This is a genomic window from Teichococcus aerofrigidensis, assembly GCF_054073225.1.
The window spans coordinates 1-53,058 of the sequence record NZ_JBSXMU010000016.1; the positions used below are offsets into that span (position 1 = coordinate 1).

Here is a 53,058-nt window from a genome sequence, read left to right on the forward strand (position 1 = left end):
CCGGGCCGGTGATCGTCGTCACCGGCCATGAGCGGGAGCGGGTGGAGGCGGCGCTGGCGGGCTGCGCGGTGCGCCTGGTGGCGGCGCCGGACTATGCCGCGGGGCTTTCGGCCTCGCTCAGGGCCGGACTCGCCGCCGTGCCGGAGGCGGCGGAGGGCGTGCTGGTCTGCCTGGGCGACATGCCGCTGGTCACCACCGCCATGCTCGACCGGCTGATCGAGGCCTTCGATCCCGAGGAGGGCCGCGCCATCGTGCTGCCGACCCATGCCGGGCAGCAGGGCAACCCGGTGCTCTGGGCCCGCCGCTTCCTGCCCGAGATGCAGCGCCTGACCGGCGACGCGGGCGCCCGCCGCCTGCTGATCGCGCATGCCGAGCAGGTCGCCGAGGTGGAGCTGGAGGACGCCGTGCTGCGCGACTTCGACACGCCGGAGGCGCTGCGCGCCGCGCCCGACTTCGCGCCCGCCGACCCCGCCGGACAGGTCCCATGATCCTGATCGCGCTCGGCGCCAACCTGCCCGGCCCGGACGGCGCGGCGCCGCTCGCCACCTGCCGCGCCGCCGCCGCGGCGCTGGACGGGCTGGCGGGCCTCCGCCTCGTCGCCCTCTCCGGCTGGTGGGAGACCGCGCCGGAGCCGCCGCTGCCGGGCGCGCCGTGGTACGTGAACGGCGTCGCCCGCTGCGAGGGGGCGCCGGAGCCGGACGCCCTGCTGCGCGCGCTGCAGGGGCTGGAGCGGGAAGCGGGGCGGGAGCGGCCCTATCCCAACGCGCCCCGCACGCTCGATCTCGACATCATCGACCTGAACGGGACGGTGCGGCGGGGGCCGGACCCGCTCCTGCCGCATCCGCGCGCGCATCTGCGCCGCTTCGTGCTGCAACCGCTCGCGGAGGTGGCGCCGGAATGGGTGCATCCGGCGCTCGGCCAGGGCGTCGCGGCCCTGCTCTCCGGCCTGCCGGAGGCCGGCATGCGTCGGCTGTAGGTCCGCCGGAACACTTGCCTTTCGCGGGTGCGGTGGTTATCTCGGGGGTTCAGCACAGTATTGAGTTGGAGGCCGCCCCATGGCCCGCGTCACGGTCGAAGACTGCATCCTGAAGATTCCGAACCGCTTCGAGCTGGTTCTGCTCGCCGCCCAGCGCGCCCGCAACATCAGCCGGGGCGAGGAGCTGACGCTCGATCGCGACAACGACAAGAACCCCGTCGTCGCGCTGCGCGAGATCGCCGACGAGACCGTGCCGCTCGACTCGCTGCACGAGGACCTGGTGAAGTCCCTGCTGCGGGCGCCGGAGCCGGAGCCGGTGGAGGAGGAGGTGATCGACCTCATCGCCACCGACGAGAACATCTTCGGCGTCATGGATGTGAACGACGAGCCCCTGCCGGAGGCCGGCGGCGAGGATCTCTCGCCGGATGACATCGAGGCGGCCATCGCCGCCGAGCTGGGCGGCGGGCGCCGCTGAGCCGGGGGCGCGCTTGAAACCGGCGGACGGGCTCCCGCACGACCCGTCGCCGCGCGCACCCGAGGGGTTGCCGGGCCCCGCCATGGGCGTCGCCCCGGTGCCGTCTGCCCCGGTGTCGTCTGCCCCGGTGTCGTCTGCCCCGGTTCCGAACGGAACGGTGGCACCTCCCGCCGAGCCGGTCATCGAGACGCCGGGATCCGAGCTCGCCCGCCGCGTCGCGGCCTATGACCCGCGCGCCGATGTGGCGCTGCTGGAGGCGGCCTACAACATGGCCGCCACCGCCCATGCCTCGCAGGCGCGGGAGAATGGCGAGCCCTATATCACCCATCCTCTCGCCGTTGCCGGCATCCTGGCCAGCTACCGGCTCGACACCGCCACCATCGCCACCGCCCTGCTGCATGACGTGGTGGAGGATACCACCATCTCGCTCGCCGAGCTGGAGCGGCGCTTTGGCGGCGACATCGCCCGGCTGGTGGACGGCGTCACCAAGCTGACCCGCCTGGAGCTGCAATCCGAGCGCACCAAGCAGGCCGAGAACTTCCGCAAGCTCGTCCTCGCCATGAGCGAGGATATCCGCGTGCTGCTGGTCAAGCTCGCCGACCGCCTGCACAACATGCGGACGCTGCACTTCAAGCCGAAGCCCGAGAGCCGCGCCCGCATCGCCCGCGAGACGATGGAGATCTACGCGCCGCTGGCCGAGCGGATCGGCATGGACGCGGTCAAGACCGAGCTGCAGTCCCTCTCCTTCCGCGAATTGCAGCCCGATGCCTACCAGACCATCACCGCCCGCCTCGCCTTCCTGCGCGGCCAGGGCGCCGACCTGATCGACGATGTCGCGGCCGACCTGCGGGCGAAGCTGAAGGAGGCCGGCATCCCGGTCATCGAGGTGACGGGGCGCGAGAAGTCGCCCTACTCGATCTGGCTGAAGATGCACGAGAAGAAGGTCGAGTTCGAGCAGCTCTCGGACATCATGGCCTTCCGCATCGTCACGACGGACAAGGCGAACTGCTACGCCGCGCTGGGCGCCATCCACTCGGCCTATCGCGTGGTCCCCGGGCGGTTCAAGGACTACATCTCGACACCCAAGCCCAATGGCTACCAGTCGCTGCACACCGGCGTCACCGTGCCGGAGCGGCGCAACGCCAAGATCGAGGTGCAGATCCGCACGCCGGAGATGCACGAGATCGCCGAGTACGGCGTGGCCGCGCACTGGATGTACAAGCAGGGCGGCGGCGGGGCGTCGGAGGGGCCGAAGCGCCGGCGCTACCCCTGGGTCAAGGAGCTGCTGGAGATCCTGGAGACGGCCGCCGAGCCGCAGGACTTTCTGGAGCATACCAAGCTCGCCCTGCACCAGGACCAGGTCTTCTGCTTCACGCCCAAGGGTGACCTGATCGCCCTGCCGCGCGGCGCGACGCCGATCGACTTCGCCTACCAGGTGCATAGCCAGGTGGGCGACGCCTGCGTCGGCGCCAAGATCAACGGCCGCATCGTGCCGCTCCGGCACCAGCTCGAGAATGGCGACCAGGTCGAGATCATCACCGCGCGCGGCGGCACGCCCAACCCGGCCTGGGAGCGCTTTGTCGTCACCGGCAAGGCCAAGGCGCGGATCAAGCGCTTCGCCCTCGCCCGGCAGCGCAGCGAGTTCCAGGAGCAGGGCCGCAGCGCCATCGCCAAGGCCTTCCGCCAGGAGGGCCTCGACTTCGCCGAGAAGCTGGTGGAGCCGGCGCTGAAGGCGCTGAAATACACCAGCTTCGAGGATCTCTGCGCCGCCGTCGGCAACGGCAATCTCGGCGCACGGGAGGTGCTGCACGCCGCCATCCCCGAGCTGCGCGGCCCGCCCCGGCCGATGGACCACCTGCCGCTGGCCCGCGCCCGCGGCAAGCCCGGCGCCACCGTCATGCGCACCGAGCGGCGGCGCGAGGCCGCCTCGGGCATCACCGGGCTGATCGCCGGCATGGCGGTGCAGTTCGCGGGCTGCTGCCATCCGGTGCCGGGCGACCGCATCGTCGGCATCGTCTCCACCGGCAAAGGCGTGACCATCCACAAGAGCGACTGCCACAACCTCGAGGCCCTGGCGGCGACGCCGGAGCGCTTCATCGACGTGGACTGGGACTACGAGGCGGGCTCGGGGGGCGGGCATCTCGGCCGCATCGATGTCGTCACCGCCAATGAGGACGCCGCCGTGGCCGCCATGACGGTGGCCATCGCCAAGCAGAGCGGCAAGCTGCACAACCTGCGCTTCACCCATCGCGGCACCGACTTCGCCGAGCTGGTGGTGGATCTGGAGGTCAGCGACCTGCGGCACCTGTCCAACATCGTCGCCTCCCTGCGCGCCTGCCCGGGCATCATCCAGGTCGAGCGCAGCAAGGGATGACGCCGCGCGCCGCCGGCGGTAAGCCACCGGGATGATCATCGGCCTCGGCAACGACATCGTCGACATCCGCCGCATCGAGCGGTCCATCGAACGCTACGGCGCGCGCTTCCTGGAGCGCGTCTTCACCCCGCTGGAGCGGCGGAAGGCCGAGAGCCGCACCGAGAAGCTGCGCGCCGCCACCTACGCCAAGCGCTTCGCGGCCAAGGAGGCGGCCGCCAAGGCGCTCGGCACCGGATTCCGCCAGGGCGTCTTCTGGCGCGACCTCGGCGTGGTCAACCTCTCCTCCGGGCAGCCCTCGCTGCGCCTGACCGGCGGCGCGGCGAAGCGGCTGGACGCCATCACGCCGCAGGGCTTCGGTGCCCAGATCAGCCTGACCATGACGGACGAATACCCCTATGCCCAGGCCGTGGTGATCATCGCCGCGGTGCGCATCGCGCCGGTCTGAGCCGGGCCTTCGGAGCCGGCGGCTCGACCCGCGAAGGCCGAACGGCTATGCCGGAACGATCGGGAATCCACGGAGGCGCCGGGCCGTGAAGCGCGTGCTGCTGTTGGGGCTGCTTCTGCTGCCCGGTTGCAATGCCCTGCTGACGGAGGGCACGGCCGATCTCGCCGGTCTCGCCGGCGCCGGGATCTCCAAGGCCGTGACCGACAATGGCGCGGTCGCCGCCGGTATCGGCCTCGGCGTGCAGACCGTGGCGCGGGCCGGGCTGCAGTACACGCAGCGGCGGATGCAGCGTGCCGAGCAGGACAGCATCGCGGCGGCGGCCGGGCCGCTCCGCATGGGGGCGGTGGCGAGCTGGTCGGTCAGCCACGCCATCCCGATCGCCGACAACCACCAGGGCGAGGTCACGGTCAGCCGCGAGATCGGCGCCCTGGGGCTGGCCTGCCGCGAGATCGTCTTCTCCGTCCAGCGCCAGCCGCCGCCGGCCGAGGTGCAGGCCAGCGCCGTGCCTCCCATCGCGCCGCAACCGCCGGCCGGCCCCGGAGTGGCCGCCGCGCCGTCGCCGGAGAAGGACTTCTACACCGCCATCATCTGCCGCCAGGGCGAACGCTGGAAATGGGCCAGCGCCGAGCCTGCCACGGAGCGGTGGGGCTCCCTGCAATGAGGCTGGCGCTCCGCGCCGGCGCCCTACTGCTCGCCCTGCCGCTGCTCGGCGGCTGCGAGATCGCCGGCGGCATCGCCGGTGGCGCCAGCGGCCTGGTGACCGGCGCCGTGACCACCAATGTGGCCGTCGGCTACGCGGTCGGCCTCGGCGTGCGGGTGGCGACGGACGCCATGGTGGCGAGCTGGATGCGCGGCCTCCAGCAGGACGAGCAGGACGCCATCGCCGCCGTCATCGGCGACCTCGGGCCGGAGGAGGTCCGGCCTTGGAAGGCCGGGCATGGCCTGCCCTTCGGCTACAAGGACGCCGAGGGAACGGTGCGGCTGGTCCGGCTGCTCGACACGCCCCTGGCGCAATGCCGCGAGGCGCTGTTCACCCTGGCGGGCGAAACCCCCGAGGGCCCGCCCGCCGGGATCTTCGTCACCACCGTCTGCCGGCAGTCGGAGGGCTGGAAATGGGCCATCGCCGAACCGGCCGTGGAGCGCTGGGGCGCGTTGCAGTAGCCCCGCTGAACGGCCAAGCTTGGCAGAGCCGCGCCGTGGCGCCATACCGGGCGTCTCCATGGGAACATTGCCGGAACCCTTCGCCCGCTGGTTCACCGCCCGCGGCTGGCGGCCCCGCCCGCACCAGCTGGCGATGCTGGAGGCGGCGCGCCAGGGCCGCTCCGCCCTGCTGGTCGCGCCGACCGGCGGCGGCAAGACGCTGGCCGGCTTCCTGCCCAGCCTGATCGAACTGGCCGGGGCCGATGCGGGGGAGCGGCTGCACACCCTCTACATCTCGCCGCTGAAGGCGCTGGCGGTGGACATCGCGCGCAACCTCCTGGCGCCGATCGAGGAGATGGGCCTCACCATCACGGTCGAGACCCGGACCGGCGACACCCCGGCCAATCGCCGCGCCCGGCAGCGGCAGGCCCCGCCGCAGATCCTGCTGACCACGCCCGAAAGCCTGACCCTGCTGCTATCCCTGCCGGATGCGGCGGCCTTCTTCGGCGGGCTCAGGCGGGTGGTGGTGGATGAGGTGCACGCGCTGGCCGGCACCAAGCGGGGCGACCAGCTGGCCCTCTGCCTCTCCCGCCTCTCGGCCCTGGCGCCCGGCTCCTGCCGTGTCGGCCTCTCCGCCACGGTGGCGCATCCGGAGGCCATCGCCGCCTGGCTGGCGCCGGATGCGCGCGCGGGGTCCGTGGCGCAGGTCCGCGCCACGGGCGGCGCGGCGCCGGCGCTCGATGTCATCCTGCCCGCCGGCAAGCTGCCCTGGGGCGGGCATATGGGCCTGGCCTCGATGCCCGATGTCTATGAGCGGCTGCGCCGGGCGGCGGTCAGCATCGTCTTCGTCAACACCCGCGCCCAGGCCGAACTCTGTTTCCAGGCGCTGTGGAAGCTGAACGACGACAACCTGCCGATCGCGCTCCACCACGGCTCGCTCACCATCGAGCAGCGCCGCAAGGTCGAGGCCGCCATGGCCTCGGGGCGGCTGCGCGCCGTGGTCGCCACCGCCTCGCTCGATCTCGGCATCGACTGGGGCGCGGTGGACCAGGTGATCCAGGTCGGCGCGCCCAAGGGCGTGGCGCGGCTGCTGCAACGGGTCGGCCGCGCCAATCACCGCATGGACGAGGCCTCCTCCGCCCTGCTGGTGCCGGCCAACCGGTTCGAGGTGATCGAATGCCGCGCCGCCATCCAGGCCGTGGCGGCGGGCGAGGTGGATGGCGATCCGCCGCGCCCCGGGGGGCTCGACGTGCTGGCGCAGCACATGCTGGCCATGGCCTGCCACGGCCCCTTCCACCCGGACGAGCTCTTCGCCGAGGTGACGCGCGCCGCGCCCTATGCCGCCCTCTCCCGCCGCGATTTCGACGACACGCTGCGCTTCGTGGAGGATGGCGGCTACGCGCTCGCCGGCTATGAGCGGTTCCGCAAGCTGTTCCGCGACAGCGAGGGCCGGCTGCACCCGCGCAACGGCCATGTGGTGCGGCAGTTCCGCATGAACCTCGGCACCATCGTCGAGACGCCGCTGATGAAGGTGAAGCTGCGTGGCGGCCCGGTCCTGGGCGAGGTGGAGGAATGGTTCGTCTCGACCCTGGAGCCGGGCCAGTGCTTCGTCTTCGCCGGCCGGCTGCTGCGCTACGAGCGGCTGGAGCCCATGGCCGTCGTCGTCTCGCCGGGTGGCGAGGGCGAGCCGCGCGTGCCCGCCTATGCCGGCAGCCGGATGCCGCTCTCGACCCATCTGGCCCGGCGCGTGCGCGCCATCCTGGCCGATCCGCGGCAATGGCGCGCCCTGCCCGAGCCGGTGCGGGAGTGGCTGCGGCTGCAGCGCCATGCCTCCGAGCTGCCGGATCGCGAGGGGCTGCTGGTCGAGACCTTCCCGCGCGAGGGGCGCTGGTTCCTCGTCGCCTATGCCTTCGAGGGGCGGCTGGCGCATCAGACGCTCGGCATGCTGCTGACGCGGCGGATGGAACGGATGGGCCAGGCGCCGCTCGGCTTCCTGGCCACCGACTATGTCATCGCCACCTGGTCGGCCTTCCCGCCCACCGACCTCGACCATCTCTTCGCCGAGGATCTGCTGGGCGAGGAGCTGGAGGAATGGATGGCCGACAGCTCCATGCTGCGCCGGACCTTCCGCAACATCGCCACCATCGCCGGGCTGCTGGAGAAGAACCATCCCGGGCAGGAGAAGTCCGGCCGGCAGATGACCATGTCGGCCGACCTGATCTACGACGTGCTGCGCCGGCACGAGCCCGACCACATCCTGCTGCGCGCCACGCGGGCCGAGGCGGCGGCGGGCCTGACCGATGTCGGCCGCATCGGCGCGCTGCTGGCGCGGGTGCGCGGGCGCATCCGCCACGTCGCGCTCGACCGCGTCTCGCCGCTGGCGGTGCCGGCGCTGATCGAGGAGGGTCGCGAATGGGTCTCCGGCAGCGCCGAGGACGCGCTGCTGGCCGAGGCCGAGGCGCTGGTCGAGGAGGCCACCGACGGCGCCGACCACTTCACCGGCAGCCTGGGCCTGGAGATGCTCTATCCGCCAGCGCCGGAACCGCACCCGCCCCGCACGCGCCGCCCCCGCCCGGCGCGCCGCGCCAGCCACCGCCTGCGCCACGGCGCCGTGTGAAGAACCCCCTTCCCGCCCGCCCCGCCCTCCGGTAACGCAGTTGAAGCAATGATTTCCGCGCCCTTCCACCTCGCCGGCGAGCGCCTGGCCCTCGATCCCGCCGGGGTGCTGTTCTGGCCCGCCCGCAAGCTGCTCGCCGTCGCCGATCTGCACCTCGAGAAGGGCAGCCACTTCGCCATGCGGGGCCAGATGCTGCCGCCCTATGACACGCGCGAGACCCTGGCGCGGCTGGCCGCGCCGTTGCGCCGCTACGCGCCGGAGCAGATCGTCTTCCTGGGCGATTCCTTCCATGACGCGGCCGGCGCCGGCCGCCTGGCCACGGCCGACCGCGCGGCGCTCGGCGCCCTGCTGGCCGGGCGGCAGGTGTGCTGGGTGCTGGGCAACCACGATCCCGTGGCGCCGGCCGGCCTGCCGGGCGAGGCGGTGGAGGAATTCCGGCTCGGCCCGCTGGTGTTTCGCCACCAGGGCGTGCCGGGCAGCGGCGCCGGCTTCGAGCTGAGCGGCCATTTTCACCCCAAGGCCAGCATGCCGACGCGCTGCGGCCCGGTGACGCGGCCCTGCTTCCTGGCCGATGCGCGGCGCGTGCTGCTGCCGGCCTTCGGCGCCTATACCGGCGGGCTCGCCATCACCGCCCCGCCCATCGCCGCGCTCTTCCCGCGCGGCGGCCGCGCCTTCCTGCTGGGGCGCGAACGGCTGTTCAGCGCGGCGGTGGGGCCGATGCGGCATCTGGCGGCGGCCATGGCCATGCCGGCGCCCGAACCCACATCCATCGCATGAGCGAGCCCCTTTCCCTCCTGTGGCTGCGGCACGACCTGCGGCTGGCCGACCATCCGGCCCTGGCCGCCGCCGCGGAAGGGCAGGTGCTGCCGGTTTATGTTCTGGACGAGGCGGCGGCCGGCCGCTGGGCGCCGGGTGGCGCGGCGCGCTGGTGGCTGCACCACTCCCTGGCCGCGCTCTCCGCCGCCTACCGCGACCTTGGCGTGCCGCTGCTGCTGCTCCAGGGCGAGGCGGCGCGGCTCCTGCCCCGGCTGGCCGAGGAAACCGGCGCCGCCTCCATCGCGGTCAGTGCCGGCATCGCCCCCTGGGCGCGCGCACAGGAGGCGGCGGTGGAGGCGGCCCTGGCCCGGCAGGGCCAGAGCCTGAACCGGCATCCCGGCGCCACCCTGCTGCCGCCCGATCGGCTGCGCACCGGCCAGGGCAGGCCCTATTCCGTCTACACCCCCTTCGCCCGCGCGGCCCTGGCCCTGGGCGAGCCGCCGCCGCCCCTGCCGGCCCCGGACCGGCTGCGCGGTCCCGCCCGGCCACCGAAGGGCCTGGCGCTGGAGCGGCTCGGCCTGCTGCCGCCGCGGCGCGAGGGAGACTGGGCCGCCGCCTTCCCCGAATACTGGACGCCCGGCGAGGCCGGCGCCGAGGCACGGCTGCGCGAATTCCTGGAGGACGGCCTGCCCGACTACGCCCGGGGCCGCGACCGGCCGGGCGAGGACGGCTCCTCCCGCCTCTCCCCCCACCTGCACTGGGGCGAGATCTCGCCCCGCCGGCTCTGGCACGCCACGCGCGGCGGCGGCGCCCCCGCCGGAGCGGCCGACACCTTCCTGCGCGAGATCCTCTGGCGGGACTTCAACCACAGCCTGCTCTGGCACCGCCCCGAGATGCCGGAGCAGCCGTTGCGCGCGGCCTACCGCGACTTCCCCTACGAGCCCGACCGCCGCCTGCTGCGCGCCTGGCAACGGGGGCTAACCGGCTATCCCATCGTCGATGCCGGGATGCGCCAGCTCTGGAAGCATGGCTGGATGCACAACCGCGTGCGGATGATCGCCGGCAGCCTGCTGGTGAAGCACCTGCTGCAGCCCTGGTGGGAGGGCGAGGCGTGGTTCTGGGACACGCTGGTCGATGCCGACCTCGCCAACAACAGCGCCAACTGGCAGTGGATCGCCGGCTGCGGCAGCGATGCCTCGCCCTATTTCCGCGTCTTCAACCCCGTGCTGCAGGGCGAGAAGTTCGACCCCGAGGGCAGCTATGTGCGGGACTTCGTCCCGGAACTGGCGAAGCTGCCGTCACGGTGGCTGCACCGCCCCTGGCAGGCCCCGGCGGCGGTGCTGGAGCAGGCCGGGCTGCGCCTGGGCGAGACCTATCCGGCGCCGGTGGTGGATCACGAGAGCGGGCGCGCGCGCGCCCTGGCGGCGCTTCGTTCGTTGAAGGCGGGGAGATGACCGGACCGTCCTTCGCCCTGCTGACCCGGCTCAAGCACGACTTCAGGGGGCTGCGCGTGGTGGGCGACGTGCATGGCGACGCCCGCGCCTTCGCCAGCGCCATCGAGGGCGCGGCCGAGAAGCGGCTCTTCGTGCTGCAGCTCGGCGACCTGACCGACCGGGGGCCGGACAATCCCGCCACGCTGCGCATGGCCTTCGACCTGCTGGACAGCGGGCAGGGCCTCTTCATCCTCGGCAATCACGACCACAAGCTGCGCCGCGCGCTGGCCGGCGCCATGGTCCGGCCCGACCCCGAGGGGCTCGGCGTCACCCTGGCGCAGCTCGAGGCGGCCCCGGACGGCGCGGCGCTGAAGCAGCGGGCGCTCGCGGCCATCGCCGCCGCCCCGGCCTGGATCCGTCTCGGCCCCTGGCTCTTCGTCCATGGTGGCTTTCATCCGCGCATGCTGCGCGAGCCCTCGCCGCCCGATGCCGGCTCGGCGAAGCCGGAAGGGCTGGTCCCGCGCGCCCTGTTCGGCCAGGTGACAAGCCGGACGCGGGAGGACGGCTATCCCGAGCGGCTGCACAACTGGGTGCACCGCATCCCCTCGGGCATCACCGTCTATTGCGGCCACGAGCTTCGCAGCCTGAACGGCCGCCCCTTCGTCGCCGTCTCCGCCGCGGGGGGGCGCGCCGTCTTCCTCGACACCGGCGCCGGCAAGGGCGGCCACCTCTCCTGGATCGACCTGCCCTGGTAGGAAGCCCGGCGCCCATCGCGTTCTCCGTTCGCACCGGCTCACGGCAAACGCGCTGTGTCATGAGCTCGATCGCGTGAGTCACGCCTTTCGGTGAAGCCACCTCAGGCGATCACGCTCTACTGCGGCGTGATGCCGGCGTCCTTCACCACCTGGATCCAGCGCTCGACATCGGCCGCGATGCGCCGCCGCAGCACCTCGGGACCCCGCTCCTCCGGCGCCGGGGCGGTCGTCGCCAGCTCGGCGAAGCGGCTGGCCGCGGCCGGACTGGCCAGCGCCGCCTCGACGGCCTCCCCCAGGCGCCGCGCCGCCGGAGCCGGGATGTCCCTGGGCCCGACGATGGCGTTCCAGATCACCATGTCGAACTCGGGCACGCCGGCCTCGGCGAAGGTGGGCACATCGGGCAGCTGCGCCAGGCGCCGGCTGCCGGTCACGGCCAGGGCCCGGGCGGTGCCGCCCCGATGGGCGGGGATCATCGTCACTGTCTGGTCGATCACCGCGTCCACCGTGCCGGAGGCCAGGTCGCTCATCGCCGGGCCGGCGCCGCGATAGGGCACCAGGGTCGCCTGCAGCCGGGTCAGCGACAGCAGATAGGCGGGCGCCAGATGGCCGGTGGTGCCGGTGCCGGGCGTGCCGAAGGTCACGCCGTCGCCGCGCTCGCGGATGCGCGCCAGCAGCGTGCCGAGATCCCGCGCGCCCGACTTGTTGCTGGCCGCGATCACCATCGGCACATTGGCGACGATGCCGATCGGCGTCAGGTCCTTGCGGGGGTCGAAGCCCAGCTCCTTCGTGATCGCGACATTCGCGGCCAGCGAGCCCAGGTTGCCGAAGCCGATGGTGTAGCCATCGGGCGCCGAGCGCACCAGGCGCTGCATGCCGACGATGCTGCCGGCGCCGCTGACATTCTCGACGACCACGTTCTGGCCGAGGTTCTCCGCCATGCCCTGCGCCATCAGCCGGCCCAGCGCATCGAGCGTGCCGCCGGGGGCGGAGGGCACGATCATGGTGACGGTGCGGGCCGGGAATTCCTGCGCCACGGCGCCGCGGCCGCAGCACAGCGCCAGGACCGTCGCGATCCAGAACCTGCGTCGCATGGACAATCTCCTTCCTGTGTCGTCGAGGCTTCTTCGTCGGGCAAGCCCGAGGGCCGCCCGCCTCGGCCGGTGCATTGCCGGTAGCCCACCCCGATTTTGTCTGTCAATCTTACGAAGCATTGCCGGACGCCTCCAGGGGCCATAAGCTCCGGTCCGGGACGAAACCGACCGGACGCGGAAGGCGGCCGGCGACGCCAGGAGTGCCAGGAATGAGCAAGCCCATCCCGCAATCCGCGCAGCGCGACCGCGTGCGCAAGACGGTGCCGGCGCTGGTCGCCTACACGGAGGGCGTGGTCTACAGCGATCTCTGGGAACGCACCGATCTCTCCAAGCGCGACCGCAGCCTGGTGACGGTGGCGGCCCTTGCCGCCACCTACCGGCCCGAGCAGCTCAGCGTGCATATCGGCCGCGCCCTCGACAACGGCGTGACACAGGAGGAGATCGCCGGCGCCATCACGCATCTCGCCTTCTACGCCGGCTGGCCCGCGGCGATGTCGGCGGCGCAGGTGCTGACCGAGGTGCTGGAGAAGCGCGGCGGACCCACGGCATGAAGGTCGGGTTCATCGGGCTTGGCACCATGGGTGCCAGCATGGCCGCCAATCTCGCCCGCGCGCCGGGCGTCGAGCTTGTCGTCCACGACATGCGGCGCGAGGCGGCGGCGAAGCTGGAGGAAGGCGGCGCGGGCTGGGCCGCGACGGCGCGCGACCTCGGCGCCGCCTGCGAGGTCGTCTTCACCTCCCTGCCCGGCCCGAAGGAGGTCGAGGCGGTGGGAGCCGAGCTGATCGCCACGATGGCGCCGGATGGCGTCATCGTCGATATCTCCACCAACGCCGTGTCCGCCGTGCGGGCGCTGCACGCGGCGGCGGCGGCGCGCGGGCTGCATGTGCTCGACGCGCCGATCAGCGGCGGCCCGCGCGGCGCCGCCACCCGCAAGCTCGCCTTCTTCGTCGGTGGCGACAGGGACATTTTTGACCGCGTGCGCCCGCTGCTGGACGCGATGGGCGACCGCGCCATCCTGGTCGGCGACATCGGCGCCGGCAGCATCGCCAAGCTGGCGCACAACCTCTCCGGCTATGCGCTGAACGCCATCATGGCCGAGGTCTTCGCCATGGGTGCCAAGGCCGGGCTGGAGCCGCTGGCGCTCTACGCCGCCATCCGCCAGGGCGTGCACGGCCGCCGCCGCACCTATGACGGCGTCACCGAGCAGTTCCTGCCCAACAGCTACGACCCGCCCGCCTTCCAGCTGCGGCTCGCGCACAAGGACGTGTCTCTGGCCTGCGCGCTGGGACGCGAGGTCGGCGTGCCGATGCGCTTCGCCGCGCTGACGCTGGAGGAGATGACGGAGGCGCTGAACCGGGGCTGGGGCCACCGGGATTCCCGCTCCGCCATGCTGCTGGAGCTGGAGCGTGCCGGCGTGCGGATCGCCGTCGACCGCGCGGAGATGCAGGCGGTCATCGACGCCGATGGCGCGGAGCCGCCGCGCCGGTGACGGGAGGCCAGTGACGGGAGGGAGGCGGGGGGATCGCCCTCCCGACTCCGCCGCCTCAGTCCGGGCGGTTGCCGCCGCCCAGGGCCTCGCCGGCCAGGCGCTCGGAGAACTGCGCCATGGCCGTGTGGTCCATCCCCGGCCCCAGCAGCTTCACCGCGCTGGCCCACATCTCCCGGCACAGCGCCGAGAAGGGCGCCGGCGTCGCCGTGTCGCGCGCCACTTCCAGCGCCACGGAGACATCCTTCGCCATCAGTTCCAGCCCGAAGCCGGCATCGAAGCGGCGCGACAGCACGAACTGCTTGAACTTCTTCTGCGTGCTGTTGTTCATGCCGGTGGAGTTGTTCAGCACATCGACCATCTGCGCCGGGTCGAGGCCGAAGCGCTGGCCGATCAGCAGCGCCTCGACGCCGATCAGGAAGCCCGCCGCGCCCATCAGGTTGTTCAGCGCCTTCATCGCCTGGCCGGCGCCGACGCCGCCGACATGGGTCAGCGTCGTGCCCATGGCACGCAGCAACGGCTCCGCGCGCTTCACCTCGGCCTCCGCGCCGCCGATCATGATGGCCAGCTCGCCGCTGACGGCACGTGGCACGCCGCCCGAGACCGGGGCGTCGATCATCGCGACGCCCCGCCCCGCCAGCGCCTCGGCGAAGCCGCGCGTCGCCGTCGGCACGCCGGAACTCATCTCGATCACCAGCGCGCCGGGCGCGAGCGCGTCGCGCATCGCCGCGACGGCCTCGCCGACATGCTTCGAGGTGGGGAGGATGGTGATGACGGCATCGGCGCCGCGCACGGCGGCCGCCGCGTCCGCCGCCGCCTCGCCGCCGACCTCCTGGGCGAAGCGCGCCGCGCGCTCCGCCGCCACGTCGCAGGCAACGACCTGGAAGCCGGCGCCCACCAGCCGGGCGGCCATCGGCCAGCCCATATTGCCGATGCCGATGAAGGCGACGCGATGCGGCGCGCCGCCCTGCACGGGGGTGCTCACTTCTTCGCCGGCTCGCCGGTCAGCGCGCCTTCCTTGACCAGCACCTCATGCGCCGCCTTGAAGGCATCGAGCCCGGCCGGGATGCCGCAGTAGACCGTGGCGTGCAGCAGGATCTCCTTGATCTCCTCGACGGTCAGGCCATTGGCCAGCGCGCCCTTCACATGCAGTTTGATCTCCGGCGTCTTGCCGAGCGCGGTCAGCATGGCGAGGTTCAGCATCGAGCGCTGCTTGCGGTCGAGTCCGGGCCGGGTCCAGGCATAGCCCCAGCACCACTCCGTGGTGATGTTCTGGAACGCCATCATGAAGTCGTCGGCGCGGGCGATGCTGCCATCGACATACTCGGCGCCGAGCACGGCGCGGCGGACCTCAAGGCCCCGTTCGAACAGATCTTTCTCGGACATCGTGATCTCCCTTCAATGACCTGAATGTAGATAGCTGTATGATTGTCTGTCAATAATGGAGAATACTATCCGGCCGCCGGTCTTTCGCTGGACGCCACGCACCCGCGTCGCCAGATTGCGGAAGGCGGAGGCGGCGGGAGCTTCCGCAAGGATACGGGACTGGAATGCCGGACGATTCTTTGCAGATCACGCCACAGCCGGTGCGGCGCCAGGTGGAGGAGCGCCTGCGCGACGCCATCATCACCAGCCGCTTCATGCCGGGCGAGCATCTCTCCGACCGCAAGCTCTGCGACCTCTTCGGCGTCAGCCGCGGCGTGATCCGCGAGGCGGTCCGGCTGCTGGAGGCGGAGGGGCTGATCGTCGTCGTGCCCAACCGCGGCCCCTTCGTCGCCTATCTCTCGGCCGCCGAGGCGACCCAGGTCTACGAGGTCCGCTCGGTGCTGGAGGCGCTGGCGGGACAGGGCTTCGCCGAGCGCGCCTCCACCGAGGAGATCGCCGAGCTGCGCGCCGTCTTCGAGGAGATCGCCGCCACGCCGCCGGGCGCGGACCGGATGGTCCTGCTCGGCCTGAAGCGCCGCTTCTACGACGTGCTGCTGCGCGGCTGCCGCAACACCTACGTGGCGCGGATGCTGGATCAACTGCTGAACCGCAATTCGCAGCTCAGGGCCACCACCCTGTCCGATCCATCGCGCCTGCCGCACACCGTCGCGGAGATCCGCCGCATCGTCGAGGCCGTCGAGCGGCGGGACCGCGAGGGCACCTGGCAGGCCTGCCGCGAGCATGTGATGCAGGCGGCGCAGGTCGCGCTCCGCATCCTCAACGAGCACGCCGCGGCGGCCGCCAGCCGGCCGGCCCCGGCGCCGCGCCGCCGGTCCCGCTGAACCCTCACCGCACCGAGGAGAAGCCTGTCGGCTGCAGGATCAGGTTGCTGATGCTGGCGACGATGGCGCCGTCGCGCTCCGTCTCGGCCCGCTTCGCGATCCATTCCGGGTCAGCCTGGAAGGCGTTCCACTTCGCCTCCCGCTCCGCCAGGGATTCCCATTCGAGCAGGTAGTAGAGATCCTGGTTGGAATCGCCGATGGCCACCGTCCAGAACCCCGCCTGGCGGATGCCGTGCTTCTGCCAGATGCCGAGGGTGATGGTCTCGAAGCGCTTCAGCAGGGCCGGCAGACGGCCGGAGACGCAGTGGTAGATTCGCAGTTCATGGATCATGGAACGTGTCCTCGTGATGTCGGTCGGGCATTGGGCCGCGTGACGAAGGGGACGTCCAGCCCCCGCGCCGCCTTCGCGGTCATGGGCGCGGCGCGGCCTCGCCGCCAGGCGCCTCGGCCAGCCGCAGCGCCGCGCCGAGATCGGCCACATCGGGCAGCCCGGCCAGGGCTTCGCCGAGTTGCCCGCCCCGCCCCTCCCCCAGCGCCGCGCCGGCCGCCGCCGCGCCGCGGCGGCGGGGCTCCCGCCGGCCCGCCTGCTGCTCTCGGGCCCGTCGGGCGGCGCCCTGGCGACGCTGCGCATGGCCGAGGCGCTGGCGCGGCCGAACCTGCTCGGCGTCGACATGGGCGGCACCAGCTACGATGTCTGCGTGGTGCGCGACGGCGCGGTGACGCGCATGACCCAGGGCGAGATCGACCACCTGCCCGTCCGCCTGCCGATGATCGAGATCCGCACCATCGGCTCCGGCGGCGGCTCGCTCGCCTCGGTGGACGAGGCCGGGCGGCTGAAGGTCGGCCCGCGCAGCGCCGGCTCGCGCCCCGGCCCCGCCTGCTACGGGCGCGGCGGCACCGAGCCCGCCGTGACCGATGCCAATCTCGCCCTCGGCCGGCTCGATCCACGCTTCTTCCTGGGCGGGGCCATGCCGCTCGACGCCGCGGCCTCCGCGCGCGCCGTGGCCGAGCATGTCGGCGCGCCGCTCGGGCTGGAGACGCCGGCCGCCGCCGCCGGCATCCTGGCCGTGACCGACACCAACCTCGCCGCCGCCGCCCGGCTCAGCCTGTTCGAGAAGGGGCTCGACCCGCGCGACTTCAGCCTGCTCTCCTTCGGCGGCGCCGGCGGCCTGCACGCCATCCCCGTGGCCGAGGAGCTGGGCATTCCGGAGGTGATCTTCCCCGCCGATGCCTCGACCTTCTCGGCCTTCGGCATCCTGCATTCCGACATCGTGCACGATGTGGCGCGCAGCCGCGTGATGCCGGCGGCGCCCGAAAGCCTGGCCCGCATCGGCGACTTTCTCGATGCCCTGCGGCAGCAGGGCGCGGCGCTGCTCGACGCCGATGGCGTGGCACCGGCGGACCGGCGCCTCGCCGTCGCCGCCGATCTGCGCTATCGTGGCCAGGCCTTCGAGCTGGTGACCCCCTGGGAAGAGCCGGCGGCGGAGCCGGCGGCGCTGGAGCGGCTCCTGGCCGCCTTCCACGCCGCGCACCGGCAGCGCTTCTCCTACAGCAACCCCGAGGCGCCGGTGGAACTGGTGGCGCTGCGCCTCAGCGCGACCGGCCTGCTCGCCAGGGCCGAGGCACGCCGCGCCCCCGGACGCGGCGCCGAGCGCGCGCCCGAGGCCCGGCGCGTCTGGCTCGGCGATGGCTGGCGGGAGGTGCCGGTGCATCAGCGCGAGCGGCTCACCGGCCGCATCACCGGCCCGGCGCTGATCGAGGAAGAGTACACCACCATCTATCTCGGCCCCGGCTGGGACTGCGCGCCCGGGCCCGAGGCCACGCTGATCGCCCGCCGCGCCGGCACGGAGGCCGCCCGATGAGCCCCTCGCTCGACCCTGTGGCGCTGGAGATCCTGCGCAACGCCCTGACCGCCGCCGCGGCCGAGATGGACGTCACGGTCTGGCGGACCAGCCGCTCGACCATCGTGCGCGAGCTGCTCGACTACTCGACGGCGATCTTCGATGCGGAGGGCTACAATGTCGCCCAGTCGGCGCGCATCCCGCAGCATCTCAACTCGATGAGCACCGGCCTGCTCACCGTGGTGCGCGACTTCCTGCCGCTGGACGGGTGGGAGGATGGCGACGTCGTCATCACCAACGATCCCTATTGCGGCGGCCAGCACATCCCCGACATCCTGGCCTTCCGCCCGGTCTACGCGGAAGGCCGGCGCGTCGCCATCGTCGGCACGCTCTGCCACCATCTCGACATGGGCGGCATGGCCGCGGGCTCCTACGCCGCGGCCGCGACGGAGGTGTTCCAGGAGGGGCTGCGCATCCCGCCGCTGAAGCTCGTGAAGGGCGGGGTGCTGAACGAGGATGTCCTGGCCATGATGCGGCAGAATGTCCGCCGGCCGGACATGCTCTGGGGCGACCTTCAGGCGCAGCTCGCCTCGCTCTCCGTGGGCGAGGCCAATCTTCGCAAGCTGGCGGGGCGTGTCGGCGCCGCGACGCTGGTCGAGGCCTGCGCCCGCATCCTCGACGGCTCGGAGCGGGCGATGCGCGCCATGATCGGCCGCATCCCCGACGGGCGCTATGAATTCGAGGACTTCCTTGATGACGACGGCATCGATCCCGAACCGATCCGTATCCACGCGGCGGTGGAGGTGAAGGGCGAGGAGATGGTGATCGACCTCTCCGGCTGCGGGCGGCAGGCGGTGGGGCCGGTCAATGCCACCCTCGCCTCCTCGGGCTCGGCCGTCTCCTACGCGGTGATGGCCATCGCCGATCAGGAGATTCCGCCCACCGCCGGCTGCTACCGTCCCGTCACGGTGATCGCGCCCGAGGGCAGCATCGTCAACGCGCGCCATCCGGCCCCCGTCGCCAACCGCGTCGCGGTCAGCCACCGGCTCGCCACCACGCTGCTCGGCGCGCTACACCAGGCGGTGCCGGACCGCGTGCCGGCGGCCTATTACGGCGTCTCCTACGTCTGCTCCTTCCAGACCATCGGGGCGGATGGCGAGCGCGGCGTGCTGGTGGAGATCGAGGTGGGCGGCAGCGGTGCCCATGCCGACACGGACGGGCTGAGCGGCTACACCTACGGCATGCACAACAACTCGAACATCCCGGTGGAGATGATCGAGAGCGAGTTGCCGCTGACGCTCACGGGCTACGGCCTGCTGCCGGATTCCGGCGGGGCGGGGCGGCAGCGCGGCGGGCTCGGCCTGTTCCGCGAATGGCGCATCGACAGCGTGGAGGCGATCTTCACCGCCAACCTGGAGCGCTTCAGGTTCCGCCCCTACGGGCTGGAAGGCGGCGAGCCCGGCCGCGCCGGCGCGCTCTGGCTGATCCGCGACGGCGAGCGCAGGCCGCTGGGTTCCAAGGTGAACAACCTGCGGCTGATGAAGGGCGACGTGATCCGGCTGGAGACCTCGGGAGGTGGCGGCTATGGCCGGCCGGAGGATCGGGCGGAGGCGGCGCGGCGGACGGACCGCGCGCTCGGCTACGTCACCGCCTGAGGGTCGCAGGAAGCGTCCGGGGGAGCCGCGCCCCCCCGGAGGCCTGCCCTACTTCCCCCAGCGCAGCGCCATCGCGTCGAGATCGCGCGCGATCTCGATCAGCCCCTGGCGCGCCGCCGGATGCAGCGGCGGCAGAGGTGCGCGCGGTGCGTCGCAGGCGATGATGCCGCCTTCCCGCATCAGCGCCTTGGCCGCCAGCAGCCCGCATTGCCGGTTCTCGTGGTTGATCAGCGGCAGCCAGCGATGGTATCCGGCCTTGGCCGCCTCCCGGTTGCCGGCCAGATAGTCGCGGACGATCGGCACCAGCCCGTCCGGATAACCGCCGCCGGTCATGCTGCCCGTGGCCCCGGCGTCGAGGTCGGCCAGCAGGGTGATCGCCTCCTCGCCGTCCCAGGGGCCCTCGACCGCCTCGCCGCCCTCGGCGATGAGCTGCCGCAGCTTGGCGGCGGCGCCCGCCGTCTCGATCTTGAAATAGGCGACATGCGCGATCTCGCGCGCCATCCGCGCCAGGAAGCCCGGCGGCAGCGGCGTGCCGGCGGCCGGCGCGTCCTGGATCATGATCGGGATCTCGATCGCGTCGGACACCGTGCGGAAGAAGTCGAAGATCGCCGCCTCGCCGAAGCGGAAGGTGGCGCCGTGATAGGGCGGCATGATCATCACCATGGCCGCGCCCTGCTCCTGCGCGCGGCGGCTGCGCGCGGCGCAGATCCGCGGGCTGGTGTGCGTGGTGGTGACGATCACCGGCACCCGCCCCGCGACGTGGCGCAGGATGGCCTCGGTCAGCACCTCCCGCTCCTCATCGGCGAGCAGGAACTGCTCGGAGAAGTTCGCCAGGATCGAGAGCCCGTCCGAGCCGGCCTCGATCATGAAGTCGAGGCAGCGGCGCTGCCCCTCCAGGTCCAGCGCGCCATGCTCGTCGAAGATCGTCGGCACCACCGGGAACACGCCCCGGTACAGCGTCGGATGCGCCATGTCTTGTCTCCTTCCCTTCAGTGATTGTCACGCGGCACGGGCGAGCCGCTGCGGCCGACCAGGAAGTCGAAATCGGCGCCCTGGTCCGCCTGAAGCACGTGATCGACATAGAGCCGGGTATAGCCCCTGTCGAAATGCGGCGCCGGCGGCACCCAGGCGGCGCGGCGGGCGGCCAACTCGGCCTCGTCCACATGCAGGTGCAGGCTGCCGGCCTTGACGTCGAGGGTGATGAGATCGCCGGTCCGCACCAGGGCCAGCGGCCCGCCGGCCGCCGCCTCCGGCGCCACATGCAGCACCACGGTGCCATAGGCGGTGCCGGACATGCGGGCATCGGAGATCCGCACCATGTCGCGCACCCCCTGGCGCAGCAGCTTCTGCGGCAGCGGCATGTTGCCGACCTCGGCCATGCCGGGATAGCCCTTGGGGCCGCAGTTCTGCAGCACCATGATGCAGTCGGCGTCGATCTCCAGGCTGTCGTCGTTCACCGCGTGGTGCAGGTGTTCGATGCTGTCGAAGACCACGGCGCGGCCGGTGTGCCGCATCAGGTGCGGCGAGGCGGCGGACGGCTTGATCACCGCGCCGTCGGGCGCCAGGTTGCCGCGCAGGATGGCGATGCCGGCATCGGGCTTGAAGGGCTGCTCCGGGGTGGTGATGACCTCCCGGTTCCAGCAGCGCGCGTCCTTGACGTTGTCCCAGATGCTCCGGCCGTTGACGGTCAGCGCGTCCTTGTGCAGCAGGCCCTGCTCGCCCAGGTCGCGCAGCACCACGGGCAGGCCGCCGGCGTAGTAGAAATCCTCCATCAGGTACTCGCCGGAGGGCATCAGGTTCACCTGGCAATGGACGCCGCGGCCCAGCCGGTCGAAATCCTCCAGCGTCAGGTCGACGCCGATGCGCCGCGCGATGGCGATGAGATGCACCACCGCGTTGGTCGAGCCGCCGATGGCGGCCAGGGTGCGGATGGCGTTCTCGAAGGCCTCCCGCGTCAGGATCCTCGTGGGTGTCAGGTCCTCTCCCACCATCTCGACGATGCGGCGGCCGGCCATGCGGGCCAGCTCGTTGCGGCGGGCGTCGACGGCGGGGATGGCGGCGTTGGTCGGCAGGCCGATGCCCAGCGCCTCCACCATCGAGGCCATGGAGGAGGCCGTGCCCATGGTCATGCAGGAACCATGGCTGCGGTTCATCCCCGCCTCGGCCTCATGGAACTCCCTCAGCGTGATCTCGCCGGCGCGCAGCTGCTCGCTCATCGAGATGATGCTGGTGCCGGAGCCGATCATCCTGCCCTGATAGACGCCGCGCAGCTGCGGCCCGCCGGAGACGCCGATGGCGGGAAGGTCGGCGCTGGCCGCGCCCATCAGCAGCGCGGGCGTCGTCTTGTCGCAGCCCATCAGCAGCACGACGCCATCCAGCGGATGGGCGCGGATGCCCTCTTCCACATCCATCGCCGCGAGGTTGCGGTAGAGCATGGCGGTGGGGCGCATCGTCACCTCGCCCAGCGAGGAGACGGGGAATTCCAGCGGGAAGCCGCCGGCCTCCAGCACGCCGTAGCGGACATGCTCGGCGATGGTGCGGAAGTGGCTGTTGCAGGGGTTGAGCTCGGACCAGGTGTTGCAGATGCCGATGACCGGCCTGCCCTCGAACTGGTCCTGCGGAATGCCGCGGTTCTTCAGGAAGGAGCGGTAGTAGAAGCCCATCTTGTCCTGCCGGCCGAACCAGGCCTGGCTGCGCAGCGTTTTCTTGTCGTGTGTCATGGCGCGTTTCCTCGGGAGACGGCAGGGGCGCCGCGTCGGGGCAGGCTAGGCCGACGAGGCATATCGTTCCAATCGGAACTTCGGGGCGATCTATGCCGGTTTCGGTATGTCTCCGAAGAGCAAAGCCTCCGCCATGGCGTGGAGGCTGTGCGCCGCCGGCGAGAGGCGGTGGCCGCGCAGCCGAATCAACCCATAGGGCGGCACGCTCAGGCGGGGCGCCTCCCGCGGGGCGGGCAGGCGGCGGAACCGCCCGCGCGGCCCGAAGATGGCCGCGACCGAGGTGCTGACGGCACCGATGGCATCGCCCCGCGCCAGCGCCGCCAGGGCGACCAGGGCCGAGGCGGTGTTCAGCACCTGGCCCGGCGGCTCGAGCCCGTGGCGCAGGAACAGCATCTCCACCTGCTGGCGCAGCAGGCTGCCGCGCGGTTCCAGCACCCAGGGGTAGGCCCGGAGATCGGCCAGGGCCGGGGTGCCTCCCGCCAGCAGCGGATGCTCCTCCCGCACCAGGAAGCAGATCTCCTCCTCCCCCACCTCGCGATACTCCAGCCCGGCCGCGTCCTGCCCCGCGGGCAGGCGCGCCAGGATGAAGTCCAGCCGGCCGGCGCGCAGCCGCTCGACCAGGACCGGGCTGGTGTCCACCTCCGCGCTCACCCGGATGCCGGGCGCCTCGCGCCGTGCCTGCTCCACCAGCCGCACCAGCGCATCCACCGCCGGCATGGTGACGGCGCCGATGGCCACCGTGCCGCCCGAGCCGCCGCGCAGGCCGTTCAGCTCCGCCGCCGCCGCCTCCAGCTCGACCAGCACGGCGCGGGCGCGCCGCAGCAGCACCTCGCCCAGCGCGTTGGGCTCCACCCCGCGCGGCCGGCGCTCGACCACCGGCGCGCCGATCATCGCCTCGATCTCCGCCAGCAGGCGCGAGGCGGCGGGCTGGGTCAGGCCGAGGCGGCGGGCGGCGCGGTTGAGGTTGCGGTCCTCGTCCAGGGCGGTGAGCAGTTGCAGGTGGCGCAGCTTGAGGCGGGTGCGGGAGAACCAGTCCGGCGCCAGGGGGCGAGGCGCCCCGGCGGGGGAAGCGGCCATGGCAGGGATATCCGATTCGGTATGTCGGTCGCCGATGATTGCGCTTTACTAGCATCCCGCCCGCCCCCTAACCATACCGCGACAAGAACAGTTCCGCAGCAAGCGGACCGGGCCCGAGGCGGTCCGTGGAGGAAAGCCGGTCCCCTGCCCGCCCCCGCGCGGCGCGCCGTGCCATGCCGCCGCCCCGCCCCGATCCCGGCGTCACACCCGCCCCCGTTCCCGCGAGGGCGGCTCCACGGACCCGGAAAGACCCACGGATGACGTTCCAGAACGACGCCCTGCCCCCGCTCCGCCGCCGCGGGCTGCTCGCCGCCGGCCTCGGCGCCGCCGCCGGTGGCCTCGCCATGCCGCACCTGGCCCTGGCCCAGTCCTGGCCGACCCGGCCGGTGACGCTGGTGGTCGGCTTCCCGCCCGGCGGCCAGACCGACTTCGCCGCCCGCGTCATCCAGCAGGGCATGTCGCAGGCGCTCGGCCAGCCGGTGGTGATCGACAACAAGGGCGGCGCCGGCGGCAATATCGGCACCGAGGCGGTGCTGCGGGCGCGGCCGGACGGCTACACGATCCTGGCGGCCAATTCGAGCTCCATGGCCATCAACCCACACACCTTCCCGGGCATGACCATCGATCCGCTGGAGCTGGTCTCGGTGGGGCTGGCGCTGCAAAGCTCGCTGATCCTGTGCCTGCACCCCTCGGTTCCGGCGAGGACGGTCGCGGACTTCACCGCCTGGGTGAAGGCGCAGCCCAAGGGCGTCGATTACGGCACGGCGGCGGCGGGAAGCATGTCGCACTGCGCGATGGAGCTGTTCCGCACCCGCATCGGCAATCCGCAGATGGAGAGCGTGCCCTATCGCGGCAGCGGCCCGGCCATGCAGGACTTCATCGCCGGCCGCTTCAGCGCCCTCTTCGACGCCGCCTCGGTCGTGGCGCCCTTCGTCAAGGCCGGGCAGGTGCGCGGGCTGATGGTGACGGGGGAGCGGCGCGCGCCGGCCTTCCCGGATATCCCGACCGCCGCCGAGCAGGGCCTGAACGACTTCATCATCACCAGCTGGATCGGCCTCTCGGCGCCGAAGGGCACGCCGCCCGAGGTGGTGCAGCGGCTCAACGCGGCGATGAACGCGGCGCTGCAGGACGCCACGGTGCGGGAGCGCATCACCGGCCAGGGCGACGAGCCGGGCGGCGGCACGGCGGCGGAGTTCGATGCCCGCGTGAAGGCCGACCACAAGCGCTGGGGCGAGGTGGCGCGGGCGGCGAATATCCGCGCCGACGCCTGATGGCCGGGCGGGCCGGAGAAAGGTCATCCTCTCTCCGGCCGCCCGCCCGCCTCACACCAGGGCGAAATGCCCCGCCGACACCTCGCGGAGCTCCGCCTCGGGGGGCGGCGGCGAAGGCTCGTAGGGCAGGCGCCGGCGGGCCGCCTCGCGGTCCGGGTCCGGGATCGGCGCCGCCGAGATCAGGGCACGGGTATAGGGATGGGTCGGGTTGGCGAAGACCTCGGCGGTCGGTCCCATCTCGACGATGCGGCCGCGCAGCATCACCGCCACCCGGTGGCAGAGATAGCGCACCATGCCGAGGTCATGGGCGATGAACAGATAGGCCATGCCCATCTCCTCCTGCAGATCGAGGAAGAGGTTGATGATCTGCGCCTGGATCGAGACGTCGAGCGCGGTGATCGGCTCGTCCGCCACGATCAGCTTCGGGCCGAGCGCGATGGCGCGGGCGATGCCGATGCGCTGCCGCTGACCGCCGGAGAACTGGTGGGGGAAGCGGTCCATGAAGCGCGGGTCGAGGCCGACACGCCGGAAGAGCTCCGCCACACGGTCGCGCTGCTCGGCGCCGCCCCGCACCACCCCATGCACGCGCAGGGGCTCGCCGACGCTCTCTCCCACCCGCATGCGCGGATTGAGCGAGGAGTAGGGGTCCTGGAACACCACCTGCAGCTTCTTGCGCACCTTGATGAGCTGGTGCGTCTTCAGGCCGGTGATGTCCTCGCCCTCGAAGACGATACGGCCGGCGGTGGGCTTCTCCAGCCGCAGCACCAGGCGGCCGGTCGTGCTCTTGCCCGAGCCGGATTCGCCGACCAGGCCCAGCGTCTCGCCCGGCGCCACGGTGAAGCTGATGCCGTCCACCGCCTTCACCGTGTGGGTCGGGCGGCCCCAGAGGTTGTGCGCGGTGTCGAAGTGCCGGGTCAGGCCCTCGACCGCCAGGATCGGCTTGGGGGCAATCGCGTTCATGCGGCCTTCTCCCGTTGGGCGCGGAGGTCGTACCAGGCGGCGACGAGATGGCCGGGCACCGCGCCCGGCGCCTGCACCAGCGGGGGCACCTCGGTCAGGCAGCGCTCGGTCGCGAAGGGGTTGCGTGGCGCGAAGGGATCGCCCACCGGCGGCTGGAAGAGATCCGGCGGCTGGCCGGGGATCTGGTAGAGGCGCTGGCGTTCCGTCGCCACCACGGCGACGCGCTCGCCCTCGGCCGCGATCGGCATCTCGTGGTCGGGCAGGGAGCGCAGCAGGCCCCAGGTATAGGCGCTGCGCGTGTCGTTGAAGACGGCGCGGACCGGGCCGCGCTCCTGCACGCGGCCGCCATACATGACCTGCACCGTGTCGGCGATGCCGGCGACCACGCCCATGTCGTGCGTGATCCAGATCATCGCCATGCCGAGCTTCTTCTTCAGGTCGCGCATCAGGTCGAGCACCTGGCCCTGCACCGTCACGTCGAGCGCGGTGGTCGGCTCATCGGCGATCAGCAGCTTGGGCTCGCAGGCGATGCCGATGGCGATCATGGCGCGCTGCCGCATGCCGCCCGAGAACTGGTGCGGATACTGCGTCACGCGCTTGCGCGGCTCGGGGATGCCGACCAGGTCGAGCAGCGCGACGGCGCGTTCCAGGGCCTGACGCCGGGACATCAGCCCGTGCGTCACCAGCGCCTCGGTGATCTGCGTGCCCACGGTCAGCACCGGGTTCAGCGAGGTCATCGGGTCCTGGAAGATGATGCCGATCTCGCGCCCGCGCAGCTTGCGCAGCTCGCGCTCCGAGAGGGTCAGCAGCTCGCGCCCGTCGAAGCGCACGCTGCCGCCGGCGATGCGGCCGGGAGGCTTCGGGATGAGGCCCAGCATGGCCAGGACATGCACGCTCTTGCCGCTGCCGCTCTCGCCGACGACGCCGAGGGTCTCGCCCGCCTCCAGGTCGTAGCTGACGCCATTCACCGCATGGACGGTGCCTTCCCCGGTGTCGAAGCGGACGGTGAGATCCCTGACCTCCAGCAGCGCCATGGGCGAGGACTCCTTGCCTGGAAATTATGAGAATGATTCTTAGTGTCATTCTCATCGCCAGGCAACATGCCAGCTCCGCCCTCCCCGTCTGTACCCACTGTCGGCATTTCTGCTATGGCAGCCGGCCCCGCCCCTGCATGAGGACCGCGACAGGATGACCCTGGCCACCCCCGCCGCCGGAACCGCCCTCTCGGCGGCCCGCCGCACCGTGGAGCTGGAGATCGAGGGGCTCGCCGCGCTGCGCGCCGCGCTCGGCCAGGAAGGGGCGGCGGCGCTGGGCAGCCGGCTGGACGAGGCCACCCGGCTGATCCTGGCTGCCGAGGGCCGCGTCGTCCTGACCGGCATGGGCAAGTCCGGCCATGTCGGGCGCAAGATCGCCGCCACCCTCGCCTCCACCGGCACGCCGGCCTATTTCGTGCACCCGGGCGAGGCGAGCCACGGCGATCTCGGCATCATCCGCAACGAGGATGTGGTGATCGCCCTGTCCTGGTCGGGCGAGGCGCCGGAGCTGTCGGATATCGTCGCCTACACGCGCCGCTTCGGGGTGAAGCTCATCGCCATCACCTCCTCCGCCCACAGCGCGCTGGGCAGCGCGGCGGATGTGGCGCTGATCCTGCCGGTGATGCCGGAGGCCTGCCCCAACGGCCTGGCGCCGACCACCTCCACCACCATGCAGATGGCGATCGGCGACGCCCTGGCCGTGGCCCTGCTGTCGCTGCGCGGCTTCACCGCGACGGATTTCCGCCAGTTCCATCCGGGCGGCAAGCTGGGCTCGCAGCTTCGCAAGCTGCGCGACATGATGCATGGCGGCAGCAGCGTGCCGCTGGTGCCGGACGATGCCAGCCTCTCCCAGGCCATCGTCGAGATGACCGGCAAGCGCTTCGGCATCACCGGCGTGGTGGACAAGGCCGGCCGCCTGATCGGCGTGGTGACCGATGGCGACGTCCGCCGCGCCTTCGAGGCCGCCTTCGTGGACCGCCCGGTGCGGGAGGTGATGACGCCCAGCCCCCGCACCGTGGCGCCCGACCTGCTGGCGCAGGAGGCGCTGGCACTGATGAACCGGCTGCGGATCACCAGCCTTTTCGTCATGGAAGGCGACAGGCCGGCCGGCATCATCCACCTGCATGACCTGCTGCGCAGCGGCGTGGCCTGAGCCGCCCCTCAGTCGCCGGATTTGCCCTTGGGGGGGATGACCGCGGCCGCCTGACCTTCGGTCTCGTTCTTGTAGGCCTCTTCCGGGCGCCGCTTCGGCGCCTTGGGGTCGGTCTGGTCCTCGTTCGGGTCGTGCGGGCCGACATTGTCCGGCCGGGCCGTGTTGTAGCGGGGATTGTTGGCCATGATGCTCCTTCCACCCGGCGGGACACCGGGCGTCCGCTCGATTCAACGCCGCAGCGCGACGGCCGTTCCAGATCGACCGTGCTGGCGTATGGCAGCAGGATTTTCCGTGTTGCAACGCAATATCGGACGATCATTCCGAGGATACGCCCTCCTTCGGGGGATGATTCCCCTGCCGGGGTGGTTCCCGTATGGTTTCGGAAGCCTCTTCCGCCGCCGCCCCGTTATGCTGCGGCATAGGCCAGGCGGGGCGACAGACCCTCCGGCCCCGCCGCCAGCCTTGCCTTCCGGCGGCCGACAGGGAAGGTCCGACGAATGCCCGACATGCCCCTGCGGCGGGCCGAGGCCACGCCGCTGCTCTACCTCCCCGGAATCCAGGCCCTGGCCCGCCTGCCGCTGCTGCAGCGGCGGCGCGATGCCGCCGCCGGGCTGAACACGGCCGGCTTCGTCTCCGGCTATCGCGGCTCGCCCCTCGGCGGGCTGGATCAGGCGCTCTGGAAGGAGGCCGAGGCCCTGGCGGCCGAGCGGATCACCTTCCAGCCCGGCCTGAACGAGGATCTCGCGGCCACCGCCGTCTGGGGGTCGCAGCAGGTCGGGCTCTTTCCGGACGCGCGGCATGACGGTGTCTTCGCCCTCTGGTACGGCAAGGGGCCGGGCGCCGACCGCAGCATGGACGTGTTCAAGCACGCCAACGCCGCCGGCACGGCGCGCCATGGCGGCGTGCTGGCGGTGGTCGGCGACGATCACGGCGCGAAGTCCTCGACCCTGCCGCATCAGAGCGACCATATCTTCGCCGCGGCCATGATCCCGGTGCTGAACCCCTCGGGCGTGCAGGAGCTGATCGAGTTCGGCCTGCATGGCTGGGCCATGTCGCGCTGGTCGGGCTGCTGGGTGGCGATGAAGGCGGTGGCCGATACGGTCGAGACCTCGGCCGCCGTGCGCCTCGACCCGATGGCGGTCGAGACGCTGATCCCCGGCGACTTCGCCCTGCCGCCGGACGGGCTCAACATCCGCTGGCCCGACACGCCGATGGCGCAGGAGATGCGGCTGCAGCGCTACAAGGCCTATGCCGCCATGGCCTATGCCCGGCTGAACGGGCTGAACCGCGTGGTGCTCGACAGCCCCCGCGCCCGTCTCGGCATCGCCAGCACCGGCAAGTCCTACCTCGACGTGCGCCAGGCGCTGGAGCTGCTGGGCCTCGATGACAGCGCGGCCGCCGCGGCCGGCATCCGCCTGTTCAAGGTCGGCATGCCCTGGCCGCTCGATGCCGAGGGGACGCGGCATTTCGCCGAGGGGCTGGAGGAGATCCTGGTCGTCGAGGAGAAGCGCCAGCTCATCGAGTATCAGCTCAAGGAGCAGCTCTACAACTGGCGGCAGGACGTGCGGCCGCGCGTCGTCGGCAAGTTCGACGACCAGGGCGAATGGGACCTGCCGGTGCATGACTGGCAGCTCCCCGCCGCCGGCGAGCTTTCCGCCGGGCTCGTCGCCCGCGTCATCGCCCGCCGCCTGCTGCGGATGCGCGAGGATGCCGGGCTGCGCGCGGCGCTGGCGCGGCTGGAGGCGCAGGACGCCCCGCCCCCCGCCGCGGCGGCGCAGCGCCTGCCGCATTACTGCCCCGGCTGCCCGCACAACAGCTCGACCCGTGTGCCCGAGGGCAGCCGCGCTCTGGCCGGCATCGGCTGCCACTACATGGCGCTCTGGATGAACCCCGAGCAGACCCAGACCTTCAGCCAGATGGGCGGCGAGGGCGTGGCCTGGATCGGACAGGCGCCCTTCACCGGGACGCGGCATGTCTTCGCCAATCTGGGCGACGGGACCTATGCGCATTCCGGCATCCTGGCGATCCGCCAGGCGGTCGCCGCCCGCGTCAACATCACCTACAAGATCCTCTACAACGACGCCGTGGCGATGACCGGCGGCCAGCCTGTCGAGGGCCAGCCCAGCGTGGCGCGGATCGCCCGGCAGGTGGTGGCGGAAGGGGTGGCGCGCGTCGTCGTGCTGGCCGAGCAGCCGGAGCGCCATGCCGGCTCGGACCTGCCGGCCGGCATCCCCGTCCTGCACCGGCGGGAGCTGGACCGGGTGCAGCGCGAGCTGCGCGAGACCCCGGGCACCACGGTGCTGATCTTCGACCAGACCTGCGCGGCCGAGAAGCGCCGCCGCCGCAAGCGCGGCCTGCTGCCCAACCCGGCGCGGCGCGTCTTCATCAACGACCGCGTCTGCGAAGGCTGTGGCGATTGCAGCGCCAAGTCCAACTGCCTCGCCGTGGTGCCGGTGGAGACCGAGTTCGGCCGCAAGCGGGCCATCGACCAGTCGGCCTGCAACAAGGACTTCTCCTGCCTGGAGGGCTTCTGCCCGAGCTTCGTCACCATCGAGGGCGGCCGGCCCCGGCCGCGCCCCGCCGCGCTCCAGGCGCCCGATGCCGGGCTGCCCGAGCCCGCCCTGCCGTCCCTGGACCGGCCCTATGGCATCCTTGTCACCGGCATCGGCGGCACCGGCGTCATCACCATCGGCGCGCTGATCGGCACGGCGGCCGCGCTGGAGGGCAAGGCCGCGACGGCGCTCGACATGGCCGGGCTGGCGCAGAAGGGCGGGCCGGTCTGGTCGCACCTGCGCCTGGCCGCGCGGCAGGAGCAGCTGCATGCCTCCCGCATCGCCGCCGGCGAGGCGCGGCTGGTGCTGGGCTGCGATCTGGTGGTGACCGCAGCGCCGGACAGCCTGCTGAAGATGCGGCCGGGCCACACCCGCGCCGTGGTCAACGCGCATGAGCAGGCGACCAGCGACATGGTGCGCGGCTTCGCCGCCCAGGCGCGCAGCGGCGACGCCGCCGGCCAGCCCGACCCGCGCCTGCCCGCCGCCGAGATGGAGCGGCGCATCGCCGCCGCCTGCGGCCCGGGCGGCGCCAGCTTCCTGGCGGCGACGCCCCTGGCCACCGGCCTGCTCGGCGAGGCCATCGCCACCAACCTCTTCCTGCTCGGCTATGCCTGGCAGCAGGGCCTGCTGCCGGTGGGCGGGGAGGCGCTGCGCCAGGCCATCCGCATGAATGGCGCGGCGGTGGAGATGAACCTCGCCGCCTTCGCCTGGGGTCGCCGCGCCGCGCTGGACCTGGCCGCCGTCCGGCAGGCGGCCGGCCCCGCCGCCGCCCCGCCGGCCCTGGAGCGGGGCCTGGAGGAGATCGTGGCCCGCCGCGTCGCCGACCTCACCGCCTATCAGGATGCCGCCTATGCCGCGCGCTACGCCGCCCTGGTGGAGCGGGCGCGCTGCGCGGAGGCGGAACGCGCCCCGGGGCTCGGCGGCTTCGCCGAGGCCGTGGCGCGCAACCTCTACAAACTCATGGCCTACAAGGACGAATACGAGGTGGCCCGCCTGCACACGGCGGAGGGCTTCCTCGAACGGGTGTGGGAGGGCTTCGAGGGCGAGGCGCGGCCGGTCTTCCATCTCGCCCCGCCCCTGCTCTCCCGGCGCGATCCGCGCACGGGCGAGCCACGCAAGCGCGCCTTCGGCCCCTGGATCCTGCCCGTGCTGCGGGGGCTGGCGCGCGCCCGCCGGCTGCGCGGAGGCTGGCTCGACCCCTTCGGGCACACGGCCGAGCGCCGCCGCGACCGGACGCTGATCCGGGAATACGAGGCCACCATCGCCGGGCTCTGCGCCCGGTTGAACCCGGCCTGCCATGCCGTGGCGGTGGAGCTGGCCGCCATCCCGCAGCTTATCCGGGGCTATGGGCCGGTGCGCGAGCGGCACCTGATCCAGGCGCGGCGGCGGGAGGCGGAACTGCGCGCGCGGCTGGAGGCGCCGGTCACGGCCCCGCCGGAACACGCCCCGCCGGAACACGCCTGAAGCGGGGCGCGTGCCCTCACCCCCGCCCGGCCGCCTCCAGCGCCTGGCGCAGGTCGCCCAGGATATCGTCCGGATGCTCCAGCCCGACCGAGAGGCGCACATAGCCCGGCGTCACGCCCGTCGCCCGCTGCTCGGCCTCGGAGAGCTGCGAATGCGTGGTGCTGGCCGGATGGATGGCGAGGCTGCGGGCATCGCCGATATTGGCCACATGGTGGAACAGGCGCAGCGCGTCGATGAAGCGCCGCCCGGCCTCCGCTCCGCCGGCCAGCTCGAAGCCCAGCAGCCCGCCATGGCCGCGCCGGAGATAGGCCTCGGTGCGCGCCGCCGCCACACCCTTGTGATGCGCCGGATGGATCACCCGCGTCACCTCCGGCCGCCCGGCCAGGAACTCCGCCACCAGGCTGGCATTGCGGCTGTGCTCGCGGATGCGCAGGGGCAGGGTCTCGATGCCCTGCAGGATCAGGAAGGCGTTGAAGGGGCTGAGCGCCGGGCCGAGATCGCGCAGCAGGGTGGTGCGCGCCTTCAGGATATAGGCGATGGGGCCGAGCGGCCTGGCCGCCTCCACCCATTGCGCGCCGTGATAGGAGGGGTCGGGCCGGTGCAGCGCCGGCTGCCGCGCCGGGTGCGCCGCCCAGTCGAAATTGCCGCCATCGACGATGATGCCGCCGATGCTGCTGCCGTGCCCGCCGATGAACTTGGTCAGCGAATGCACCACCACCGCCGCGCCATGCTCGAAGGGGCGGATCAGCAGCGGCGCGGCGGTGTTGTCCACGATCAGCGGAATGCCGAGCGGCCGGCCGATGGCCGCGACCTCGGCGATGGGGAAGACCTCCAGCTTCGGATTGGGCAGGGCCTCGGCGTAATAGGCACGCGTGCGGTCGTCCGTCGCGCGGTGGAAGCCCTCCGGATCGGCGGGATCGACGAAGCGGACCTCGATGCCCTGGTCCTTCAGCGTGTTGGCGAAGAGGTTCCAGGTGCCGCCATAGAGATCGGTGGAGGCGACGATATTGTCCCCGGCCCTGGCCAGGTTCTGCACCGAGAGCGCCGAGGCCGCCTGGCCGGAGGCCAGGGCCAGCGCCGCCACGCCCCCTTCCAGCGCCGCGACCCGCTGCTCCAGCACGTCGGTCGTCGGATTGCCGATGCGGGTGTAGATATTGCCCAGCTCCTGCAGGGCGAAGAGCCGCGCCGCCTGGCCGGCATCGTCGAACTGGTAGGAGGTGGTCTGATAGATCGGCACGGCCACGGATTTGGTGGCCTCGTCCCGCCACCAGCCCGCATGCAGGGCCAGGGTCTCGGGGTGCCGGGTTTCCGGCTTCCGGTCGGTCATTCTTGTCTCCCCTCCTGGGCGCCGTGGCCCGGTGCGGCGCCATGCTTCCACTCCTTGCACGGCCAGGGAAGGTGTTTTCTGAGGTAGCACGATATCGTCCCGTTGATCGTCCGTTCGGTTGCCCTTGGGCCGCCCGGCGCGGCCGACGGCCCCGCCGCAGCCTGGACTTGCCGGCCCGCCGTCCCACATGCCGCAGGGTCTGGCGGAGGCTCCTCCGCCGAGCTGTGGAGAATGGACATGCAGAAACGCGCGCTGGGCCGCAGCGGCCTCGACATCGCCCCCCTCGTCTTCGGCGGCAATGTCTTCGGCTGGACCGTAGACGAGAAGACCTCCTTCGGGTTGCTGGATGGCTTCGTCGATGCCGGGCTGAACGCCATCGACACGGCCGATGTCTATTCCGCCTGGGCGCCCGGCAACCGCGGCGGCGAGTCCGAGACCATCATCGGCAACTGGCTGCGAGCCAATCCCGGCAAGCGCGACAAGGTGCTGCTGCTCACCAAGGTCGGCTCCGACATGGGGCAGGGCCACCGCGACCTGTCGCGCGGCTGGATCATCAAGGCGGTGGAGGATTCGCTGCGCCGGCTCAACACCGACCGGATCGACCTCTACCAGTCCCATTGGCCGGACCCGCGCACCCCCTATGAGGAGACGCTCGGCGCCTATGACACGCTGCTGCGGCAAGGCAAGGTGCGCGCCATCGGCTGCTCCAACCTCGATGCCGGGCAGCTCGCCGAGGCCCTGGCCACGGCGCGCGACAAGGGCCTGCCGCGCTACGAGACGCTGCAGCCGCAGTACAACCTCTACGATCGCGAGGGCTTCGACGGCCCGCTGCGTGACCTCGCGCTGCGCGAGGGCCTGGGGGTCATCACCTATTACAGCCTCGCCTCCGGCTTCCTGTCCGGCAAGTACCGCTCGGAGGCGGATCTCGGGCAGAGCCAGCGCGGCCAGGGCATCGCCAAGTATCTGAACCCTCGCGGCCTCGCCATCCTGGCGGCCCTGGACGAGGTGGCGGAGCGGCACGGCGCCAGGCCGGCCGAGGTGGCGCTCGCCTGGCTCATCGCGCGCGAGGGCGTGACGGCGCCGATCGCCAGCGCCACCAGCCGGACCCAGCTGGAAAGCCTGGTCAGGGCCGTCTCGCTGACCCTGCGGCCGGAGGATATCGCACGGCTGGATCAGGCCAGCGCCTGAGGGCCTGACCTGCATCCCGGCTCCCTCCCCCTGCGCGGTTTCCCTGGGGGGCTCCCTGGGGGGCTCCCTGGGGGCCGGGAAACCGCCTATAGCTGCTCGGGATGACCCTGCGGCAACTGGAGATCCTGCGCGCCGTCCTCCGCTTCCAGACCACCATGGCCGCGGCGCGGGTTCTCGGCATGTCGCAGCCCGCCGTCAGCGCGGCCCTGAAGCAGATGGAATCGCAGCTTGGCTTCGCCCTGTTCGAGCGCGTCAACAACCGCCTCTTTCCCACCGAGGCCGCGCGCATGCTGCAGCAGGAGGCGGAGCCGCTCTTCACCATCCACACGGCCCTGGAGCAGAAGCTGCAGGACCTGCGCGACGACACCATCACCCGGCTGCGCATTCTCAGCACGCCCCCGCTCGGGCACCACGCCCTGCCCCGCGCGCTCGATCTCTTCCTGCGGCACAATCCGCGGGTGCGGATCTTCTTCGATGTCCGCGATCTCGACGAGATCCAGCGGCAGATCGAGGCCGGCGCCACGGATCTCGGCTTCGGCCTGAGCCTAGAGCACCGGCCGGGGCTGACGGCGCAGCCGCTGCTGGAGGACCGCATGGTCTGCGTCTGCCGCCCCGAGCATCCCCTGGCGGCGCTGCCGGTGGTGCGGCCGGCGGATCTGGCCGCGCATCCCTTCATCGCGCTGGAGGCCGGGCGCCGCATGGGGGCGGCGGTGCGGCAGGCCTTCCTGGAGGCGCGACAGCCCTTTCTCTTCCGCGCCGAGGTCCGCTATGCCGACACCGCCTGCGCCCTGGCCGCGGCCGGGCTCGGCGCCTCGGTGGTGGACCCCTTCTCGCCCCGCCGGGCACCCCGCGAACTGGCGGTCCGGCCCTTCGAGCCGGCCATTCCCTCCATCGCCTACGCCTTCTGGTCCGGCCGCACCGAACTGCCACGGACCGCGCGGCGCTTTCTCGCCGAGACCACCGACGTCATCCGCCGCAGCCTGAATCAGGCGCAGGTCTGAACTGCCCCCGCTGGCCCTTGCCCGGCTCCGGCGGGCGGCACATCTTCCGTGGACAAGAACAAGGGACGGAGGAATTCCATGAGCATGAATGACAATCTTCGCGTGCTGAAGAGCAGCGCCCTGCAGGCTCGCCGCGACCATATCGCGCGTACCCTGGGCGGCGAGGCCGTGCCCTCCGCCAGCCACCGCCTGGCGGGCCTGCAGCGGATGCTGCCCCGGTTGGAGCAGGCGCTGAGCCTCACACCCCGAACCCGGAACGAGGAGGAGGCCGGCCCCCGCTGAGGCAGGCGGCCTGCAGCCCCGACCGACGGCCCCGGCCCTGCCGCGGGCCGTTTTTCTTTGTCTTCGGGCCGGACATGAAGAGCAGAGGTTCGCACAGCGGTTCTTCGCCGATCCCGGATCCTCACCCGGAAGCGGAACCCAGGCCCTACCGCGTCCCCGAACGGCTCAAGGCCGCCGTGGTGGTCGATCTCGGCTCCTTCGCACCGACCCGGCGGGCGATGGCGACCGGCGCCGGCACCGCCTTCGGCCTGGCGGAGGTGGTGCCGGGCGGGCTTCCGGGCGAGACGGCGGCGGGATAGCGCCCCGCCTAGCGCGGCACCGCGGCGGCGCGGCGCCGCGCCCGGCGGGCGGCGAGCAGCCCGTGCCGGGGCGCCAGCAGCAGCGCCACGGCGAAGAGCAGCGAGAGCAGGCAGACGATGGCGCCGGCCGGCGAGACGTTGACATGGAAGCTGGCCGCCAACCCGCCCAGGACCGAGACCGCCGCGGCGGCCACGCTGATCGCCGCCATGCGGCCGAACCGGTCGGCCAGGAGATAGCCGATGCAGCCCGGCGTGATCAGCAGCGCCACCACCAGGATCACACCCACCGCCTGCACCCCGGCCACGACCGCGGCCGAGAGCAGGGCCAGGAAGAGATAGCGCAGCGCCGTGGTGTTCAGCCCGATGCTGCGGGCATGGCCGGCATCGAAGCAGAAGAGGATCAGGTCCCGCCCCTTGAAGGCCAGCAGCAGCAGCGTCGCGCCGCCCACCAGCAGGGTCTGCCAGAAGTCCTCCGCCTCGATGCCCAGGATGTTGCCGAAGAGGATGTGCGTGACATGCGCCTCGGTGGTCAGGAAGGCGAGCAGCACCAGCCCGGCCGCGAACATGCCAGTGAAGACCACGCCGAGCGCCGTGTCCTCCTTCACCCGGCTGTGCGACTGCACGAAGCCCGCGCCCAGCGCGCAGGCCATGCCGGCGGCGAAGGCGCCGAGCGCCAGGGGCAGGCCGGCGGCCGAGGCGAGGACGACGCCCGGCAGCACGGCATGCGCGACGGCGTCGCCCAGCAGCGACCAGCCTTTCAGCACGATGTAGCAGGAGAGCAGGGCGCAGGCGGTGCCGACCAGCAGGCCGATGCCGAGCGCCTCCAGCATGAAGCCGTGCGCGAAGGGCGCGGTCAGGAGGTCCATCACCCGCCACCCTCCGCCAGGGCCGCCCGCCGCGCCCGGCGCCCGGCCAGCAGGCCGTGGCGCGGCGCCAGGAGCAGCGTCAGCAGGAAGAGCAGCGCCTGCAGGCTGACGATCAGCCCGCCCGTCGAGCCATCCAGGAAATAGCTGGCATAGGCGCCGAGGAAGGCGGTGCCGGCGCCCATCCCGCCGGCCAGGGCCAGCATGCGGCCGAAGCGGTCGGTCAGCAGATAGGCCGTGGCGCCGGGCGCGACCAGCATGGCGATGACCAGCACCGCGCCGACCGCCACCATCGCCGCCACGGCCACCGCGGCGACCGAGCCCAGCAGCAGCACCTGCAGAAGCCGCGTGTCGAGCCCGATCGCCCGGGCCTGCACCGGGTCGAAGGCCCAGAGCACCAGGTCGCGCCCGCGCAGCGCCAGGACCAGCAGCACCCCGAGGGTGACCAGCAGCATCTGCGTCAGGTCGGCCGGGTCGATGCCGAGCACGTTGCCGAAGATGATGGTCTGCAGCCGGATGTTGCTCGGCCAGAGCGTCAGCAGCACCAGCCCGGCGCCGAAGAATGCGGTGAAGACGATGCCGATGGCGGCATCCTCGCGGATGCGGCTGTTGCGGCGGATGAAGCCCATGCACCACGCCGCCAGCAGGCCGGAGGCGAAGGCCCCGAGGGCGAAGGGCAGGCCGAGGATCCAGGCTAGCGCGACGCCGGGCACCACGGCGTGGGACAGCGCGTCGCCCAGCAGCGACCAGCCCTTGAGCGCCACGAAGCAGGAGAGCAGGCCGCAGACCAGCCCGACCAGCGCGCTGACCAGCATGGCGTTGCGCATGTACTCGTAGTCGAAGGGAACCAGCAGCGCCTCAGCCATGCGCCGGGACATCCAGCGGGGCCTCGACGGGCTGCAGCCGGCCGAGGATCTCGCCCCCCTCGCCGAGCACCAGCGTGCCGCCCTCCGGCTCGGCCAGCAGCGTCACCGCGCCGCCGCCGGTCCCCGCGGCCGTGCCGGCGCCGAAGGCCCTCGCCAGATTGGCCCGGGTGAAGACCGCCCCGGTCGGGCCGGCGGCCAGCACGGTGCCCTTGATCAGCGCCACCTCGTCACAGAGCTGCGGCACGCTGGCGAGGTCATGGGTGGAGACCAGAATGATCCGTCCCTCCTCCCGCAACTCCCGCAGCAGGGCCATGATCTGCTCCTGCGTGGTGACATCCACCCCGCCGAAGGGCTCGTCGAGCAGGATCAGCCGCCCGTCCTGCGCCAGGGCGCGGGCCAGGAAGACCCGCTTCTTCTGGCCGCCGGAAAGCTGGCCGATCTGCCGCCCGGCGAAATCCGCCATGCCGACGCGCTCCAGCGCCGCGCGCACCGCCGCGCGATCGGCGGCGGCGGGGATGCGGAGGCGGCTCATGTAGCCGTAGCGACCCATCATGACGACATCCCGCACCGAGACGGGGAAGGACCAGTCCACCTCCTCGTTCTGCGGCACGTAGGCGACCCAGTTGCGGCGCTGCGCCTCCCGCACCGCCAGCCCGCCGATGCGGACCGAGCCGGCCGCCGGCGTCACCATGCCCATGATGGCCTTGAAGAGCGTGGACTTGCCCGCGCCGTTGACGCCGAGCAGGCCGCAGATGGTGGGCCGCCGCAGCCGCAGATCGGCCGCGCGCAGCGCCACATGGCCATTGGCGTAGGCCACGTCGAGCCCCTCCACGACCAGGTCGACAAGGCCCGGCGGCCCGCCCGGCGCGGCGCGGCGGCCCGACAGGGCCTGGCCAAGGCGCCGCCAGAGGCCGGCCGCCGGCGCCTCACTCACGGAAGCCGGCCAGGATGGCATTGGCGTTGAAGTCCAGCAGCCGCAGATAGGTCGGCGCCTCGCCGCCCGCATCGGTCAGGCTGTCCACGTGCAGCGTCCCGGCGAAGCGCGAGCCGGCCTCCCGCGCCACCTGCCGCATGGCGCGGTCGCTGACCGTGCTTTCGCAGAACAGCGCCGGGATGGCGTGCTGGCGGATGGTGTCCACGGCCCGGCGGATCTGCCGGGGCGTGCCCTCCTCCTCGGCGTTGATCGGCCAGAGATAGAGTTCCCGGAGGCCATAGTCGCGCGCCAGGTAGGAGAAGGCGCCCTCGCAGCTGACCAGCCAGCGCTGCGGCTCGGGGATCCGCGCCAAGCGCTCGCGGATCGGCGCGTCGAGGGCGCGGATCTCAGCGGTGTACCGGGCGGCATTGGCGGCATAGGTCGCGGCCCGGGCCGGATCGGCCGCCGACAGGGCCTTGCGGATGTTCTCGACATAGATCGCCGCATTGGCCGGCGACATCCAGGCATGCGGGTTGGGGCGGCCGCGATAGGGCCCCTCGGTGATGGCGATGGGCGCGACGCCTTCGCTGAGGGTGGCGGAAGGGACACCGTCCAGGCGCTGGAAGAAGCGCTCGAACCAGCGTTCCAGGCCCAGGCCGTTCCACAGCACCAGATCGGCCTTCTGCGCCTTCACCACGTCCTGCGGCGTCGGCTCATAGTCATGGATCTCGGCGCCGGGGCGGGTGATGGAGTCCACCACGGCCGCCTCGCCCGCCACGGCCTGGGCCATGTCCTGAAGGATGGTGAAGGTCGTGACCACCCGGAGCGGGCCGGCCTTCTCCGGCGTCTGGGCCGGAGCGGCGGTGGCCAGCAGGAGGGTCAGGCCGCAGGCCGCCAGCAGGGCGCGGCGATAGGGGGCAAGGGTCATTCAGGTCCTCTTGTGCCAGCGTCACCGATCTGATGCTGGATATTAAGCCTGTAGCTTCGGCTACAATCAACACTTATCTGATGCGATCTGCCGCGATTGCAACACCTTCGCCCCTGGGGCATCTTGCGGCTCCGATGACGCCGCCCTACACCAAGCTTCCCGAGGTCCGCCAGACGCCTCCCGACCGGCCCGCGGCGGCCGCCGACATGCCGGCGGAGGGCGACCAGGCGGCGCGCCACGCCTCCGCCCGCGCCGGCCGCGCCTCCGCGGTGCTGGAGGATTATGTCGAGCTGATCGATGACCTGCTCAGCGAGGACGGCGAGGCGCGGCCGACCGACCTGGCGCGGCGCCTCGGCGTCTCGCACGCGACCGCCATCAAGAGCATCAGCCGGCTGAAGAGCCTCGGCCTCGCCTATTCCAAGCCCTACCGCAGCGTTTTCCTGACCGAGGCCGGCCATGCGCTGGCCTGCAAGGTGCGGGCGCGGCATCGGGTCGTGGTCGATCTGCTGCAGGCCGTGGGCGTGCCGGCCGAGGTCGCCGAACGCGATGCCGAGGGCATCGAGCACCACGTCAGCGAGGAGACGCTCGCCGCCTTCGCCGCGTTCCTGCGAACCCGCTGAGGGCCCAAGACCATCGCGCGCTTGTCAATCGGCGGGCCGCGAACGGAATGGACGACAAAGGGGGGGCGCGGAACAATCGCCCCGCCCCCGCCGCCGAGAAGGAGATGCCAAGGTGACCGACACGCCGAAGCTGCCGCCGCCGCTTCCGCCGGAGGACGGGCGCCCCATCCCCGAGGACCCGCGGGAGATCCGCCTCTTCGCCAAGATTCGCAACGAGGCCGGCCGCCTTCCCGCTTTCCTCGACCACTACAGGAACCTCGGCGTCGGCCGCTTCCTCCTGATCGACAACGGGTCGGATGACGGCTCCGTCGACTTCCTGCGGCAGCAGCCGGATTGCCATCTCTTCGTCACGCAGCAGAAGATGTCCTCGGCACGCGCCGGAATGGATTGGATCGAGCCGCTGCTCAACCTCCATGGGATGGGACAGTGGTGCGTTGTCGTCGATGCCGATGAGCTGCTGATCTATGCCGGATGCGAGACGCGGCCTCTGCCGGACTTCTGCGCACGACTGGCGGCGCGGGAGGAGGAAGCCCTGCATGCCATGATGCTCGACATGTATCCGCGCGGCGCGGCCATCGCGGCGGATTACCGGCCAGGAATGCCTTTCCTCCAGGCCTGCCCCTACTTCGACCGCAGCGGCTACCGCATCAAGATGCTGCCGGATGGCGGGCGCCGCGTCATCGGCGGTCCGCGTCTGCGCGTCTTCTATCCCGACATGCTGGACTGGCGTCCGCCGGCCCGCATCGCGCGCGCCATCCGCTATCGCCTGGCCGATATGCCTGGCCTCCGCGGCATCCCTGCCATCCAGCGCCTGCGCCCGCCCTATCCGCCCCTGTTGAACAAGGTGCCCCTGGTGCGCTGGCGGCCTGGCCTGCGCTACGCCTCCGCCGGCCACTACCTGCATGGGGCCCGCATGTCCGCGGCGACGGCGGCCCTGCTGCACTTCAAGTTCCTGGGCGATTTCGAGCAGCGCGCCCGGGCCGAGCTGTCGCGCGGCGCCTATGAGAACGACGGCGCCGATTACCGGCGCTATGTCGAGGGGCTGCAGAAGAAGGGCGGCGTCGACTTCAGCAGCGCGGTATCGGAACGCTACGAATCCTCCGCGCAGCTGGTGCGTCTTGGCCTGATCCAGCCGCTGCCGGCCGCCGGCGACCAGCGGGCCGAGGCTCAGCCGGTGCTGGCGGCGGGCTGAGGTCCGGCCTCAGCCGCTGGCGGGATCGCGCCGCATCTTGGGCGCGACGGAAGGGCGGGAGCGGGCCAGCTGCTGCCGCAACCGCTCGCGCAGCTTCTCCGCGACATCCTGCAGGAGCTTCACCGGCCCCCGCCGGGGCACGCCGATATAGCGGCGGGTCAAGCGGTTGCTCGTCTCCGGCGACAGTCTCTGGCCGACCAGCCGGCGCCGTTCCATATGCCGCCACAGACGGCGGATGCCGTATTTCTTCTCGGCCGGGACATGCCAGATCGCCAGCGCGGCATCGTCGGGCTGGGTGTTGATGTCCTCGAAATTGGTCCAGATGCGCCGGATCACGTCATTCGCCGTATAGGGCGGAACGCCCTGGGCATAGGCCAGGATGGAGAGGAAATGCGCCTCCTCCTTGATCGAATCCGGCCAGCGCGCCTCGGCCACGGCACGGGGCCAGAGCTGCTCGATCCGCGGCAGGAGGTCGCGGCAGAAGCCATGCGTGGCGGCGAAGAACTCGCCGCCGTGATACTGCGGCGGCTCAGCGACCGAGACGCCGAAGGTCTCCTCGAGCACCTGCCCCATGCGGGCATGGCTCATGCCGTTGAGCAACTGGCCAAGCTCGTAGTTCTTCTGGTCCCGCGGGCGCAGCGTATAGGTCAGGCAGCGATGCTCACGGATGCGCGGCAGCAGGGGCGTCAGCGCGCGCCGGATCACGCAGTCGGAATCAACCAGGACCAGCGCCTCGCCCCCGGGATGCGCGGCGAAGTCGCGAATGACATCGAGGACATAGAACTGATTGCCCCAGCGGCTGACACTGCCGCTCGGCAGGCGGAAGGTGATGTCGCAGAGCCGGAACTCGACCCCCAGCGCGCGCAGATGGGCGAGGATGCCGGGCGGCGCCGCCTCGGCCACATCCACATTGGAATAGAGGACGTGGCGCGCTTCCGGATCATGCGCCAGGCTGGTGGCGAAGAAGGTCGCGACGCAGCGCCAGTAGACGAGCTGGAAGGCGGCGCGGGAAGAGTTCTCGCCGACCGACGGAAAGTCCGTCGCCTCCTCGACCTTGTCCAGCACGATCCAGGTGGCGATGCAGAGCCGGTCCGTCACGTCGTTCTCCTGATGTCACTGCGTGGCAGCATCGAGGCCATGGCGAGGCCGAGGCAGAGCCAGGCGCCGAAGCCCGCCTCGCCCACATGCACCGAGCCGAAGGGCAGCTGCAGGAAGCTGGCCACCACCACGGCGCGGTAGAGGTGCATATGCGGTGAGACGGCATCCGAGGCCCGGAAGGTTCGCAGCACCAGCACGGCCATGGCGGCGAACATCACCGTGGCCATGATGATGCCGAGCGCCGTGTAGACCTCGATGATGCCGCTGTCGATCACCACGCCCTGCTTGCCGTCCATCTGGCGGGAGGCGCCGGTGATGGCCAGCCCCTCGCCGATGATCAGCCGGTCCTCGCCCTCCAGGAACTCGCGGTACTGGTTCAGCCGGTCCTCGCCGCTCTCGTCCGCGGCGAGCGTCGTCAGGGATTCGATGCGCTTGGTGATGGTCTCTTGCATCTCCGGCACCGCGATCATGGGACCCATGGCGAGCACCAGCACCATGCCGCCGATGATGATCCGCATCCGCTCGCGCGCCGTGCCGCCGAACAGGACCAGCAGCACGCCGATCGCCGTGCCGGTCCAGATGGCGCGGTACTGCGCCAGCGCCAGCCCCAGCACCGTCAGCGCCATGCCGGGCAGCGCCAGCGGCAGCGGCCGGCCGATCAGCAGGATCAACCCGACCATCAGGAAGGCGCCGAAGGAGCCCGGGGAATGCATGGTGCCGAAGACGCGCAGCTCGAAGGGCAAGGGCTGGCCCATCGAGGTCATGCCCTGCAGGATCATGTTCGAGACCCAGTCCGCGTCCCAGGGCGTCGGTTCGATGAACTGCATGATGCCATAGGCCGCCATGGCCGGGCAGGCGATGCCGAAGCTGTTCAGCACGACGCGGTGGAATGCCGGATACTGCTTCGCCTGGGCCATCAGATGCACGGCCACCAGCGGTCCGATGCCCCATTTCAGGACATCGACCATGCCGGAGGCCAGCCGGCCGGCGAAGGCGGCGAGCACCCAGCCGTATCCGACGCAGACGAGGAAGACGACGAAAGGCCCGATCAGCCTGGCCCGCGGCCGCAGCAGGTAGGTCACGAAGGAGATGGCGCAGAACAGCGCCGCGGCGTAGGGCGCGAGCAGGATCGGGCTGGACTGCTGGAAGCCGAGCGGCAGATCGACCATGCGGCGGATCAGCGGCGAGGCGCAGAACAGCCAGACGAGCAGGCCGACATACCAGGGCGAGTTGCGGAAGTAGAGATAGCCGGCCGCCGCCACGGCCATGGCCGGGTAGAGCAGGCGCAGGGGGCCGGCCAGCCCGGCCGCCAGCATCGCCAGCGGCAGGAACAGGGCGACGCAGGCCGCCAGCATGGCATCCGCCTGCAGCAGGCCACCCCCCTCCTCGAGGCGCGTGCCGCGGGCCGGCAGGGTCAGGGCTGGTGTCATGGATGGTCGCGCCGTCCGCTGATGATAGGCCGCAGGCGAAGGCCCGCCTGCGGAAGCCCCCGGCCCGGAACAGGCCGGGGCAGCCTGGCCATGGGCGGGAGGACCCGCCTCAATCCGCGCCGCGCGTCGAGAAGCCGCCCAGCGCCGTGCGCAGAATGATCCAGAGATCCAGGGAAAGCGACCAGTTGTCCAGATACCACCGGTCCAGCTCCAGCCGCCGGCGGGCCTTGGCCAGAGTGTCCACCTCGCCGCGCGAACCGTTGATCTGCGCCCATCCGGTGAGGCCGGGCTTGATGGCATGGCGCACGCGATAGCCCTCGACGGCATCGAAGTAGTAGGCATCGCCCACGCGCATGTGAAGCGGATGCGGACGCGGGCCCACGAGGGACATGTCGCCACGCAGCACGCAGAAGAGTTGCGGCAGCTCGTCGATGCTGGTGCGGCGGATGAACCGCCCGATCGGCGTCACGCGCGGATCGCGCGCCAGGGTGCGCGCGGCACCCGTGCGGTCGCCGCGATCGGCATACATGGAGCGGAACTTCCAGACCTTGATGGGCCGGCTGCCCTGCCCGAAGCGCCACTGGGCGAAGAAGGGGCTGCCGGGCGATTCCAGACGGATGGCCAGCGCGACCAGCGCCAGGAACGGCGAGAGCACCAGCAGCGCCCCACCCGCCAGCAGGATGTCCATGCTGCGCTTGGCCGTCGCCGGCCAGCCGCTTTGAGGCCGGCCGCGCAGGTCATAGAGCGGCAGGGCCGCCAGGCTCGGGCCGGTCAGGGCCCCGGCCATGGCCGGGGTGAAGCCGGGCGAGAGGCAGATCCGCACCGGCTGGTCCGCCAAGCGGGCACAGACGGCCTCGATCCGCTCCAGGGCGCCCTCGCCCCGGCAGGCCAGGATCACCGTGTCGAGCTCACCGGCCTCGGCCAGGCCGGCCAGGCGCTCCAGGGTCTCCGGCGATTCCTCGGCGGAGGCGGCCAGGTGCCAGCCGGAGGCGCCGAAGCGCTGCACGACATCGACCAGCGGCTGCCGCTCCGCCGGATCGCCCAGGATGGCGACGGCGGGACCGGCGCGGCCGAGACGGATCGCCATGTGGTTGGCGAGATGCCGCAGCCCGAAGGCCACCGGCGCCGCGCCCAGGATCCAGAACAGGCCCCAGCCGAGCATGGACTGCCCCACCCCGGCATCGGGCAGGCGGGCGATCCAGGCGCAGAACAGCACCGTGGGGACGGCGATCACCACGGCCAGGGCGGCGCGCAGGGCGACGGCGGCGACGGCATCCGGCTGCGGCGCCGTGCCGACCCGCAGCGCGCGGCGCGTGACGCCGGCCAGCACCGCGGCCAGCACGGCGAGGCCGGCGGCGCTCCAGCCATTCTCCATCGACTGCGGGAACAACGCCCAGATCAGCAGGCCCAGGGCCGCCACCTGCAGCGCGTCGACCAGGGCGACGCAGACCCTGATGGCATGGCTGGACGCCCGGAAGGCGTGTCCCGCGCCCTGGCGGACAGGCCGCGACGGCTCCGCCAGAAGGCGCAGCAGGTCGGCGTTGTAAGCCTGCCCGGTCCTCATGCGCGGAGCCTGCCGGCCGGATCGGGCCGCGGCGCCTCCGGCGCGGCGACGCGCAGCCGGGCATTGGCATAGGCTTCCGCCGCCATGTGCGGCAGCGGCTGCGGCTCGTCGCCGCTGAGCACCTCGCGGAAATAGGCGATGGTGCTGGCCAGCCCTTCCTCGAGCGGCACCTTCGGCGTCCAGCCGCCGAGCAGCTCCTGCGCCTTGCTGATGTCGGGGCGACGCTGCTTCGGATCATCGGCCGGCAGCGCCGTCATGATGAGCTGCGAGCTGGAGCCGGTCATGCGGATGACCATCTCGGCCAGCTCGCGGATGGTGAACTCGCCGGGATTGCCGAGATTCACCGGGCCGGTGACCTCGGGCGGCGTGTCCATCAGGCGGATCAGCCCCTCCACCAGATCGTCGACATAGCAGAAGGCGCGGGTCTGCGAGCCATCGCCATAGATCGTGATGGGCTCTCCGCGCAGCGCCTGCACGATGAAGTTGGAAACCACGCGGCCATCCGCGGGATGCATCGCCGGACCGTAGGTATTGAAGATCCGCGCGACCTTTACATTCAGGCCGTGCTGGCGGCGGTAATCGAAGAAAAGCGTCTCGGCGCAGCGCTTGCCTTCATCATAGCAGGCGCGCCTCCCGATGGGGTTGACATTCCCCCAGTAGGACTCGCGCTGCGGGTGCTGGGTGGGATCGCCATACACCTCGCTGGTGGAAGCCTGCAGGATGGGCGCCTTCAATCGCTTGGCAAGGCCAAGCATGTTGATCGCGCCAAGCACGCTGACCTTGGTCGTCTGCACGGGATCGTACTGGTAATGCACCGGCGAGGCCGGGCAGGCGAGATTGAATATTCGATCAACCTCGACATAAAGCGGGAAAGTAACATCGTGGCGCATCGCCTCGAATCGGGGGTTCCCGATCAGGTCCGCGATGTTGGAGCGCGAACCCGTGAAGTAATTGTCGACACAAAGGACTTCATGTCCTTGTTCGAGCAGGCGGCGGCAGAGGTTGGATCCGATGAAGCCCGAACCGCCCGCAACCAGGACGCGATAATTTTGCCTTGACATGCAATCGGTCTCCAAGCGCGTTCATTTAAGGGTGACGAATCCACCCCCGCACGCAAGGGGAAACTTTTTGGTTGAATAACCAAATATGACTTTTTTTTGCTACAGGTCTTGTGTCGTGCTCGGAATAGATACTGGCTTGCGGTGGAATGCTGCAATGCGTTATGCGCATCGACAGGCACGCCGAAGGTCAAAGAAATGTGAGATCACGTAAGCGGATCTGACCAAATTTTATCTTGTTCTACTTGCGGTTCACTGTGACTTAGTATCCGGCCAAGTGCTCGCCGAAGGCCAGAAAACCTGCATTCCAGGATGTTCGGCCGCCTGTCGAAGCGCCCAGTAGGGGCGGGTCCGGCTTTCCAGGATCTGCCAAGCGGAGCCCCCCACCGATGCCACCACGCCTCGCCATGTCGCTGTCCCCCGGCCCCTGCAAGAGGATTTCGCGATGATCCCGGCCCGCATTCCTGACGGACAAGGGGAGAGCCATCTCCCCGCTCTCGCCCTGCCGCAGGGATCGCATGCGTCGAAGGAGACCTCGCTCGGTGCCCTGGCGGGGATCTTCCGGCGCTCGCGGCGCTTCATCGCGCTCTGGATCCTGGCCTGGCTCGCCCTTGCTTTCGTGGTGATCATCAACCTTCAGCCCATCTATTCCTCCAGCGCGATGGTGATGCTGAACACGCGCCAGTTGCATTACGCGGAATTGCGCGAGGTGCTGACCGGCCCGGCGACAGGCATCGACGGCAATGCCGTGCGCAGCGAGGTGGAGATCCTGACCAGCCCGCAGTTGATGCGCCGTGTCGTCGAGGATCTGGAGCTGACCAAGCTCGCCGACTTCCAGCCGACGCCGCCGCTGTCCGCGCGCATCGTGGGCGGCCTGGCGGATCTGGCCAGCCGCGCCGGCCTGACCTCGGCGGCGCGAATGCTGGACGGCTGGACCGATGCTCTCGCCGGCGATCCCGACGAGCAGACGCGCTTCGAGATCGCGGTCGCCAGCTATCAGCGCGGTCTGTCCGTCTTCAATACGGGCCGCTCCTTCGTCATCAACGTGACCTTCCAGGCGTCCAGCCCCGAGCTCGCCACCCGCATCGTGAACCGCCATGTGGATCTCTACATCGAGGACCAGCGGCGGATTAAGAACGAGGCTCTGACCGCGGCGCGCAGCTGGCTCGACCGTGAGGTGGAGGAGCAGGCCAATCGCCTGCGCCTGGCGGAGCGGGAGCTGCAGGAGTACCGCGAGCGCTTCCAGCTCTATCAGCCCGGTGGCACCTCCCTGACGGCGCAGCGCCTGGCGGAGATGAACGCCCAGCTGACCATGGCCCGCGCCGATCTGGCGCAGCGCGAGGCCCGCCTGCAGCGCGTGCGCGAAAGCCGCAGCCTGGCCGCCGCCGGCGATGCCGACACCGACGTGCAGGCCTCCGCCACCATCTCGCGCCTGCGTGAGCAGGAGGCGATCGCCCGCCGCCGCGAGGCCGAGATGGCCGCGCAGTTCGGCAATAGCCACCCGTCCCTGCGCGCGGCGCGCGCCGAGGTTTCCGAGGTGCAGCGCAAGATCGGCGAGGAGGTCGGCAAAGTCCTGCGCGGGTTGCAGAGCGAGGTGCAGATCTCGCGCGCCCGGGAGATGGAGTTGCGCCGCTCGGTCGCCGATCTCGAGCGCGAGATGGGCGCCTATGAGCGCAACGACGCGCCGGCGCGCGAGGCGGAGCGGCAGGTCAACATCACCCGCACCCTCTACGAGAACCTGCTCAGCCGCCAGAAGCAGGTCGCGGCGCAGGAGGGCATCCAGCAGGCCGATGCGCGCGTGGTCTCCTACGGGACGCCGCCGCTGCTGCCGAGCTTCCCGCGCAAGAGCCTGCTGCTGGCGATCTCCGGCGTCGTCGCGGCGGTGACCGCGCTGGGCCTCGCCATGCTGCGCGACCGTCTGCGCCCGGGCTTCGCCACCCTCGGCGAGGTGGAGGCGGCCACCGGCCTGCGCGGGCTTGTCGCGCTGCCGCAGACCTCCCGCCGGCGCCCGCCGCACTGGCAGGTGCTGCATCAGCCGAAATCCGCCACGGCGGAGGCCCTGCGCTCGCTGCGCATGCTGCTGGCGCTGCCCCGCAGCGGGATCGGCCGGATCCGCAGCCTGGCGGTCACCTCGGCCCTGCCGGGCGAGGGCAAGACCAGCCTGGCCCTGGCCCTGGCGCGCAGCCTGGCCGCCTCGGGCCTCCGGGTGTTGCTGATCGATGCCGACCTGCGCCGCCCCGGCGTGGCGCGCGCCGCCTTCGGCCGGGAGGCCGAGCAGGGGCTGGTGGATGTCCTCTCGGGCAGGCTTCCGGCCACCGCCGCCGTCGCCTCCGACAGTGTCGCCGGCCTGGACATCCTGCCGGCGGGCCGTTTCGAGGGGGAGGCCGTGGCGCCGCAGGACCTGCTCGCGACCACGGCCATGGCCGAGCTGCTGGAAGCCGCCGACAAGGCCTATGACTACGTGCTGGTCGACACGCCGCCGGTGGGCCCGGTGTCGGATGCCGCGCTGATCGGCCGCATGGTGCAGGAGACCATCCTGGTCACGCAGTCAGGCAAGTCGCATCGCGAGGCGGTGCTGGACGGCGTCGCCGCCCTGCAGATGGCCGAGGTGCGCATCGCCGGCGTGGTGCTGAACGGCATCGATCCGAAGATGGCGCCGGCGCACGGCGCCTACCGCCGGGGGCTACGCGCGGCCTATTTCCATGCCTGAGATCGGCGCCGCGCTCCGCCGCGGCCTGCGAGGGCTGGTCCGTGGCGAGCGCACCGCCTTCGCCTTCCTGCAGACGGTGTTCAGCCAGGCCTTCATCACCCTGGTGAACCTGGCCACCGGCGTCTTCCTGGCCCGCATGCTGGGGCCGGAGGGGCGCGGCGCCTATGCCGCCATCACCTTCTGGCCGCTGGTCCTGGCCACCATGGCGCTGGCCGGCCTGCCCTATGCGCAGGTCTATCGCACCAAGGGCCATCCGGAGCGCGCCGGCGCCGTGCTGGGCGCGACGCTCGTCCTAGGCCTCGGCCTTTCGGCCCTCGGTGTCCTGGTCGGGCTGGCGCTGCTGCCCTGGCTGATGGGCCGGAATTACGACCCGCAAACCGTCCTGGCCGCGCAGGTCATGGTGATGGCCGCCACGCCGGTGATGCTGATCGCCATGGTGCTGAAGAACAGCTTCAGCGCGCTCGGCCAGTACCGCCTGGCCAACACGGCCAATCAGGCCGATGTGCTGCTCTATCTTCTGCTGCTCCTGGTGGCCGCGGCGGCCCTGCCGATGACGCCGGAGCTGGCGGCCGGCTGCATGTTCGCCGGCGCGGTGCTGGTGCTGGGGCTGCTCTTGGTCTGGCAGTGGCGCCTGGGCCGGCCGCACTGGCGCGGCGCCGGGCGGGAGGCGCGTCCGCTCGTCTCCTTCGCGCTCCGCGCCGCGCCCAATGCGGTGCTGGCCAATCTCGCCCTCTCGCTCGACCGCATGGTGCTGGTGACGATGGTGTCGCAGGCGGATTTCGGCCTCTACGTCGTCGCCTTCGGCCTGTCGCGCCTCGTGATGGTGGTGCAGCAGGCGGTCGCCTCGGTCGGCTTCCCGGCCATGGCCGGGCGGGACGAAGCCTCGACCAAGGCGATGCACGACCGGCTCTTCCGCGTCATCCTCTACGCCATGTTCGGCATGGTGGCCGGCGGCTGGGTGCTGGGCGGGCTGGCGCTGCGCCTGCTCTACGGCCCCGAATTCGCCGCCGCCGCCGGCATCTTCCATATCCTGCTGATCGGCGCCGCCATCTCCTGCCTCTGCCAGGTGCCGATGCAGCTTTTCCTCTGCCTGGGCCGCCCCGGCTTCACCTCGACGGTGCAGGCCGTCTCCTTCGCCGCCACGGCGCTGGCGCTGGTGGTGCTGGTGCCCTGGCTCGGTGCCATCGGTGCCGCCTATGCGGTGCTGGCCGGCGGGTTGGTGCGCCTGACGGGGCTGCTGCTCGGCATGCGTCGGACGCTCGGGCTGCCGCTGCCGGCGCTGCTGCCCAGCGCGGCCGACATCGCCCTGTTGCGTCGCGGATTGCAGGGCGCATGAGGCAGGCCCGGCAGCCGTCAGGCCATGGCCGGGCCGATCCAGCGGGCCCGGCGCGCCGCCGCGTAGGCACGCCGCGCCGGCTCGGGCACCAGCAGGGCGAGGCTATGGCCCAGGGCCTGGGCCAGCCCCATCGCCAGGGCCGGCGGCAAGGGCCGGGCCGCCGGTTCCAGCCGGGCGGGCTCCGCCAGGGCCAGGGCACAGGCGTCAGTCAGCTGGGCACGCGCCGCCCCGGAAAGCCGGCGCCAGTCCTCGGCCGGCATGGCGAGTTCGATCAGCTGACCGTAGGCGGCGGGCCAGGCGAAGGCCCGCGGCCCGCTTCTCTCCCACTCCAGCCTGTCCCACCCCGGCCTGTCCCACCCCGGCTTGTCCCAGCCCAGGGCGGCATCCGTGCCCTCGCCCTGCGTCGCGGCCGGCAGACTCTCCCAGGCCATGGCCAGGGGCCCTGGCCGCACCGCCATGGCACGGGGGCGGAGGTCGTCGGCGGCGGTTCCGGGACCGGCCCGCAGGGCCAGGGGCGTCTCCAGGACACCGCAGGGCAGGGCGTGGAAGCCGGCCTCCGCCCAGCCCTGCCGCCACAGCCGCAGCCCCTCGGGGTGGCGCAGCCAGTCCCGCAGTTCCTCCGCCGCCATGCCGCCGGGAAATCCGGCGAAGAGCGCCGCCGCGGGAAAAGGCAGCGCCTCGGCCAGCAGGCCACCGTGCCGCAGCCGGCCCCCCATCGCGGCGAGTTCCGCCCGGGTGCCGGCCGGCAGTCGCTCCAGGAGGCGATCGAGATGATCGCCCAGCACCGGATGCGCGGCGGGAATGAGCGAGGTCCCGGCGGCCCGCGCCGTCCGGCCGCCCGGCAGGAAAGCCAATCCTGTGGCCAGCAGGCCGCGCCGTCCGAACATCCCACGCCTCCCCTTCAGCCGAGACGGGAACATCTTGCATGACCGCCACCCCCCTGTCGCCCTCCGGCGAGGCCCGCGCGAGGCTGACCGTCCTGATTCTGGCGAAGAACGAGGAAGGCTGCATCGCCCGCGCGGTGCAGAGCGTCGCCTTCGCCGACGAGGTGCTGATCCTCGACTCCGGCAGCACCGACCGCACGGTGGAGATCGCCGAAGGGCTCGGCGCGCGCGTCGTGCATCAGGACTGGCTGGGCTGGGGCAAGCAGCACCGGCGCGGTGTCGAGCTGGCCACGCATGACTGGCTGCTCTCCATCGATTCCGACGAGATCGTCACGCCGCAGCTCGCCGCCTCCATCCAGGCCGCGCTGGCCGCCGGCCCCGATCCGCGGAATGGCTATGTGGTGGACCGCCAGGATGAATTCCTGGGCCGGCTGATGCCGAGCATGCGCCGGCGCAGCAAGCGGATGAACTTCATCCGCCTGTTCAACCGCCGCTTCGGCAACTGGGACCCGACCATGCTGGTGCATGAGGAGATCCGCGTCCCCGGCGCCGCCCTCATGCTGGATGGGCCGCTGCTCCACTGGCGCAACTACTCCATCTCGGCGCAGATGCAGACGCTGGACCGCAACTCCGATCTCGAGGGCCGGATGCTGTCCGAGGCCGGCAAGGCCAGCGCGTTGATGCTGTTCCTGAAGCCGCTGCTGCGCTTCGGCTGGATCTACATCGTCTCGGGTTGCTGGAAGCTCGGGCCACGCGGCTTCATCTGGGCCGGGCTGCATGCCTCCGGCGAGTTCCTGCGGCAGGCCAAGGCCTGGGAGCGGCAGCATGTCACGCCGATGCCCGACCCGCCCGCCTCGGTCTATGCCGCTCCCGACGCGCCGCCGCCCGCGCCCGCGCGGCGGCCGGCGGCGACGGAGCCGGTCCGCACATGAACGCCCTCCCCCCGCGCGCCGAGCGCCGCCGCGTCCTGATCGTCAACCGCGTCGGCCATCTGGGCGGCGTGGAACGGGTCATCCTGAACCTGGCCAGCGGCCTCCCCCGGCATGGCTGGGAGCCCATCCTGGCCTGCCCCGACGGCGGCGAGCTGGCCGAGGCGGCGCGCGCGCAGGGGCTGCGCGTGGCGCCCACGCCCTTCGACCGCATGCGCATCACCGCCGATCCGCGCGTGCTGCTGCGCTATCCGCTGGCCTGGCGCCAGGGTGCCGCGGCGGTGGAGCGGATCTGCCGCGACGAGCAGGTCTCGTTGATCCACGCGCATCATCCGGTCGGCTCGCTCTATGCGCGCCGCGCGGCGCGGGCGCTCGGCCTGCCCATCCTGCTGCACGTCCATGAATCCCTGCCGGCCCGTCCGCTCTACGCGCTGGCGCTGCGCCAGGCGGTGCGTGACTACAGCCGCTACATCGCCGTCTCCGGCGCCGGTACCGCGCTGTTGGCCAGCATCGGCGCCGATCTCGACCGCGGCAGCGTCATTCCGAACGGCATCGAGGCGCGCCTGCTGGACGGCCCGCCGCCCGCTCCCGCCGCCGAGGTCACCGGCCCCGGCCCGCATATCGGCGTCTTCGGAGTCATCGAGCCGCGCAAGGGGCAGGATGTCTTCCTGCGTGCGGCGGAGCTGCTGGCGCGGGACCATCCGCAGGCGCAGTTCTGGATCGTCGGCCCGCTGGCGCTGAAGGACAAGGCCGGCTTCCAGGCGCAGATCCGCGCCATGGCCGAGAACCCCGTGCTGCGCGGCCGCGTGCATTTCACCGGTTTCCGCGCCGATGTCGGCGCCTGGATGCGGGCGATGGATGTCGTCGTGCAGGCCTCGGTGAAGCATGAATCCCTTAGCATGGTGCTGCTGGAAGCCATGGCGCTCGGCCGGCCGATCGTCGCCACGCGCGTCGGCGGCACGGAGGAGGGCATTCGGGACGGCCATACCGGGCTGATCGTGGCGCCGGGCGACGCCCCTGCCCTGGCC

Annotated in this window: 49 protein-coding genes; 29 read left to right on the forward strand and 20 right to left on the reverse strand. The window is 71.8% G+C overall.

Annotated features, from left to right (window positions below; all coding sequences use genetic code 11):
- The 11 genes from ACVMLK_RS05955 to ACVMLK_RS06005 form a co-directional block, all read left to right on the forward strand.
- On the forward strand, positions 1 to 488 hold a 488-nt coding region (locus ACVMLK_RS05955), incomplete at its 5' end, for a nucleotidyltransferase family protein (RefSeq protein WP_457485875.1).
- Positions 485 to 976, forward strand: a complete 492-nt coding sequence (gene folK, locus ACVMLK_RS05960) for a 2-amino-4-hydroxy-6-hydroxymethyldihydropteridine diphosphokinase (protein WP_422924430.1) — start codon at positions 485 to 487, stop codon at positions 974 to 976. The genes ACVMLK_RS05955 and folK, both read left to right, overlap by 4 nt.
- A 79-nt stretch (positions 977 to 1,055) precedes the next feature.
- On the forward strand, positions 1,056 to 1,451 hold the full coding sequence (rpoZ, locus tag ACVMLK_RS05965; protein WP_198364705.1) for a DNA-directed RNA polymerase subunit omega: 396 nt from the start codon (positions 1,056 to 1,058) through the stop codon (positions 1,449 to 1,451).
- Positions 1,452 to 1,533: 82 nt separating this feature from the next.
- The gene (locus tag ACVMLK_RS05970) at positions 1,534 to 3,825 is read left to right on the forward strand and encodes a RelA/SpoT family protein (RefSeq protein ID WP_457485876.1); all 2,292 of its coding nucleotides are present in this window, start codon (positions 1,534 to 1,536) and stop codon (positions 3,823 to 3,825) included.
- Between the two features lie 31 nt (positions 3,826 to 3,856).
- On the forward strand, positions 3,857 to 4,270 hold the full coding sequence (gene acpS / locus ACVMLK_RS05975) for a holo-ACP synthase (RefSeq protein WP_198364703.1): 414 nt from the start codon (positions 3,857 to 3,859) through the stop codon (positions 4,268 to 4,270).
- 85 nt (positions 4,271 to 4,355) lie between these two features.
- Positions 4,356 to 4,931, forward strand: a complete 576-nt coding sequence (locus ACVMLK_RS05980; RefSeq protein ID WP_370591910.1) for a hypothetical protein — start codon at positions 4,356 to 4,358, stop codon at positions 4,929 to 4,931.
- Positions 4,928 to 5,431: a hypothetical protein gene (locus ACVMLK_RS05985; RefSeq protein WP_198364702.1), complete on the forward strand. Its 504-nt coding sequence runs from the start codon at positions 4,928 to 4,930 to the stop codon at positions 5,429 to 5,431. Before ACVMLK_RS05980 ends, ACVMLK_RS05985 begins: the two co-directional genes overlap by 4 nt.
- 58 nt (positions 5,432 to 5,489) lie before the next feature.
- A complete protein-coding gene (locus ACVMLK_RS05990; RefSeq protein WP_457485877.1) occupies positions 5,490 to 8,027 on the forward strand; it encodes a ligase-associated DNA damage response DEXH box helicase in 2,538 nt (845 codons plus the stop codon).
- 48 nt (positions 8,028 to 8,075) lie between these two features.
- Complete coding sequence (pdeM, locus tag ACVMLK_RS05995) at positions 8,076 to 8,804, forward strand: ligase-associated DNA damage response endonuclease PdeM (protein ID WP_198364700.1); 729 nt, start codon at positions 8,076 to 8,078, stop codon at positions 8,802 to 8,804.
- Positions 8,801 to 10,237, forward strand: a complete 1,437-nt coding sequence (locus ACVMLK_RS06000) for a cryptochrome/photolyase family protein (RefSeq protein ID WP_457485878.1) — start codon at positions 8,801 to 8,803, stop codon at positions 10,235 to 10,237. Before pdeM ends, ACVMLK_RS06000 begins: the two co-directional genes overlap by 4 nt.
- The gene (locus ACVMLK_RS06005) at positions 10,234 to 10,971 is read left to right on the forward strand and encodes a metallophosphoesterase (RefSeq protein WP_198364698.1); all 738 of its coding nucleotides are present in this window, start codon (positions 10,234 to 10,236) and stop codon (positions 10,969 to 10,971) included. Before ACVMLK_RS06000 ends, ACVMLK_RS06005 begins: the two co-directional genes overlap by 4 nt.
- Before the next feature lie 116 nt (positions 10,972 to 11,087).
- Here ACVMLK_RS06005 and ACVMLK_RS06010 read toward each other — a convergent pair whose 3' ends face one another.
- Positions 11,088 to 12,062: a Bug family tripartite tricarboxylate transporter substrate binding protein gene (locus ACVMLK_RS06010; RefSeq protein WP_457485879.1), complete on the reverse strand. Its 975-nt coding sequence runs from the start codon at positions 12,060 to 12,062 to the stop codon at positions 11,088 to 11,090.
- 209 nt (positions 12,063 to 12,271) lie between these two features.
- On the opposite strand from ACVMLK_RS06010, the gene ACVMLK_RS06015 reads away from it, so the two are divergent.
- Positions 12,272 to 12,613 carry a carboxymuconolactone decarboxylase family protein gene (locus ACVMLK_RS06015; RefSeq protein ID WP_198364696.1) on the forward strand — a complete coding sequence of 114 codons (342 nt, stop codon included), beginning with the start codon at positions 12,272 to 12,274 and terminating at the stop codon, positions 12,611 to 12,613.
- Complete coding sequence (locus ACVMLK_RS06020; RefSeq protein ID WP_457485880.1) at positions 12,610 to 13,551, forward strand: NAD(P)-dependent oxidoreductase; 942 nt, start codon at positions 12,610 to 12,612, stop codon at positions 13,549 to 13,551. The genes ACVMLK_RS06015 and ACVMLK_RS06020 overlap by 4 nt, the downstream gene beginning before the upstream one ends.
- A 55-nt stretch (positions 13,552 to 13,606) precedes the next feature.
- Here ACVMLK_RS06020 and ACVMLK_RS06025 read toward each other — a convergent pair whose 3' ends face one another.
- The gene (locus ACVMLK_RS06025; RefSeq protein WP_457485881.1) at positions 13,607 to 14,533 is read right to left on the reverse strand and encodes an NAD(P)-dependent oxidoreductase; all 927 of its coding nucleotides are present in this window, start codon (positions 14,531 to 14,533) and stop codon (positions 13,607 to 13,609) included.
- Positions 14,530 to 14,934: a carboxymuconolactone decarboxylase family protein gene (locus ACVMLK_RS06030; RefSeq protein ID WP_198364694.1), complete on the reverse strand. Its 405-nt coding sequence runs from the start codon at positions 14,932 to 14,934 to the stop codon at positions 14,530 to 14,532. Before ACVMLK_RS06030 ends, ACVMLK_RS06025 begins: the two co-directional genes overlap by 4 nt.
- Before the next feature lie 164 nt (positions 14,935 to 15,098).
- On the opposite strand from ACVMLK_RS06030, the gene ACVMLK_RS06035 reads away from it, so the two are divergent.
- On the forward strand, positions 15,099 to 15,815 hold the full coding sequence (locus ACVMLK_RS06035) for a GntR family transcriptional regulator (RefSeq protein WP_457485882.1): 717 nt from the start codon (positions 15,099 to 15,101) through the stop codon (positions 15,813 to 15,815).
- Between the two features lie 4 nt (positions 15,816 to 15,819).
- Here the strand turns inward: ACVMLK_RS06035 and ACVMLK_RS06040 are convergent, their stop codons facing one another.
- The gene (locus ACVMLK_RS06040) at positions 15,820 to 16,146 is read right to left on the reverse strand and encodes an NIPSNAP family protein (protein WP_198364692.1); all 327 of its coding nucleotides are present in this window, start codon (positions 16,144 to 16,146) and stop codon (positions 15,820 to 15,822) included.
- A gap of 178 nt (positions 16,147 to 16,324) precedes the next feature.
- Here ACVMLK_RS06040 and ACVMLK_RS06045 point away from each other — a divergent pair, with 178 nt between their 5' ends.
- Both ACVMLK_RS06045 and ACVMLK_RS06050 read left to right on the forward strand, forming a co-directional pair.
- Positions 16,325 to 17,677 carry a hydantoinase/oxoprolinase family protein gene (locus ACVMLK_RS06045; RefSeq protein WP_457485883.1) on the forward strand — a complete coding sequence of 451 codons (1,353 nt, stop codon included), beginning with the start codon at positions 16,325 to 16,327 and terminating at the stop codon, positions 17,675 to 17,677.
- Positions 17,674 to 19,311: a hydantoinase B/oxoprolinase family protein gene (locus ACVMLK_RS06050; protein WP_457485884.1), complete on the forward strand. Its 1,638-nt coding sequence runs from the start codon at positions 17,674 to 17,676 to the stop codon at positions 19,309 to 19,311. Before ACVMLK_RS06045 ends, ACVMLK_RS06050 begins: the two co-directional genes overlap by 4 nt.
- A 48-nt stretch (positions 19,312 to 19,359) precedes the next feature.
- Here ACVMLK_RS06050 and ACVMLK_RS06055 read toward each other — a convergent pair whose 3' ends face one another.
- From ACVMLK_RS06055 to ACVMLK_RS06065, 3 genes are all read right to left on the reverse strand, one after another.
- Positions 19,360 to 20,283 (reverse strand): dihydrodipicolinate synthase family protein, encoded by a 924-nt coding sequence (locus ACVMLK_RS06055; protein ID WP_422925347.1) that lies wholly within the window; start codon positions 20,281 to 20,283, stop codon positions 19,360 to 19,362.
- Between the two features lie 17 nt (positions 20,284 to 20,300).
- A complete protein-coding gene (locus ACVMLK_RS06060) occupies positions 20,301 to 22,031 on the reverse strand; it encodes an IlvD/Edd family dehydratase (RefSeq protein ID WP_457485885.1) in 1,731 nt (576 codons plus the stop codon).
- Positions 22,032 to 22,121: 90 nt separating this feature from the next.
- On the reverse strand, positions 22,122 to 23,108 hold the full coding sequence (locus ACVMLK_RS06065) for a LysR substrate-binding domain-containing protein (RefSeq protein ID WP_457485886.1): 987 nt from the start codon (positions 23,106 to 23,108) through the stop codon (positions 22,122 to 22,124).
- A gap of 257 nt (positions 23,109 to 23,365) precedes the next feature.
- On the opposite strand from ACVMLK_RS06065, the gene ACVMLK_RS06070 reads away from it, so the two are divergent.
- A complete protein-coding gene (locus ACVMLK_RS06070) occupies positions 23,366 to 24,379 on the forward strand; it encodes a Bug family tripartite tricarboxylate transporter substrate binding protein (RefSeq protein WP_198366718.1) in 1,014 nt (337 codons plus the stop codon).
- A gap of 51 nt (positions 24,380 to 24,430) precedes the next feature.
- Here the strand turns inward: ACVMLK_RS06070 and ACVMLK_RS06075 are convergent, their stop codons facing one another.
- Together ACVMLK_RS06075 and ACVMLK_RS06080 are read right to left on the reverse strand one after the other, a co-directional pair.
- Positions 24,431 to 25,339, reverse strand: coding sequence for an ABC transporter ATP-binding protein (locus ACVMLK_RS06075; protein WP_198366719.1), 909 nt, complete (start codon positions 25,337 to 25,339; stop codon positions 24,431 to 24,433).
- Complete coding sequence (locus ACVMLK_RS06080) at positions 25,336 to 26,373, reverse strand: ABC transporter ATP-binding protein (RefSeq protein ID WP_422925352.1); 1,038 nt, start codon at positions 26,371 to 26,373, stop codon at positions 25,336 to 25,338. Before ACVMLK_RS06080 ends, ACVMLK_RS06075 begins: the two co-directional genes overlap by 4 nt.
- 154 nt (positions 26,374 to 26,527) lie before the next feature.
- On the opposite strand from ACVMLK_RS06080, the gene ACVMLK_RS06085 reads away from it, so the two are divergent.
- Positions 26,528 to 27,526, forward strand: coding sequence for a KpsF/GutQ family sugar-phosphate isomerase (locus tag ACVMLK_RS06085; RefSeq protein ID WP_198366721.1), 999 nt, complete (start codon positions 26,528 to 26,530; stop codon positions 27,524 to 27,526).
- Positions 27,527 to 27,534: 8 nt separating this feature from the next.
- On the opposite strand, the gene ACVMLK_RS06090 is transcribed toward ACVMLK_RS06085, so the two are convergent.
- Entirely contained in the window at positions 27,535 to 27,711 is a 177-nt protein-coding gene (locus ACVMLK_RS06090) for a hypothetical protein (protein WP_198366722.1), read from the reverse strand.
- A gap of 312 nt (positions 27,712 to 28,023) precedes the next feature.
- On the opposite strand from ACVMLK_RS06090, the gene ACVMLK_RS06095 reads away from it, so the two are divergent.
- Positions 28,024 to 31,542: an indolepyruvate ferredoxin oxidoreductase family protein gene (locus tag ACVMLK_RS06095; protein WP_457485887.1), complete on the forward strand. Its 3,519-nt coding sequence runs from the start codon at positions 28,024 to 28,026 to the stop codon at positions 31,540 to 31,542.
- A gap of 16 nt (positions 31,543 to 31,558) precedes the next feature.
- On the opposite strand, the gene ACVMLK_RS06100 is transcribed toward ACVMLK_RS06095, so the two are convergent.
- The gene (locus ACVMLK_RS06100) at positions 31,559 to 32,869 is read right to left on the reverse strand and encodes an O-acetylhomoserine aminocarboxypropyltransferase/cysteine synthase family protein (protein WP_422924874.1); all 1,311 of its coding nucleotides are present in this window, start codon (positions 32,867 to 32,869) and stop codon (positions 31,559 to 31,561) included.
- Between the two features lie 237 nt (positions 32,870 to 33,106).
- Between ACVMLK_RS06100 and ACVMLK_RS06105 the strand changes: the two genes are divergently transcribed.
- The 4 genes from ACVMLK_RS06105 to ACVMLK_RS06120 all read left to right on the forward strand — a co-directional run bounded on the left by ACVMLK_RS06105 (position 33,107) and on the right by ACVMLK_RS06120 (position 35,639).
- Positions 33,107 to 34,057 carry an aldo/keto reductase gene (locus ACVMLK_RS06105; protein ID WP_457485888.1) on the forward strand — a complete coding sequence of 317 codons (951 nt, stop codon included), beginning with the start codon at positions 33,107 to 33,109 and terminating at the stop codon, positions 34,055 to 34,057.
- A 101-nt stretch (positions 34,058 to 34,158) separates the two neighbouring features.
- Positions 34,159 to 35,058: a LysR family transcriptional regulator gene (locus ACVMLK_RS06110; protein WP_198366726.1), complete on the forward strand. Its 900-nt coding sequence runs from the start codon at positions 34,159 to 34,161 to the stop codon at positions 35,056 to 35,058.
- A 78-nt stretch (positions 35,059 to 35,136) separates the two neighbouring features.
- On the forward strand, positions 35,137 to 35,340 hold the full coding sequence (locus ACVMLK_RS06115; protein ID WP_198366727.1) for a hypothetical protein: 204 nt from the start codon (positions 35,137 to 35,139) through the stop codon (positions 35,338 to 35,340).
- Positions 35,341 to 35,414: 74 nt separating this feature from the next.
- On the forward strand, positions 35,415 to 35,639 hold the full coding sequence (locus ACVMLK_RS06120) for a hypothetical protein (protein ID WP_422924880.1): 225 nt from the start codon (positions 35,415 to 35,417) through the stop codon (positions 35,637 to 35,639).
- 8 nt (positions 35,640 to 35,647) lie between these two features.
- Here the strand turns inward: ACVMLK_RS06120 and ACVMLK_RS06125 are convergent, their stop codons facing one another.
- Genes ACVMLK_RS06125 through ACVMLK_RS06140 form a run of 4 tightly spaced genes read right to left on the reverse strand, consistent with a single transcriptional unit; the run spans position 35,648 to position 39,209 of the window.
- On the reverse strand, positions 35,648 to 36,505 hold the full coding sequence (locus tag ACVMLK_RS06125; protein WP_198366728.1) for a metal ABC transporter permease: 858 nt from the start codon (positions 36,503 to 36,505) through the stop codon (positions 35,648 to 35,650).
- A complete protein-coding gene (locus ACVMLK_RS06130; RefSeq protein ID WP_198366729.1) occupies positions 36,505 to 37,368 on the reverse strand; it encodes a metal ABC transporter permease in 864 nt (287 codons plus the stop codon). The genes ACVMLK_RS06125 and ACVMLK_RS06130 overlap by 1 nt, the downstream gene beginning before the upstream one ends.
- Positions 37,361 to 38,302: a metal ABC transporter ATP-binding protein gene (locus tag ACVMLK_RS06135; protein WP_457485889.1), complete on the reverse strand. Its 942-nt coding sequence runs from the start codon at positions 38,300 to 38,302 to the stop codon at positions 37,361 to 37,363. Before ACVMLK_RS06135 ends, ACVMLK_RS06130 begins: the two co-directional genes overlap by 8 nt.
- The gene (locus tag ACVMLK_RS06140) at positions 38,295 to 39,209 is read right to left on the reverse strand and encodes a metal ABC transporter substrate-binding protein (RefSeq protein ID WP_457485890.1); all 915 of its coding nucleotides are present in this window, start codon (positions 39,207 to 39,209) and stop codon (positions 38,295 to 38,297) included. Before ACVMLK_RS06140 ends, ACVMLK_RS06135 begins: the two co-directional genes overlap by 8 nt.
- A 134-nt stretch (positions 39,210 to 39,343) precedes the next feature.
- Between ACVMLK_RS06140 and mntR the strand changes: the two genes are divergently transcribed.
- Together mntR and ACVMLK_RS06150 are read left to right on the forward strand one after the other, a co-directional pair.
- A complete protein-coding gene (gene mntR / locus ACVMLK_RS06145; RefSeq protein ID WP_457485891.1) occupies positions 39,344 to 39,829 on the forward strand; it encodes a manganese-binding transcriptional regulator MntR in 486 nt (161 codons plus the stop codon).
- A gap of 112 nt (positions 39,830 to 39,941) precedes the next feature.
- Entirely contained in the window at positions 39,942 to 41,021 is a 1,080-nt protein-coding gene (locus tag ACVMLK_RS06150; RefSeq protein WP_457485892.1) for a glycosyltransferase family 2 protein, read from the forward strand.
- 9 nt (positions 41,022 to 41,030) lie between these two features.
- Here ACVMLK_RS06150 and ACVMLK_RS06155 read toward each other — a convergent pair whose 3' ends face one another.
- The 4 genes from ACVMLK_RS06155 to ACVMLK_RS06170 all read right to left on the reverse strand — a co-directional run bounded on the left by ACVMLK_RS06155 (position 41,031) and on the right by ACVMLK_RS06170 (position 46,189).
- The gene (locus tag ACVMLK_RS06155) at positions 41,031 to 42,119 is read right to left on the reverse strand and encodes a hypothetical protein (RefSeq protein ID WP_457485893.1); all 1,089 of its coding nucleotides are present in this window, start codon (positions 42,117 to 42,119) and stop codon (positions 41,031 to 41,033) included.
- Positions 42,116 to 43,549 carry a hypothetical protein gene (locus ACVMLK_RS06160; RefSeq protein WP_457485894.1) on the reverse strand — a complete coding sequence of 478 codons (1,434 nt, stop codon included), beginning with the start codon at positions 43,547 to 43,549 and terminating at the stop codon, positions 42,116 to 42,118. Before ACVMLK_RS06160 ends, ACVMLK_RS06155 begins: the two co-directional genes overlap by 4 nt.
- A gap of 109 nt (positions 43,550 to 43,658) precedes the next feature.
- A complete protein-coding gene (locus tag ACVMLK_RS06165; RefSeq protein WP_198366736.1) occupies positions 43,659 to 45,113 on the reverse strand; it encodes a sugar transferase in 1,455 nt (484 codons plus the stop codon).
- The gene (locus ACVMLK_RS06170) at positions 45,110 to 46,189 is read right to left on the reverse strand and encodes a UDP-glucuronic acid decarboxylase family protein (protein WP_457485895.1); all 1,080 of its coding nucleotides are present in this window, start codon (positions 46,187 to 46,189) and stop codon (positions 45,110 to 45,112) included. The genes ACVMLK_RS06165 and ACVMLK_RS06170 overlap by 4 nt, the downstream gene beginning before the upstream one ends.
- A gap of 427 nt (positions 46,190 to 46,616) precedes the next feature.
- Here ACVMLK_RS06170 and ACVMLK_RS06175 point away from each other — a divergent pair, with 427 nt between their 5' ends.
- Both ACVMLK_RS06175 and ACVMLK_RS06180 read left to right on the forward strand, forming a co-directional pair.
- Positions 46,617 to 48,881: a GumC family protein gene (locus tag ACVMLK_RS06175; RefSeq protein WP_457485896.1), complete on the forward strand. Its 2,265-nt coding sequence runs from the start codon at positions 46,617 to 46,619 to the stop codon at positions 48,879 to 48,881.
- Positions 48,874 to 50,217, forward strand: coding sequence for a lipopolysaccharide biosynthesis protein (locus tag ACVMLK_RS06180; RefSeq protein ID WP_457485897.1), 1,344 nt, complete (start codon positions 48,874 to 48,876; stop codon positions 50,215 to 50,217). The genes ACVMLK_RS06175 and ACVMLK_RS06180 overlap by 8 nt, the downstream gene beginning before the upstream one ends.
- A gap of 17 nt (positions 50,218 to 50,234) precedes the next feature.
- On the opposite strand, the gene ACVMLK_RS06185 is transcribed toward ACVMLK_RS06180, so the two are convergent.
- Complete coding sequence (locus ACVMLK_RS06185; RefSeq protein WP_457485898.1) at positions 50,235 to 51,104, reverse strand: hypothetical protein; 870 nt, start codon at positions 51,102 to 51,104, stop codon at positions 50,235 to 50,237.
- Between the two features lie 38 nt (positions 51,105 to 51,142).
- Between ACVMLK_RS06185 and ACVMLK_RS06190 the strand changes: the two genes are divergently transcribed.
- Both ACVMLK_RS06190 and ACVMLK_RS06195 read left to right on the forward strand, forming a co-directional pair.
- A complete protein-coding gene (locus ACVMLK_RS06190) occupies positions 51,143 to 52,033 on the forward strand; it encodes a glycosyltransferase family 2 protein (RefSeq protein WP_457485899.1) in 891 nt (296 codons plus the stop codon).
- On the forward strand, positions 52,030 to 53,058 hold a 1,029-nt coding region (locus ACVMLK_RS06195), incomplete at its 3' end, for a glycosyltransferase (RefSeq protein ID WP_457485900.1). The genes ACVMLK_RS06190 and ACVMLK_RS06195, both read left to right, overlap by 4 nt.

What these genes read in the sequence shown, in the direction of transcription:
- ACVMLK_RS06085 (WP_198366721.1), top strand. Translation starts at nt 26,528, where the DNA reads ATGACCCTGGCCACCCCCGCCGCCGGAACCGCCCTCTCGGCGGCCCGC.
- ACVMLK_RS06185 (WP_457485898.1), bottom strand. Translation starts at nt 51,104, where the DNA reads ATGTTCGGACGGCGCGGCCTGCTGGCCACAGGATTGGCTTTCCTGCCG.
- ACVMLK_RS06100 (WP_422924874.1), bottom strand. Translation starts at nt 32,869, where the DNA reads ATGACCGACCGGAAGCCGGAAACCCGGCACCCCGAGACCCTGGCCCTG.
- folK (WP_422924430.1), top strand. Translation starts at nt 485, where the DNA reads ATGATCCTGATCGCGCTCGGCGCCAACCTGCCCGGCCCGGACGGCGCG.
- ACVMLK_RS06065 (WP_457485886.1), bottom strand. Translation starts at nt 23,108, where the DNA reads ATGGCCGCTTCCCCCGCCGGGGCGCCTCGCCCCCTGGCGCCGGACTGG.
- ACVMLK_RS06060 (WP_457485885.1), bottom strand. Translation starts at nt 22,031, where the DNA reads ATGACACACGACAAGAAAACGCTGCGCAGCCAGGCCTGGTTCGGCCGG.
- ACVMLK_RS06125 (WP_198366728.1), bottom strand. Translation starts at nt 36,505, where the DNA reads ATGGACCTCCTGACCGCGCCCTTCGCGCACGGCTTCATGCTGGAGGCG.
- ACVMLK_RS06000 (WP_457485878.1), top strand. Translation starts at nt 8,801, where the DNA reads ATGAGCGAGCCCCTTTCCCTCCTGTGGCTGCGGCACGACCTGCGGCTG.
- ACVMLK_RS06190 (WP_457485899.1), top strand. Translation starts at nt 51,143, where the DNA reads ATGACCGCCACCCCCCTGTCGCCCTCCGGCGAGGCCCGCGCGAGGCTG.
- ACVMLK_RS06015 (WP_198364696.1), top strand. Translation starts at nt 12,272, where the DNA reads ATGAGCAAGCCCATCCCGCAATCCGCGCAGCGCGACCGCGTGCGCAAG.
- ACVMLK_RS06180 (WP_457485897.1), top strand. Translation starts at nt 48,874, where the DNA reads ATGCCTGAGATCGGCGCCGCGCTCCGCCGCGGCCTGCGAGGGCTGGTC.
- rpoZ (WP_198364705.1), top strand. Translation starts at nt 1,056, where the DNA reads ATGGCCCGCGTCACGGTCGAAGACTGCATCCTGAAGATTCCGAACCGC.
- acpS (WP_198364703.1), top strand. Translation starts at nt 3,857, where the DNA reads ATGATCATCGGCCTCGGCAACGACATCGTCGACATCCGCCGCATCGAG.
- ACVMLK_RS06040 (WP_198364692.1), bottom strand. Translation starts at nt 16,146, where the DNA reads ATGATCCATGAACTGCGAATCTACCACTGCGTCTCCGGCCGTCTGCCG.
- ACVMLK_RS06105 (WP_457485888.1), top strand. Translation starts at nt 33,107, where the DNA reads ATGCAGAAACGCGCGCTGGGCCGCAGCGGCCTCGACATCGCCCCCCTC.
- ACVMLK_RS06140 (WP_457485890.1), bottom strand. Translation starts at nt 39,209, where the DNA reads ATGACCCTTGCCCCCTATCGCCGCGCCCTGCTGGCGGCCTGCGGCCTG.
- ACVMLK_RS06010 (WP_457485879.1), bottom strand. Translation starts at nt 12,062, where the DNA reads ATGCGACGCAGGTTCTGGATCGCGACGGTCCTGGCGCTGTGCTGCGGC.
- ACVMLK_RS06005 (WP_198364698.1), top strand. Translation starts at nt 10,234, where the DNA reads ATGACCGGACCGTCCTTCGCCCTGCTGACCCGGCTCAAGCACGACTTC.
- ACVMLK_RS06175 (WP_457485896.1), top strand. Translation starts at nt 46,617, where the DNA reads ATGATCCCGGCCCGCATTCCTGACGGACAAGGGGAGAGCCATCTCCCC.
- ACVMLK_RS06115 (WP_198366727.1), top strand. Translation starts at nt 35,137, where the DNA reads ATGAGCATGAATGACAATCTTCGCGTGCTGAAGAGCAGCGCCCTGCAG.
- ACVMLK_RS06050 (WP_457485884.1), top strand. Translation starts at nt 17,674, where the DNA reads ATGAGCCCCTCGCTCGACCCTGTGGCGCTGGAGATCCTGCGCAACGCC.
- ACVMLK_RS06165 (WP_198366736.1), bottom strand. Translation starts at nt 45,113, where the DNA reads ATGAGGACCGGGCAGGCTTACAACGCCGACCTGCTGCGCCTTCTGGCG.
- pdeM (WP_198364700.1), top strand. Translation starts at nt 8,076, where the DNA reads ATGATTTCCGCGCCCTTCCACCTCGCCGGCGAGCGCCTGGCCCTCGAT.
- ACVMLK_RS06120 (WP_422924880.1), top strand. Translation starts at nt 35,415, where the DNA reads ATGAAGAGCAGAGGTTCGCACAGCGGTTCTTCGCCGATCCCGGATCCT.
- ACVMLK_RS06095 (WP_457485887.1), top strand. Translation starts at nt 28,024, where the DNA reads ATGCCCGACATGCCCCTGCGGCGGGCCGAGGCCACGCCGCTGCTCTAC.
- ACVMLK_RS06110 (WP_198366726.1), top strand. Translation starts at nt 34,159, where the DNA reads ATGACCCTGCGGCAACTGGAGATCCTGCGCGCCGTCCTCCGCTTCCAG.
- ACVMLK_RS06130 (WP_198366729.1), bottom strand. Translation starts at nt 37,368, where the DNA reads ATGGCTGAGGCGCTGCTGGTTCCCTTCGACTACGAGTACATGCGCAAC.
- ACVMLK_RS05985 (WP_198364702.1), top strand. Translation starts at nt 4,928, where the DNA reads ATGAGGCTGGCGCTCCGCGCCGGCGCCCTACTGCTCGCCCTGCCGCTG.
- ACVMLK_RS06035 (WP_457485882.1), top strand. Translation starts at nt 15,099, where the DNA reads ATGCCGGACGATTCTTTGCAGATCACGCCACAGCCGGTGCGGCGCCAG.
- ACVMLK_RS05970 (WP_457485876.1), top strand. Translation starts at nt 1,534, where the DNA reads ATGGGCGTCGCCCCGGTGCCGTCTGCCCCGGTGTCGTCTGCCCCGGTG.
- ACVMLK_RS06080 (WP_422925352.1), bottom strand. Translation starts at nt 26,373, where the DNA reads ATGGCGCTGCTGGAGGTCAGGGATCTCACCGTCCGCTTCGACACCGGG.
- ACVMLK_RS06070 (WP_198366718.1), top strand. Translation starts at nt 23,366, where the DNA reads ATGACGTTCCAGAACGACGCCCTGCCCCCGCTCCGCCGCCGCGGGCTG.
- ACVMLK_RS05990 (WP_457485877.1), top strand. Translation starts at nt 5,490, where the DNA reads ATGGGAACATTGCCGGAACCCTTCGCCCGCTGGTTCACCGCCCGCGGC.
- ACVMLK_RS06030 (WP_198364694.1), bottom strand. Translation starts at nt 14,934, where the DNA reads ATGTCCGAGAAAGATCTGTTCGAACGGGGCCTTGAGGTCCGCCGCGCC.
- ACVMLK_RS06075 (WP_198366719.1), bottom strand. Translation starts at nt 25,339, where the DNA reads ATGAACGCGATTGCCCCCAAGCCGATCCTGGCGGTCGAGGGCCTGACC.
- mntR (WP_457485891.1), top strand. Translation starts at nt 39,344, where the DNA reads ATGACGCCGCCCTACACCAAGCTTCCCGAGGTCCGCCAGACGCCTCCC.
- ACVMLK_RS06020 (WP_457485880.1), top strand. Translation starts at nt 12,610, where the DNA reads ATGAAGGTCGGGTTCATCGGGCTTGGCACCATGGGTGCCAGCATGGCC.
- ACVMLK_RS06090 (WP_198366722.1), bottom strand. Translation starts at nt 27,711, where the DNA reads ATGGCCAACAATCCCCGCTACAACACGGCCCGGCCGGACAATGTCGGC.
- ACVMLK_RS06055 (WP_422925347.1), bottom strand. Translation starts at nt 20,283, where the DNA reads ATGGCGCATCCGACGCTGTACCGGGGCGTGTTCCCGGTGGTGCCGACG.
- ACVMLK_RS06160 (WP_457485894.1), bottom strand. Translation starts at nt 43,549, where the DNA reads ATGACACCAGCCCTGACCCTGCCGGCCCGCGGCACGCGCCTCGAGGAG.